Here is a 57,671-nt window from a genome sequence, read left to right on the forward strand (position 1 = left end):
AGGTTGAGCAGGATGACTATCAGGACACGATACCGAGCGAGGATCTGACCAAAGGCGATTTGAACCGTATGGCGTGGCGCTCTTTGCTGCTACAGGCATCATTTAACTATGAGCGTATGCAGGCGGGGGGCTGGTTGTACACCTTGATCCCCGGTCTGCGTAAGATCCACAAAAACCCACAAGATCTGGCAAATTCGATGAAGATGCATATGGAGTTTATCAATGTGCATCCGTTTGATGTCACCTTCCTGTCTGGATTGGTGCTGGCAATGGAGCGGAATAAAGAGAAAATTTCCACTATTCGCGCGGTGAAAGTGGCGCTAATGGGGCCGCTAGGTGGGATTGGCGATGCATTATTCTGGTTGACTTTGCTACCCATCTGCGCAGGTATCGGGGCCTCTCTGGCGCTACAGGGCAGTCTGTTCGGTCCCATCATATTCCTGTTGTTGTTCAATATCGTACATTTCGGCTTGCGTTTTGGTCTGGCGCATTATGGCTATCGTGCAGGAACCAGTGCGTTGGCATTGTTGAAAAAACATACCAAGAAGATCTCCCATGCCGCTTCGATAGTCGGAATGACGGTAATCGGGGCGTTAGTGGCTTCCTATGTCCATCTCTCGACGCCGGTGGTGATAAACGCCGGTAAGGCCAGTGTGGCGTTGCAGAAGGATGTGTTGGATAAACTAATGCCGAATTTATTGCCGTTGTGTTTCACCCTGTTGGTGTTCTGGTTGATGAAAAAAGGATTTTCCCCGGTCAAATTAATTGGTTTGACCGTCGTGATCGGGATTGTAGGAAAGTTTGTTGGTTTTCTTTAATAAACGGCGCTGAGGAGAGGGAATGTTAGGTATTGTAATCACCGGTCATGGGCATTTCGCCAGTGGGTTGTTGCAGGCAGTGGAACAAGTCGTCGGACGACAACCTCAGTGCTGCGCTGTCGATTTTCCTGAGGGAATCAGTACGCAACAATTATTGGTGTTGCTGGAGGCGGCTTGCGCCGCCTGTGATAGTGGCGAGGGGGTCATTATTCTCAGTGACTTACTGGGTGGGTCACCGTTCCGGCAGGCGGCGCAACTGGCAATAGCTAATCCATGTTATGAAGTTATCACCGGGACTAATATGCAATTGGCAGTAGAGATGATGCTGGATCGTGAAGATATAACCTTGGAAACATTTCGTGATATGGCGCTGGAATGTGGACGGCGAGGATTAACCAGCCTGTGGCATGAACAACAGAAACGCAGGTATGACAGCCCGAATCTGGATGGCATTTAAGGAGCTTATATGTACCTGATTTCTAGTCGTCAAATGTTGAAAAAGGCTTTGCGTGAAGGCTATGCGGTTCCTGCTTTTAACGTCCATAATCTGGAAACTGTCCAAGTGGTAGCGGAAACTGCTGCACGTCTGGCATCACCGGTTATTCTGGCAGGTACGCCAAGTACTTTCAGTTATGCGGGGACTGACTACTTGGTGTCAATCTGTCAGGATGCCGCTCGCCGTCACAATTTGCCGCTGGCGTTGCATCTCGATCATCATGAGGAGCTGGAGGATATCAGTCATAAAGTGACCGCAGGTGTGCGTTCGGTAATGATTGATGGCTCGCATTTACCCTTTGAAGAGAATATTCGTAAGGTAGCTGAGGTGGTACGATTTTGCCATCGTTACGATGTTAGCGTTGAGGCGGAATTGGGGCGGCTAGGCGGGCAGGAAGATGATTTGCAGGTTTCCAGCGCCGATAGTTTTTTTACCGATCCGCTGGCAGCAAAAGCCTTTGTTGCTCGTACCGGTATTGATTCTCTGGCGGTAGCGATTGGTTCCGCGCATGGTTTGTATCATGGTGAACCGCATCTGGATTTTGATCGATTGGCGGCAATCTGTGAACAGGTGGATATTCCGTTGGTGCTGCATGGGGCATCGGGTATTCCTGAAGTGATGATCCAGCAAGCGATTGGTCTTGGCGTATGTAAAGTCAATGTGGCGACCGATTTGAAAATTGCTTTTGCTGATGCGGTAAAACGCTATTTCATTCAGCATCCAGATGCGAATGATCCACGTAAATATATCGCGCCGGGAAAACAGGCTATGCAGGCAGTAGTAGAAGAAAAGATCCGGATTTGTGGCAGTGCAGGCAAGCTGTATTCGTGAAGGTTCTGTTTTTTCATTCTGACTATAAGGAAACTGCTGTGAAAATAAGAACGTTAAATAAAATCACGTTGAGTTTATTAGCGAGTTCCGTGTTGTATGGTGCTCCAGTTTGGGCAGATAGCTGGCTGTTGGACAGTAACAACTACCATGTAACTGTTAGCGACGAACACGGTAAAGTGACGCAATTAAAATTTGAAAATCCAAAAAACCACGATCAAATCATTACTGACAATCTGTTTGAAATCACGTTGAAATCAGGAGAGAAACTCACGGCTAAAGATTTTCAGATTACTGGTATCAGCAAAAAGCACAATCGTATTGTTGTCTCCATGAAACATGGCGACATTCAAGTAAAAAATATAATTACTGTGGAGGGTAAAGATAAGTACGGCTCGTTTGAAATCACCATTACACCGCAGAAAAATGCGTTGGAGCTTAGCTCTGTCTCGTTGATACCCTTTCACACTAAAACCGCTTTTGTACACGGGTCTATCGTCAGTTCACCGATTATCAGCGATAGCTTCTTTATTGTTCCCGGTAATCCATTGATTACCACTGAGGCTTATAAAGGGAACTCTTCGCAAAAAATTGCACTCTCTATCCCGTTAGAGCCGGGAAAAACGCTAAGTTATAAGACGTATATTGGTGTTTATCAAAAAGGGCAATTGCGGCGCAACGTCAATGAGTTTTTGAACAATGCTCGTCCGCGTGAATATAGTCCTTACCTACATTACAACTCTTGGTACGATATTGGTTTCTTCACTCCTTATACTGAACAAGAGTCGTTGACCCGTATCAATCAGTTTGGACAGGAGTTGGTGACTAAGCGCGGTGTGAAGTTGGGTGGCTATCTGTTTGATGATGGTTGGGATAACCTTAAAGGAGATTGGGGTTTTAGTCAGGCATTTCCCCATGAATTCAAAAATCTTAAACAGGCGGCAGATCAATATCGTGCTCGTTTAGGTATTTGGCTTTCTCCTTGGGGCGGTTATGGTAAACCTGGTGAGCAACGTGTTTCCCATGCGGAGGAGTTTGGCTATGAAGTGATAGATGGCCGATTTGCGCTTTCAGGCCCTAATTACTACGCCAATTTCCATAAACGGGTACTCAACCTGATTCAACAACAAAATGTATCCATGTTTAAGCTGGATGGCACCGGCAATGCTGATCGGGTGATTAAAGGGAGTTCATTCACCAGTGATTTTGATGCCGCTATCCATCTTATTGAAGATATGCGCAGCACAGGAAATGAACTGTTTATCAACTTGACCACAGGCACTAAAGCCACGCCTTCCTGGCTATTTTTCGCCGATTCTATTTGGCGTGGCGGCTATGATGTGGAGTTTTACGGTACAGGTTCCAAAGTGCAGCAGTGGCTTACCTATCGTGATGCGGAAACTTATCGTAATGTCGTAACAAAGGGGCCGTTGTTCCCACTGAATTCGTTGATGCTGCATGGCATTGTTTATGCTAAACAGGCTAAGCATCTGGATAAACAGTCACCTAAAGATTTTGCTGATCAGGTTTGGAGCTATTTTGGCAGCGGCACGCAGTTACAGGAGATGTATATTACGCCTGAATTGTTGACCACCGAGGATTGGGATACGCTGGCAAACGCGGCGAAATGGTCAGAGGAAAATAAAGATGTGCTGTTTGATACCCATTGGATTGGTAAAGATCCCACCGATCTGGCGGTGTACGGTTGGGGAGCATGGAGTCCGAAAAAGTCGATTATTACTTTGCGCAATCCATCTGATGAAGTGAAACAATATTATCTGGATCTGCAAAGCGATCTTGAATTACCGAATAATCAACCTTCGGTATATGACGTTAATATCGATTATGGCGAGAATAGCTCGGTGCCGAAGTTTATTAATAAAACAGCGCTGATTACCCTCCAGCCGTTGGAGACATTGACCTTTTCTTTGACCCCATCGAAATAATCACAGTGTTATTAAGTGGCCCTGGATAAACTATTTTATTCAGGGCCGTGATTATTTGTGGAAACTATTATGGCGGTGTTTTATTAGAATAAAGTCAGCATATTGTCAATAATTTGATACTTCAGATGTATTAGATTTTGGCTTTACCAATAACTTTTTCTGCTGCTATATGTGATAAAAAACCTGAACGACTCCCGTATTCTGGATGGCTTGCGACGAATTGATCGATACGGCGGATCAGCAATGATGGAAGAGTGACGTTGATTTTTTCTGACTTCCCCAATAATCGGGTAATATCTACATCAACTAATGCCCATATTGCCCCCATATATTCAGGGTTTGTCAGGTAGTTTTCCACGCTGGTCGCTTCTGGTACTACTTCGTTATCATCAACCAGCAATTCGATATGCGCTTCAATTGCTTCACGGGTGCTTTCTATCGCGTCTGTAAAATTATCTCCGCCAGAAAAGCAACCTGGGATATCTGGGACACGGACGCCAAAGGATGAATTACCTTTGTCAATGGCAACTGGATATAACATTTACACCTCCAAGAAGTGGGCTAAAGCCCCGCCTGTTTTTGGATACTTTTTAATGTTGGTAAAGGTATGTCCTTTTGTGGGTGTTTTACCGTTACCAGTCCTTTCTTGGTCGGATGTTTGAACTGATGATGACTGCCTTTAACCCTCACCAGATACCATCCGTCAGCTTCTATCATTGCTATCGCGTTTCTGCTATCCATCCTCCAGCTCTCTTGTTTTGTCTTTGTGGAGTTATAATAACCCTGTAATGTCATGTGTCAAGATAATAGGGGTTATTGGCGTTATTATTAGTTGCTAGAGCAGCTAAAAAGTCGGCCATCCCAGTTTCATGAGCTAATATTAATCATAAGAAAATCTTGTCAGAATTGTCTGTAACTTAGTGGTGGAAGTCAGTCACTGCAATTGTTTTTGTACAAACAAATTTAAAGGACAAAACTAATGAAAGCGTTGATCGTAATTGACATGCTGAACGATTTTGTCACAGGGGCACTTGCTAATGAGGCGGATGCGATGAAGATCGTGCCGGTAATCAAGCGGTTGATTGATCATGCCCGGCGTCAACCTGATTGGCTGGTGGTTTATGCTAATGATGCTCATCGAGCTGATGATCGAGAAATAAGTATTTGGGGTAAACATGCAATGGCCGGAACATCAGGCGCTAATGTCATTGAGGCACTGGCTCCTATTGGAGCAGAACGTGAAATTGTTTTGCCCAAGCGATTTTATGGGGCTTTCGATGGAACCGATCTGGAAGAGGTTTTGCAAGTATATGGTGTGACGGAAGTTGTGTTAACCGGCCAACATACTCATTGTTGTGTCAGACATACGGCTTATGGCGCATTTATACGCGGTTATCAAATCAAAGTTTTGTCAGATGCTGTGTGTGTTTTTCCCGGCGTTGATCAAGAGGACGCCCTTAATTATCTTAAAACCATTTATGGCGCTGAGATTACAACGAGTAATGCTTTCGGCGGATTAACCTATTAATATAGTTAATGAATCAGGTTGCTGAGAATAGGTAGGCTAAAACTAATCCGGCAGATGCCAGTGAATATTGGCATCTGCCAGCTAAATATTAACTAAACAGCGGGTAAATTACGTCCATAATAGATTTCTTGTATCTCTTTTTTCAAAAGATGGGTAATTTCCTGCTTTTCAGTTTCACTAAGTTGTTCTGGTGTGGCATTAAATAGGTAATCATTCAGGTCAAATCTTTTTAGCATCATTTTTGTATGAAATAGATTTTCCTGATAAATATTAACATCCATCATGTAATACTGAGATTGCACTTCTTCAGTCATATAGTTCTGGATAGAGCTAATTTTATGATCGATATAGTGTTTCACGCCATTTACGTCTCTGGTGAAACCGCGGACACGATAATCCATCGTGACAATATCTGATTCTAATTCGTGGATCAGATAGTTCAGTGCTTTGAGAGGTGAAATAACACCGCAGGTTGATACTTCAATATCAGCTCTGAAAGTGCATATACCGCCGCCCGGATGGCTTTCTGGATAAGTGTGAACGCAGATATGGCTTTTATCCAAATGACCAACGACGGAATCGGGTAATGGACCTGGATTTTCAGTATTGTCTACATCCTTTGGGTCCATCGGCTCTTCGCTGACGAGTATGGTAACGCTTGCCCCTTGCGGCTCATAGTCCTGACGGGCGATATTCAAAATATTTGCACCAATGATCGAACACGTTTCGCTAAGAATTTCCGTTAAACGGTTAGCGTTATATTGTTCGTCAATATAAGCGATATAACTATCCCGATCAGCTCGGCTTTTTGCATAACAGATATCGTAAATACAAAAACTCAGGCTTTTTGTCAGGTTATTAAAGCCGTGCAATTTCAGCTTGTGCAATTTATTTCACCTCCTGGCTAATGGGTGATTATGGGTTCTCAGATAGTGCATCCAGCAGATATTGTGGTAGAGCAAAGCTACCGGCATGAACCGCTGGGTTGTAGTAACGGCAGGTAAAACCTGCGTTGTCAAAGCGTTGTTGCAATGTTGCCAGATCCACATGGCGTGGCGCCGGGTTTTGGCTTGCCCAGGCAAAGGTCATAATTCCGCCATAATAGGTTGGAATAGCCGCTTGATAGAAACTGCTGTCAGCAAAATAGTGGCTCAATTTTTTATGGCTGGTGACGGCTTCGTCCTGTTGTAGGAAACAGACACCATTCTGAGCAACAAAGATGCCATTTTCATTCAGGCAGCGTTGGCAACCTTGATAGAATTCAGATGTGAATAATCCTTCACCGGGCCCGATCGGATCTGTGCAGTCAGAGATAATGACATCGAATTTTTGATTAGTGGTATTAACGAAATTAACGCCATCGTCAATGATCAGATTAAAGCGTGGATCATCATAAGCGCCGGCATTATGGTTAGGCAGATACTGACGGCAGAATTCCACTACCCCAGCATCGATTTCAACCATAGTGATGCTTTCAAGATATTGATGACGGCAGACTTCACGTAACATACCACCATCGCCACCGCCGATAATCAGTACTCGTTTGGCGTTCCCGTGGGCGAATAAGGGAACATGGGCCATCATTTCGTGGTAGATAAATTCATCACGTTCAGTCGTTTGTATTGTGCCATCCAGCGCCATAATGCGGCCTAATGCCGCGTTTTCAAAGATGATCAGATCTTGGTGCTCAGTTTTATCGCGATAAAGCACTTTATCAACGGAAAAATACTGACCAAAGTTGGCGTGCAGGGTTTCGTACCAAATTTCTTTTTGTGACATATCCCGGCTTTTCCTCCACTGTGACAGTCATGAAAATTGGGTGCACATAATAACCAACAATTCTCACAGTTGCACGGTGAAATTTACCCCTTTGGAGGGATGAGGAAAAGCGCTATTTAACGTAAGCGAATAAACTTAGCGAATCTCTGGCGAGAGCATGGCACTTTATCGCATTAGACAGATAAATTCCTTTTAGGTCTTGGTAGCTTTCCTCATTGAGCTTATCCATCAATTGGCTGTTGTAATTAGTCAAATCCCACTTATTACGTTGAGCGAAATAAATAATGGCTCGTTTAATTTCCCGGTCAGGAATTTGGCTGTAACCACAGTCATATTTCAGGTAGATAAACACCGCTGTCAGGTCGGCCAGATCTTCAGCTTCATTTTCTGTCAGCGCTTTTGCGGGGTGAGAAAAACCGAAAAGAACCAGTATGTAAGTCAAGAGAGCTAATTTTCGCATTTGTATTATTATAATCAATCAATGTCATAGTACGTTAACATATTAATATATTTGTTAGGAAAAATTTATTTTTTAAAATTACTGTAAAGATCGACTTAAATCACATTCCCTTCGCTTGACCTTCCTGTAAGGGTAGCCCTTACGTTTCCTTTATGAGATGTTTTTTTGTTGTCTATTTTTTGTTTGATTTAACTAGGAAGTGAATATGCAACGACGTGATTTTATCAGATTAAGCGCCATTATGGGTGTATCCAGTTTGTTGCCTGTATGGAGCCGTTTCTCCTTTGCTGAATCTTATCCGACACTACCTATCCCCCCGCAACTGGAGCCAGATGCGACAGGGAAAATCGCTATTGAAATCAAAGCGGGAAAATCCAGTTTTAAAGCAGGAATGGTGACTAAGACTTGGGGTTACAACGGTGATTTGCTCGGTCCGGCACTGAAATTGACTTCAGGTAACCCCGTGACCATTGATATTCGTAATTATCTACCGGAAGAAACTACGGTTCATTGGCATGGACTGGAGATTACTGGCGAGGCCGATGGGGGGCCGCAAGCGATGATTGCGCCAGGTGGAAGTCGGACGGTTAGTTTTACGCCTGAACAACCGGAGGCGACTTGTTGGTTCCATCCACATACGCATGGCAAAACGGGTTATCAGGTTGCAATGGGGCTTGGTGGATTAGTACTGATTGAAGATGAGAACACTATTAATACAGGTTTGCCAAATCAATGGGGCGTGGATGATATTCCGGTGATATTGCAGGATAAACGCCTAAATAACGATGGTCAGATTGATTATCAACTGGATGTAATGAGTGCCGCTGTTGGTTGGTTTGGCGATATGATGCTGACCAACGGCGTTGTTTTGCCCCAACATATTGCACCGCGCGGCTGGTTACGTTTGCGTTTGCTAAATGGTTGTAATGCTCGTAGCCTCAACATTGCGACCAGTGATGGCCGTCAGTTGTATGTTGTTGCCAGTGATGGTGGTTTGTTAGCAGAACCGGTTGCGGTTAATGAGTTACCGATTCTGGCGGGAGAACGTTTTGAGGTAGTTATAGATGCTTCGGATGGCAAATCTTTCGATCTGGTGACGTTGCCTGTGGTTCAGATGGGAATGACATTACCGCCATTTGAGCAGCCACTGCCGGTTTTACGTATTCAACCTCAGCTTTTTTCTAGCCGCACAATACTGTCGGAACAGCTTGCAACCCTTCCTGCATTGCCTTCTTTTAGTGGTTTGAATAGGCGTCGTTTACATTTGGCGATGGATAGTCGTCTGGATATGCAGGGAATGATGATGTTATCTCAGCGCTACGGTGATCGGGCTATGGCGGGTATGGGAATGGATCATGGGAATATGAACCACGGAGATATGCATCATGGTGGTGAACTAAATTTCCATCATGGGAACACCATTAATGGGCGGGCTTTCTCCATGATGGAACCTGCTTTTGATGTGAAACAGGGGCAGTATGAGCGTTGGGTGATTTCTGGAGTTGGCGATATGATGCTGCATCCGTTCCATATCCACGGCGCCCGCTTTCGTATTTTGAGTGAAAATGGCCGTAAGCCTGCTGCTCATCGCAGTGGTTGGAAAGACATTGTTCATGTGGAAGGTAAGGAGAGTGAAGTGCTGGTTCAGTTCAAGCATACGGCGGGAGCGAAACATCCATTTATGGCGCACTGTCATCTACTAGAACATGAAGATACCGGCATGATGGTGGGTTTTACTGTCAGTAAATAATTTTGCTGACTGCAATGGAGCATAACAAAGCGTTGTACAGGGATTATGGTAGGTATTAAAATAGGCATAGGTTTTGTATATTATTTATCCTGCTTAAATGAAGGTAATTGAGATGCTTAATGCAAGATTTGACTCAGAAAAGGCTATAGAAGCTATTCTGTACGTTGCCTCTACAGCACCAATTTCTGATATTTATCATGTGGGTAAAATTCTGTATTTTGCTGACCGGCTGCATTTGGAGCGTTATGGCCGGTTAATTACGGGTGATAATTATCTTGCAATGAAAGATGGCCCCGTTGCAGAGAATGCCTATGATATTATAAAAGTAGCCAGGGGAGACGGGCGCTTTATTCCAAATGGGCGTGATGTTGATGTTATTCGGTCATCGCTGTCAGTAGAAGGACGTTATGGAAATCACCAAATACGTGATTTCGATGAAGATGTGTTTAGCGATTCTGATATTGATTGCATAAATGAAGCAATTGAAAAATATGGGAATCTCTCTTTTAAAGAAATACGTGATATCAGCCACGATAGTGTTTGGATGGCGGCTAACCAGAATGGTGAGACTCCATTGGAAGTGATGGCTGACAGTTGTAAAGATGGTGATAAATTAATTGCTTCTCTGACTTCTGCTGAGTAGCTGATGACTAATCTTGGTAACAGATTTCCCGCATCTTTTAGGACAGATTTTTCAGGCAAACAGAGTTTGGCTATAGGAGATATTCTTTATCTTCACTGCCCTTTTACGACTCCGCCAAAGTTAAAATATCTGTTGGTTTGCTGCTGTGAGCTATTATTACTAAATAATAGTTTTGGTGTATGATCTATAGATTGGTTTCTCTTCTAAATACTACAAACATCCTTATCTTATGCCATACTTGCCTTTAGATATCCTAGGGAAAAGGAACTGTTCAACAATATTGCTAGAAAAATGGCGTATTAATTGGCATATCAACTGGTTATGATTTTTTATTGATTTTCATATATTTATTCATTAAAAACAATTGGTTAACTTTATAATGAAACACACTGTAGAAGTTATGATCTCCGAACAGGAGGTTAAACAACGTATTGCTGAACTGGGAAAACAGATTACTGAACACTATCGTGACGGCGGTAGTGAGCTGGTGTTGGTCGGATTGCTGAGAGGTTCATTTATTTTTATGGCTGATTTATGCCGTGAAATTCAGATCCCTCATCAAGTCGATTTTATGACAGCTTCCAGTTACGGTAGCGGTATGAATTCCACGCGTGATGTGAAAATCCTGAAAGATCTGGACGAAGATATTCGCGGTAAGCATGTACTGATTGTGGAAGATATTATTGATTCAGGTAATACCCTGAATAAAGTGCGTGAAATTTTAGCGCTACGTGAGCCAAAATCACTGGCAATCTGTACCTTGCTGGATAAACCTTCCCGCCGTGAAGTTAATGTTCCGGTTGAGTGGATTGGTTATTCAATTGAGGATAAATTTGTGGTGGGGTATGGTATCGATTATGCGCAACTTTACCGTCATTTGCCTTATATCGGCCATGTGGTTTTGTTAGAAGAGTAGTTTTATCTCATTTGAAAGCGGCAACTTTTGGGTTGCCGTTTTTGGCTTTGTGATTCAGGCATGGTGTGTAGAGGGCTGCGTTCCTATCTACATTTCGGCTCTGGTGCCTAATACGGCTTCCGGTCGTAGAACCATATCGGCAGATATCCCTGATTAATAGTAGAATTTATTCCAATATGCTGGACACTATGGCTAAAATTTCATTAACTACAGACGTCGGTGCCTCTTCAATTTTTCTTGCCTGTCTTGCACTTAGATCGACGGAACGAATGCCATTCGCTAATAGCACTCCTTGAGTCTGTGTACCGGTGCCCATTAATGTCACGGCAAAACCTGCGAACCTGGCATAATTTCCTCCTTGTGTTATAGGAGCAATAATTGTTAAACCTAATTTGTTAAAATTGTATGGACTTATTACTAAGCATGGTCTTTTGTCACCTTGCAGTTCTTGACCCGCGACCGGGTTTAAGCAAGCTTCAATAATATCCCCTCGTTGAAATATTGCCATTACACTTCATTCCCTACAGGTTTACTAGCATCCCATTCTTTTAATATTTCAGGCATCGGTGCTTCTGAGTCACATAGAGCAAGTAGATCGGCCAATTTATACTTGGGACGATGGTTTACCGCAGAGATTACAATTTTTCCTTGTTCTTCGACAATTGATAATTGGTCACCCTCTTTCAGGTGGAGGGATTTCAATAGCTGAGCTGGAATAATAGTACCAACAGAGTTTCCAATTTTTCTGACATGAGTGAGCATAGCACTTTCCTCGTAAGTAACGGTTATCACATTGTTGACACTGTAGAGTGGTTTTACCTAAGTGTCAACATTGTTATTACAGGTAATGTGATTTAATAGCCCATAAAAATGTTTTTTTTCATGAACTACTTTGTCCATTCAAGGAAAATTTGAAACATTCCTTATTTTAGTAAGAAACGATAGCCTTTTGTAACAACTTCGACAAGGTAGGAAACAGTCAAATGGAATGCAGGTGGTAGAACTGATAACCGAATTTTTTACCTAGTGGATAATAATATATTTATCTTTCCTTTTTTCTGTAGTGATGATGAATATATTTATCATGAATTATGTTGTTTTCTTTTTATTACCATATTGAGTACATTCGTAAAATAAAGAAATAAAAATAAATACTTAAGATTCAAATAGGCAGCGATTTAATAAAATAAAAATCTGTATAAATATTTGCTTAATTACACTATAGAAGAGGTTAAATATAACCTTTTCTACAGCGTATTTTGTTAGTGATCTGAAAACTTACTTTTTATTCGTCAATTTAGATACGGTTTGGCGATAGGCAAGTTCCAGTTTTTCACGACTATCAGCCGTCACTTCAAGATCCTGCAATTGACCATTATGAATACCGTAAACCCAACCGTGGATCATCACTTTCTGGCCTCGTTTCCATGCTGCTTGCATAATAGTTGAGTGGCCAAGGTTGTATACCTGTTCAACAACATTAATTTCGCACAGACGGTTCAGACGCTCATTCGGGGGTAATTCACCTAGCATAGAACTGTGTTTATACCAGAGATCACGGATATGTAGCAGCCAGTTGTTAATTAATCCCAATTCGGTGCCATCAATTGCGGCTTCAATACCACCACAACCGTAGTGTCCGCAGATAATGATATGTTCAACTTCCAGTACATCTACCGCATATTGGATAACTGAAAGACAATTTAAGTCAGTATGGATCACCAGGTTTGCAACATTTCTGTGAACAAATAAGTCACCGGGAGCGGCATCAATTAGTTTTTCTGCGGGTACCCGGCTGTCTGAACAGCCAATCCATAAGAACCGAGGTTTTTGTGCTTTCGCTAATTCTTTGAAAAAACTTGGGTTTTCTTCGTTAACCGATTCTGACCACTGCTTGTTATTAGCAAGCAGCTCTTCTATTTTTTTCATCATGATTCATAGCCTGGTAGTGTTTCTTTAAGATAGAATCATATACAACATCAATTAAAATTTTAATATTTTGTTGCTGTTTGTTTTTAATCTTTCTGCTGTTTTTGCAAAGAAAGTCAGGCAGAAAAGGAGCATTATGTTTCCACATTGCACGCAAAGGCGACCAGATAATAAAGGTGTTTTGTAATTTATGACTTATGCATTGGAGTTAACGCAGCTTACTAAGACTTACACTGATGGTGTTAAGGCGCTGCGTGGGATAGACCTGAATGTGGAGGTTGGAGACTTCTACGCATTATTGGGTCCGAATGGTGCAGGGAAGTCCACCACAATCGGCATTATTAGCTCTCTGGTAAATAAAAGCAGCGGTAAGGTTAAAGTGTTTGGCTATGATATTGATACCGATATTGTGAATGCTAAACGCCAATTAGGTCTTGTTCCGCAAGAGTTTAACTTTAATCCGTTTGAGACGGTGTTGCAGATTGTTCTCAATCAGGCCGGTTACTATGGCGTACCGCGAAAAGTGGCGCAAGCCAGAGCGAAAACTTATTTGTCTCAGTTAGATCTGTGGGAAAAACGCAATCAACGGGCGATTCGTCTGTCTGGAGGGATGAAACGACGTCTGATGATTGTACGTGCTTTGATGCATCAGCCTAAGTTATTGATCCTTGATGAACCGACTGCCGGTGTTGATATTGAACTTCGTCGCTCTATGTGGAGTTTTTTGCAACAACTGAATGCACAGGGAACGACAATTATTCTAACGACTCACTATTTAGAAGAAGCAGAAATGCTGTGCCGTAATATTGGTATTATTCAGCATGGTGAATTGGTGGAAAACACCAGTATGAAAAATTTGCTCAGCCGGGTGGAGTCTGAAACATTCTTCTTCGATCTGGCAACGCAAAACCCAACTCTTGAACTGGTAGGATATGATTATCGGCTGCTGGATGCCTCTACTTTGGAAGTGGATGTTCAACGTGGTCAGGGAATAAATAGCGTATTTACCCAATTAAGCGCTCAGGGTATTCATATTCTGAGCATGCGCAATAAAGCGAACCGTCTGGAAGAGTTATTTGTCAGCTTGGTGAACAACAAGCAAGGAGAGAGTAAATGATTCAGTTGTACTGGGTGGCGCTAAAAACTATCTGGATTAAAGAAATTACCCGTTTTGGTCGTATTTGGGTACAGACTTTATTACCGCCGGTTATTACCATGTCGCTCTATTTTATTATCTTCGGTAGCTTAATTGGCTCGCGTATTGGAGAAATGGGCGGTGTCGATTATATGCAGTTTATTGTCCCTGGCCTGATTATGATGGCGGTGATTACTAACTCTTATGCCAATGTTTCTTCCTCTTTCTTTGGCGCGAAATTCCAGCGCAGTATTGAGGAGTTATTGGTAGCGCCGGTTCCGACACATATAGTTATTGTGGGTTTTGTTGGTGGTGGTGTTGCCCGTGGTGTTTGCGTCGGTATTTTGGTGACATTGGTTTCTCTATTTTTTGTTCCACTTCATATTCATGCGTGGTGGATGATTGTTATCACATTGTTGATGACCTCTATTCTGTTCTCATTAGGTGGTTTGCTGAATTCGATTTTCGCTAAAACGTTTGATGATATCAGCATTATTCCGACCTTCGTATTAACGCCACTGACCTATCTTGGCGGGGTGTTTTATTCATTGACGTTATTACCCCCATTTTGGCAAGCGGTTTCCAAGCTGAACCCCATCGTTTATATGATTAGTGGTTTCCGTTATGGTTTCCTGGGTATTACCGATGTTTCTTTGATAATTACATTAAGTGTTTTGACCGCATTTATTGTGGTTTTTTATCTTGTTGCTTGGTATTTAATTGAAACAGGGCGAGGGTTGAGGACCTAAATCCGGTAATTTATTAAAAGTTTCTATTTTTGAAGCCCCCTAAATTTTGCTTACTAATTTTAGGGGACTAAATTCAATTTAAGCTACCTGAACTGGCACGGCTTTAGCTATACGGCTCATTATATTATCACCGTCAAAATAAGCGACATTAGGCTTATGGTGACGGGCATCTTCGTTAGGGATTTGTACGTATGAGCAAATAATTAGCTTGTCACCTACCGCAGCACGGCGTGCTGCTGCTCCGTTAACTGAAATTATTCTAGAACCCCGTTCAGCGGCGATAGCATAAGTGGAAAAACGCTCGCCGTTATCCACGTTATAGATATCAATAGCTTCATATTCCAGAATACCGGCTGCATCCATGAAATTCTGATCAATTGCACAGGAACCTTCATAATGCAAATCTGCCTGAGTGACTTTCACCCGGTGCAATTTCCCTTGTAGCATCGTGCGCAACATGGCTTTTCTCCTGATTCGATGACAATTTAGAATCTTTTTTGCATCAATAATGCCTGATACAACGGCGATTATTGCGTTAAATCTACTTGCTGATTATCGATCAAACGGGTTTGCCCTAACCAAGCAGCCATTAGAATAACGGCTTTTTTGCTTTCGGTATTTAACGGCGCCAATGTTTCCGCGTCACAGATAAACAACTCATCAGGTACAAAGCCCGCTTCGTGTAGCTGCGCGGAAGCTTGAGTAAGCAATTGTTCTGTGTAGCGTTCGCCTTGCGCCATTTTTTCAGCGATAGATCGCATAATCTTGCTGAGTTCTGGAGCGATTAGATGTTCATCGGCTGTTAAATTGTTATTACGTGAACTAAGAGCCAGACCATTTTTATCGCGCACCGTGGGTACTGAAACCAGCGTAATATCATAAGCCAGATCGGCAATCATTTTGCGAATAAGTTGTAATTGCTGAAAATCTTTTTCGCCAAAATAGGTTAAATCTGGTTGCACTAGATTGAACAGTTTGCTCACCACGGTTGAAACACCCCGGAAATGACCGGGACGACTGGCCCCTTCCAACATGGTAGAAAGCCCAGGAACGTCAACGTAAGTCTGATATTCCATACCATCAGGGTATATTTCCTTATCGGCAGGAGCAAATACCAGATCGACGCCGCGTTGATGAAGTTTTTCGCAATCTTCCTGTAAAGTGCGGGGATATCTTGCCAGATCATCTTGGCGATTAAACTGCATCGGGTTGACGAAAATAGAGACGATTACAATATCTGCTTGCCCTTTGGCAGTATCGACTAACGTCATATGGCCGTCGTGCAAGTTACCCATTGTCGGCACCAGTGCAATGCGTTTTCCTTCCTGACGCCAACGGCGGATTTCACGGCGTAGAATCGGTACAGTTTCGACAATCAGCATTGCTTAATACTCCTTAGTCTGTTTGCAGCCTTCGGGCTAACAAGGGTAATTTGTTAATAAAATGAGTGTTCTTTACCTGGGTAGACGCCGCTTTCCACTTGTTCTTTATATAAGCGGATGGCATCACGTATATTTCCTGCTTCTTCAAGGAAGTTTTTCACAAATTTAGGCGGGCTGACTGTAATGCCTAGTACGTCATGCATCACTAAAACTTGCCCATCAGTCACATTGCCAGCGCCAATACCAATTACCGGGATCTGTAATTCATCGGTGATACGTTTAGCCAAATCAACAGGGACGCATTCTAGTACCAGCAGTTGTATGCCCGCCTTTTCTAAGGTAATTGCATCTTTTATCAATTGATTCGCTGATTCTTCATCACGCCCCTGAACTCTATAACCGCCCAGAATATGAACTGACTGGGGAGTGAGCCCTAAATGAGCGCAAACGGGTACAGAACGTTCGGTAAGCATACTAATGGTATCGTATAACCAACTACCGCCTTCAAGTTTCACCATGTTAGCGCCAGCCCGCATAAGCTTAGCTGCGTTTTCACAACTCTGCTCTGGTGTGGCGTAACTCATGAAGGGCATATCGGCAATAATAAAAGTATAAGGTGCTCCGGTACGGACGCAACGAGTATGATAGACAGTATCTTCAACTGTCACTGGAATAGTGGTATCAGCCCCTTGCACTGTCATACCCAGTGAGTCGCCAACCAGCATGACATCAATACCTTGTTCGGCGAATAAGTGGGCAAAGCTGGCGTCATAAGCGGTAATAGTCGCGAACTTACGTTTTTCTTTCTTGAGCTGATTCAGATCAGTCATGGTTATGGGTTTCATTATCTATTTTCCTTCTCCTGCAATTTTTCTTGTTATGTACAGAAATCGGCCACGGACTGAACTGAGATCCTTATATGTAATGATTAGAATCAGAGGACTGCGGTTGCAGCCAGAGTGCCAGGCCGTTTTCTGGAATATGTTTTAGTCTTTCAGATAAAGCTTCCCCATCGGGAAATATGAGATCAGGGGCAATTTCGGCTAACGGGTAGAGCATAAATTCGCGTTGTTTTAGCCCGTAGTGAGGTACTGTCAAGCGTTCGGTATTAATCACCCGATCGCCAAATAGCATGATATCCAGATCAAGTGTTCTTGGCCCCCAGCGCTCATCTTTTCTTACCCGTCCTTGAGCCAGTTCAATCGCCTGAGTGTGATTGAGTAATTCTTCCGGTGTTAGCGTGGTCTCCAGCGCGACTACTGCATTCAGAAAATCGGGTTGATTCTGCGGCCCCATCGGTTTAGTACGATACAGTGAGGAGCAGGCAATAAATTCTGTTTTCGGTAGATCTTTTAATGCAGCAAGCGCATTTTTTACTTGCTGCATAGGTTCCGCCAGATTGCTGCCAACAGCGATATAAACACGAGCCATGATTATCAGCCGTTCCTGCTTAGTCTTGGTTTATAGTGACGGCGCGGCCGTGTACGACGACGGACGATCTCGCTGCCTAAGTCGGAAATCATACTTCGCTGCTGCGATGCATTGACTTGCTGAAACTCTCCCCACCAATGGGCAAGCTCTTTTAGTTCATTGCGGTTTTCGACATTGGCTCGCAGTTCCAGCAAATCATAGGCAGCACGGAATTTAGGATGTTCCATCAGCTTGTTTGCCCGCTTACCATGACGACGTGGTAGACGTAACTGTAATTGCCAGATATCACGCATGACGGTTGTCAGACGCTTAGGAATAGCAATGGAGTGGCATTGCTCATCCAGAATATCATTCATAGCCAATGCAAAAGCGTCGTAGTAAGCCAGGCCGCCTTCTTGGGACAGCTTTTCTGCATGTTCAACCAGTGGATACCAGAGCATCGCGGCGAACAAAAACGCTGGATTAACTCGTTTATCGTTCTGTAACCGGTAGTCGGTATTCTTCAAAACTTGATTGACCATACGTTCCATTGGCGAGTCGTTATTTTCGGTGAAATAGCGTTGAACCAATGGGAAAAGTGGTTGAAATAGGTGGTATTCGCGCAGAAGTTGATAAGTGCTGTAGCCTTGACCGGTTTGTAAAAGTTTTAGAGATTCTTCAAACAGACGGGCTGGTGGAATATTACTCAGCAGAAAAGCCAAACGAGAAATCGGTTCGGCGGTATCTTCGCTGATGGTCATATTGAGTTTGCAGGCGAACCGGATCGCACGCAGCATTCTTACTGGATCTTCTCGATAGCGAGTTTCAGGATCGCCAATCAAACGGATAACACCGGTTTCCAGATCATGAAGGCCGCCAGCATAATCACGCAGAGAGAAATCATTGATGCCGTAATAGAGGCTGTTTATGGTGAAATCGCGGCGCATAGCATCTTCTTCAATTGATCCGAAGATGTTATCTCGCAGTAACATACCGCTTTGTGCTTGTTGTGACTGATTTTTATCATCAGAACCCGTTTGTTCATGTGGACCACGGAATGTTGCGACTTCAATCACTTCCTGACCAAACATAATATGAGCTAAACGAAAGCGGCGTCCAACCAAACGGCAGTTGCGAAATAGTTTACGTACCTGTTCTGGTGTGGCATTGGTGGCAATATCAAAATCTTTCGGTTTCGTACCGAGTAATAAATCACGGACGCCACCGCCAACCAGATAGGCTTCAAAGCCGGATTTATTCAGACGGTAAAGAACTTTCAGTGCATTTTCACTGATGTCTCTGCGGGAAATACTATGTTGTTCCCGTGGAATTATCGTTATCAATGAATCCGAATGAGGATTCTCCTGTTCAACCTTCCTTTGTCTTTTCACATTGGATGAAGATTGATGGTGGTTTTGGCGATTAGAGTGAAGAGTTACGTACTCTTCCTGAGTAGAACGATTAGATCCGGTGATTGATCCTTCACTGGCTGCCTGTGGTTCGCGGTTAGTTTTCCCTTCGCGGATCAATAAGTTACGGCAGAAATTTGCTACTCGGTTAAAAATGGTACACCTCGATAAGTAACTAATCATATAAAACAAATAAAAAACAGCGGCTAATCATAGCCTACTGTGTATTTTTTGAGAATGGTTGTTATGACTAACCGTAACTTTATTCACGTTACCTATACATTTTACCTTGTCGTGGAATTCGGTCTAGCTCCCAGCGTGCTGTTGCTTTTTTCAACAACTGATCACGAGAAAGGTCTTGCCAGTTTTCTATGACAGGTTGATTAAGGAAAGATAATGCCTTAATCAGTAATGGCCGGGGATCATCCAATGGGATAGGCATAGCATGATTCTGTTTGGAAAGTTTGTTGCCATCCTTATTCAGAGCGAGTGGTAAATGAATATAGTCAGGTATTTTCAGATTTAACTGCTGATAAAGCGCAATCTGACGGACGGTTGGTTCGATCAAATCAGCCCCTCTTACCACCTCGGTTACCCCTTGGTAATCATCATCAATAACAACTACCAAATTATAGGCAAATAAGCCGTCACGACGGTGAATAATAAAATCTTCCTCAGCCATGACCGGATCGGCGTTCAGATATCCTTGCAGTTTATCTTCAAAACCGTAAACCGGATGACGTTGTTTGAATCGAATTGCTGCATGATCAACGGGCAAATTTAATTCACGACAATTTCTATCATAAAAACCATTAGTCTGGTGAATGCGTTGACGGGTACAGGTGCAGTAATAGCTTAAGCTTTGTTGTTGCAATTGATTAAGGATATGGCGGTAAGCCTCATGGCGCTGAGATTGATAGAGAATTTCACCATCCCAATGTAAACCGTAATGCTCAAGCGCATGAAGAATACGGTCGGCAGCACCGGGAACTTCTCTAGGCGGATCAATATCATCAATACGTATCAGCCACTTTCCCTGACAAGCGCGGGCTTGCAAATAGCTGCCAATAGCAGTGATTAATGAACCAAAATGCAGGTCGCCAGAAGGTGACGGGGCGAAACGCCCAATATAAGCGCGGGGACGTTCAGATTTTATCATATGGGGATCAGTGGCGATTGTTTATACCCGTCATCTTTCAAGTTGCCTCTTTGTTGGCTGCACTCACTCACCCCGGTCACATAGTTCTCTATACTCCCGGGGATTCGCTCCCTTGCCGTCGCGATGCATCTTGAAATCCATAGGGTATATACGGCGCCATGAAGACGCCGTATTCGGAACACCATTAATTAGCCAGCCATCTGTTTTTCACGGATTTCGGCCAGAGTTTTACAATCAATACACAAATCTGCGGTTGGACGGGCTTCCAAACGACGGATGCCGATCTCAATGCCACAGGATTCACAAAAACCGAAATCGTCATCTTCGACTTTTTTCAGGGTTTTCTCGATCTTCTTAATCAATTTACGCTCACGATCGCGGTTACGTAATTCAAGACTGAATTCTTCTTCCTGCGCCGCACGGTCAACTGGATCAGGGAAGTTCGCTGCCTCATCTTGCATATGAGATACAGTACGATCTACTTCATCCCTGAGTTGATTGCGCCATGCTTCAAGAATTAGCTTGAAATGCGCCAACTGGGCATCGTTCATGTATTCTTCACCTGGCTTTTCTTGGTAAGGTTCTACCCCAGCGATGGCGAGAATGCTTAAGGACGAGGTTTTACGTTTTTGCCCTTCTTGCATAATACTTCTCCTACACACGCACTATCAAACAAACCCCTAGCGGGGAAAAAAACAGGCCGCTATAAATAGCAGATGGAGCATGGGTTGGCAATTGTTCCTGCCATTAGTTTCACAATGGTGTGGAAGCAAATGTATTGCATGCCTTTACACCTTGTACAACCTGGCTGCAAATAATTAGGTAAATCGATAAATTAATTATTTTAGTACAAAAGTTAACTTATCGCCTAAAATCATCCCTTTTCCTGTCATGTTGGCCTGGTAACAGATAACTTCGACCCCAGAATTTTGCGCTTGTTCCAAAAGAGATGAATAATTATGATCAATATGTGCGGCCGCAGCGACCTGTCTGATGCCAGAATGCAAGACCGCAAAAAATAACACCGCTCTTTGTCCTTGTTCTGCTATGTGCTGCAATTCCCGCAAGTGTTTCTGCCCACGGGTCGTGACAGCATCAGGGAAATAGCCGCAATTTTCTTGGAGAAGAGTCACTGATTTCACTTCAATATAGCAATTAACCTGTTGTTCTGCTTGTAACAATAGATCTATCCGGCTGTTCTCTTCGCCATATTTTACTTCCCGACTGATTTTTTTATATTCAGAAAATTCTGGAATGGCATTTTTGGCAATGGCCTCAGCGACTAAATCATTTGCTCTGAGCGTATTAACGCAAATCCAATGACCATCCTGCGTTTCTGTTAATTCCCAACTGTTAGGGTATTTGCGCTTTGGGTTGTCAGATGTGGAGTACCAAACCGTATCTCCCGGTGTAGCACAGCCGGTCATGGCGCCTGTATTGGCACAATGGATGGTTAGTGTTTCACCTTCCGGTGTAATGACATCAGCCAGGAAGCGTTTATAACGACGAATTAGCGTGGCGGATTGTAAGGGTGGATGGAATTCCATAAAAACTCCTTGATGACTGATGGCATAAGATTGAAGCGGGTAATGCTACAATGCCGGCGGTTGAAAGTTAACTTTCTTTGTATGGAGTGTTTGTGTCTTTATTGCCTGTATATGAGGTCGTCGAGCCTGTTTTGAGTGCGTTGAAAAGTTCACAACAGGTCCTGCTTCATGCTCCGGCCGGCGCCGGGAAATCGACAGTTTTGCCATTGGAAATTCTGAAGAGAGCCGATTTTTCTGGGCGCATCATCATGTTAGAACCACGGCGGATTGCTGCTCGCAGTGTTGCTAATCGCCTTGCTGCTCAATTGAATGAAAATACCGGGCAGACGGTGGGTTATCGGATGCGTTCTGAGACGAAAGTGAGTGCGACTACTCGTCTTGAAGTGGTAACAGAAGGTATTTTGGCCCGAATGTTACAGCAGGACCCCATGTTGACAGGGGTTTCTCTGGTGATTCTGGATGAATTCCATGAGCGCAGCTTGCAGGCTGATTTGGCGCTGGCATTGTTGCTGGATGTACAGGCAGGGCTGCGGGATGATCTGCGAATTTTGATCATGTCGGCGACGCTGGATAATCAGCGGCTCTCTTCCTTATTACCTAATGCGCCAGTGATTATTTCAGAAGGACGAAGTTTTCCTGTGACCAGACATTACTATCCTTTGCCGGCTCACCAACCTTTTGAACAGAGTGTAGCCACTGTTGTATTGCGGTTACTCCAACAGCAGCAAGGTTCTGTACTGTTGTTTTTGCCGGGCAGTGGGGAAATTCAACGGGTATGTGGACTGCTTAAAGAGATAGTTGCTGAGGATACCGATCTTTGCCCGTTATACGGTGCGTTGTCATTGGCTGAGCAACAAAAAGCTATCGAACCTTCACCACGTGGACGCCGTAAAGTTGTTTTGGCGACTAACATTGCAGAAACCAGCTTAACGATTGAAGGTATCCGGTTGGTGGTTGATAGCGGCCTTGAACGCACGACGCGTTTTGAACCCAAAAATGGGTTGACCCGTCTGATCACTCAACGCATCAGTCAAGCTTCTATGACACAACGAGCGGGTCGAGCAGGCCGACTGGAAGCCGGCGTTTGTTGGCATCTATTCAGCCGGGAACAGGCAGAAAGAGCGGCAGAACATAGTGAGCCAGAAATTCTGAATACTGATCTCAGTAGCTTATGGCTCTCCTTATTGCAGTGGGGATGCTGTGATACTGCTCAGCTTCATTGGCTAGATATGCCGCCTGCGGCAGCTTTGGCGGTAGCTAAATCGCTGTTATTGCAGTTAGGTGCAATCAATAACAATGGTCAGTTAACGTCCAGAGGCAGAAAGATGGCGGAATCCGGCAGTGATCCGCGCCTAGCGGCGATGTTATGTGCAGGGTTGGAACAAGGGGCCGACATGCTGGCAACCGCTGCTATGCTGACTGCGATTCTGGAGGAACCGCCCCGTGATGGTCAGCCGGATATTACTTATTGGGTTGAGCAGCGACAGGCTCCTTGGTTACGGCGGGCAAAGCAGTTAGCTAGGAATATGGGCGATCATTTTGGGGAGCCGGACGGTGGACTTGCTGTAATGCTATTAGCCCAAGGTTTCCCTGACCGAATAGCCAAAAATAGGGATAAGGGAGGGCGTTTTCAACTGGCGAATGGTCTGGGGGCGATAATCGATGATGAAGAAAAGTTATCCGGCGAATCGTGGCTGGTGGTTCCTTCATTATTACACAACAATCGGAGTCCTGATGCGCGTATTTTGCTGGCTTGTCCTCTGGATATTGAACGACTGATACAGCAACAACCGAATTTATTTAGCGAACAGAGTGCCGTTGAATGGGATGACAATAAAGGGACATTACAGGCTTGGAAGCGGCTGCAATGCGGCAGTCTGGCAGTAAAAGCCCAACGATTGGCAAAACCTTCAAATGAGCAATTACAACAGGCCCTGCTAAACTGGTTACGCAGTGAGGGATTATATGAGTTGAACTGGTCGCCGGCGGCAGTTCAATTGTGCATCCGTATCCAATGTGCGGCCAAATGGTTGCCTGAAATGCAGTGGCCGGTAGTAGATAATGATGCATTAATGGCTTCTCTTGATGATTGGTTGATGCCGTTTCTTACTGGTGTGCGTGATTTGAAAGGGCTGAAACAGATTGATTTGTTGCCGGCACTGGAAAGCTTACTGGATTGGCAACAACAACAGTATCTGGATAATGAACTGCCTATTTATTACACTGCCCCTACCGGCAGTCGGATAGCAATTTGTTATTTCAGTGATAAACCACCTGTATTATCTGTTCGGATGCAGGAAATGTATGGCGAGCAGCAAAGCCCCTCTCTGGCGAAAGGGCGGGTAACCGTGGTGCTTGAATTATTATCGCCAGCCCAAAGGCCATTGCAGATTACGCAAGACTTAGCCGCTTTTTGGCGAGGCTCGTATCGAGAAGTGCAAAAAGAGATGAAAGGGCGTTACCCAAAACATCTATGGCCGGATGATCCGGCAAATACGTTACCCACTCGGCGGGTAAAAAAATATTCGCAGTAGAATTTAATAACTTTTTGCCGGCGAGTAGATTCATTAAAAGATATGAATATCAATTAATTAGCATCTAAACGGCTTTGGAGAATTTTGGAATGTCTGGTGAAGATCGTCAACCAATCGGACGTAAAGGCAAAAAACCGGTATCCCGCCGTAAACGGCCATTAGAAAGACGATATCTGTTGGATGACGATGATAATGGCGATGAAGATGATGACTACGATGATGAAGAGGATCAACCCATGACAACGAAAGGAAAGTATTCTCGCCCACCTAAGAAAAAGTGGCGTTGGTTCTGGTTGTTATTCAAGATATTTATTATTTTTGCCGTATTGCTGGCGGCTTATGGTGTCTATCTGGACGCCAAAATCCGCGATCGCATTGACGGAAAAGTTTGGGAGTTACCGGCGGCAGTTTATGGCCGCATGGTTAATCTTGAACCGGGTATGAACTACAGCAAGAAAGAGATGGTACATCTGCTGGAAGGGATGCAGTATCGCCAGGTGACGAAAATTACCCGTCCAGGAGAGTTTTCTGTCAGAGGTGAAACTATTGAAATGTTGCGCCGTCCGTTTGATTTCCCTGACAGCAAAGAGGGACAGATCCACGCTCTGCTAACTTTCAGCGATAACCGTTTGGCAGGGATCGAAAATCTGGAAAATCAGCGTCAGTTTGGGTTCTTCCGCCTTGATCCGAAGTTGATTACCATGTTGCAGTCTCCCAATGGGGAGCAGCGGTTATTTGTGCCACGTTCTGGTTTCCCGGAGTTACTGGTTAACACCTTGCTGGCGACGGAAGATCGTCATTTCTATCAACATGATGGCATCCGTATTCTTTCCATTGGGCGTGCCGTACTGGCTAACTTGACTGCCGGGCGCACGGTTCAGGGGGGAAGTACCCTGACGCAACAATTGGTTAAAAACCTGTTCTTGACTAATGAACGCACGTTGGTACGTAAAGCCAATGAAGCCTATATGGCTGTGCTGATGGATTATCGTTACAGCAAAGATCGGATTCTCGAACTGTATCTGAACGAAGTTTATTTAGGCCAAAGTGGTGATGAGCAGATCCGAGGTTTCCCTCTGGCGAGCCTCTACTATTTTGGTCGTCCAGTGGATGAATTGAGTTTAGATCAACAGGCGTTGCTGGTCGGTATGGTGAAAGGCGCTTCACTCTATAATCCGTGGCGTAATCCTAAACTCGCTCTCCAGCGTCGTAATGTGGTGCTCAAGCTGTTACAAAACCAGCAAATTATTGATGAAGATCTTTATAAATTACTGAGCGCTCGTCCACTGGGGGTAAAACCGAAAAGTGGTGTTATTACCCCACAACCGGCGTTTATGCAGCTCGTTCGTAAGGAGTTGCAGGACAAACTGGGGGATAAAGTCAATGACCTGTCCGGCGTGAAAATCTTCACGACATTGGACCCGGTATCTCAGGATGCGGCTGAAAACGCAGTAGAAGAGGGGATTGCCAGCCTGAGAAAAACCCGCAAAATTGCTGATCTTGAAGGGGCAATGGTCATTGTCGATCGCATCAGTGGTGAAATCAGGGCGATGGTTGGCGGTTCTCAACCTCAATATGCGGGATTTAACCGAGCAATGATGGCGCGTCGCTCAATTGGCTCACTAGCGAAACCATCTACCTATTTGGCGGCCTTGAGTGAACCTGATCAATATCGGTTGAATAACTGGCTGGCAGATGAACCCTTGGTAGTAAAACTACCGAACAGCAAAGCTTGGGAACCGAGAAATTATGACCGTCGTTTCCGTGGGCGTGTCATGTTAATAGATGCGCTGGCGAATTCTTTGAATATTCCTACGGTGAATCTTGGTTTATCTGTTGGTCTTGATCATGTCAGCAACACCTTGATTCGGCTTGGCGTACCAGAGGAAGTGATTCAGCAGGTTCCGGCTATGTTACTGGGTTCTCTCAGCTTGACACCTTTAGAAGTGGCGCAAGAATACCAGACGATGGCGAGTGGCGGCAACCGCGCGACACTTTCCGCGTTACGTTCTGTTATCACGGAAGATGGCACTGTGATATATCAGAGTTACCCACAGGCTGAACGGGCGGTACCGGCTCAGGCGGCTTATCTGACGCTGTATGGTATGCAGCAGGTGGTAGCGAACGGAACTTCTCGTTCTCTGGCAGCCAAGTTTGGTCGCTATAATCTGGCGGGTAAAACGGGCACTACCAATGATCTGCGTGATAGCTGGTTTGCCGGAATCGATGGTAAAGAAGTGGTGATAGCATGGGTTGGCCGCGATAGCAACGAACCGACCAATCTGACCGGTGCTACAGGGGCGTTGAATGTGTATCGCCGTTATCTGGAAAATCAGACGCCGCTGATGCTGAATAACATTCCACCGGAAGGCATCGTCGATATGGCGGTTAATCAGGATGGCAGCTTTAGTTGTAGCGGCAGTGGTTGGCGAATATTACCGGTTTGGACTTATGATCCACAGAGTTTGTGCCAGCAAACCGCGGTATCAGCACCTGTTCAACAGCAAGAAGAAGCGCCGGGCTGGTTACGAGAGATGTTTGGACAATAATATACCCGTCATCTTTAAATCCATAGGGTATAAATATTTGATAAGATAGATGACAAAACGCTGATCTTCTGGTCAGCGTTTTGACTTTCTGAGTATTGTTTTCCTGAATATTGTTTTTCGTCTGCAAAGCCACCTTTCACCGTTTTTTTCACCAGTTTCCCAAACATACCGCGTCATTACCTTTTCGGCTTTACACCATTATCGCAGTAGTAATGCTCACAAACGTTTCATGTTTGTATGAAAAATGTTGCAAAATATAGGTTTCCGCCCCCATCTGAGACGAAAAAATCGGCAGCTTTCGGAATATTCCTATATCTTTCTAAAGTGAAATCTGATGAATTATTAATCATGAATATTAAGTAATAGGTGGTAAGAACATGATAATTCCAGTCAGATCCACTCTTCATGCGTTTGGTCAATGGAGAAGTCAATAGATGGCAATAGGATATTTTCTGCTCGTTGGTGACAAAACAACTTGTGGCGGACAGATTATTACCGGTGACCACACCATGACATTCAATGGACGGGCAACCGCTCGTGAAGGGGATAAGGTTACCTGTGGCAAACATCCCGGTGCTTACACGATTGTTGGTGGTGTATCCGATGTGTTTGATATGGGACGCAAGTTGGCTGGCACACTGGACAGTGTGAGTACTTGCCCCTGCCGGGCCAGATTCATTAATTCGGAGATGGATAGCTATGAGAAACAGGATAAGGCTGCTGACCGAGTTGTCGCTCCTGCGAATATAGTGATGCAGAGTTTCTCCTCGCCGACAAAGGAAGCGGGTAGTATTCAGCCAAAGCCGTCTGTAACGCCGACGCCTCCGCCGCCGATACCGGTATTTGCGAAATCCTGCCTGCGGGGTAAAGGTTGTACTGATGCGGGAACCGAAGCCGAACCCGCAGATAATTTCGGCAGGATGGCGATATATCAGGTTCCGTCATCTCCTGCTGCTGTAACGCCGCAAAAACCAGAACCGCCTCCACAGGCAAACAACACCCACCTGAACCGGATAAACCGCAGGATAAAAAATTACCGTGGTATAAACGGTGGTTCCGTGATGGTGAAGATAAAGCCGAAGCAGCCGCTGCCGCCGTGGCCGCAACTGCCCGCAGCGCGGTAGCGGAAGGGGAAGGGCTGGTGATGCGTTACATTGGTGGTAGCGCCATCAGTGCAGGTCGTTGGTTAGCGGCCCCGAATCCGGTAACAATTGGGTTAATGGGGCTGTTTTATTCACCTAAGTTGAATGACGGAGAGGAAGATTACCTAACCCCATATCGTCTGAGACAGATAGCGGAACAGTATGGTAAAGCTTCTACTCGCGTGCGTTTTCGCTGGATCAGAGATGAAAAAAGCGGCAGGATAACGGTTCAGGGATATCACGTCAGCCCGGAAGGCGGTCTGGATAAAGTGCCGGTTCGCATGATGACGCTGAATCGGACCACCGGTAATTACGAGTTCTGGGAACCGGGAGAGAACCGGCCGACGATTTTATGGACGCCGAACGAACAGGAGTTTAAGGTTCCAGCCCATACCGGGAATGAGGAACGACCATTTATTCCGTCGCAAATAACCGTGTTGCCGATCCCGGATAAAATGGGCAGCGATATTGAATCGTTACCTATGCCGGAAGAGAAGGATTTCCGCGATTATATTCTGGTACTCCCTATTCCGAATATGCCGCCGGTGTATGTGTATTTGAGTAAACCGCCGGTGAAATTGTTTGAAGTGGATTTGTATAGAAACTTTGCGGGCAGGCTAAGAAATGGAACACATGCGGATCATATGCCTTCGGTTGCTGCGGTTAAGGCAAGGTTAAAAGCGTTATATCCTAAATTATTACCTTCCGAATTAAATTCTGATTCTAAAAATGTATCTGCAATTATTATTCCGGAAGAAGTACATCAAAAACTCAGTCAAACTTATGGAGGGCGAAATTCGTCAGAACAGATTGAAAGAGATTCGCAAGATTTACGTGCGGCATTAGATAGGAACTTTGATGCTATAAAACCGAGCTTGAAAAGATATGGTGCAACAGAAGTACAGCTTGAAAATGCTCGCCAGAGGATGCATAAAATAAACGAGGAACAAGGGTTGTATAAATGACAGTCAATGTAGAGGTACTAATAAACAATCTAGGAAGAACTTATCAGGAAATTTTTAATGAAGGGTTAATTCCTTATAAAACCAAACCTACAGGGTTTGCTGGAGATCCTGATATATCTTTAAATATGGCTAAAGAAGGTGTTTACTTATCCTTTAGAAGGGTTAATAAAGTTTTATTTGCTATAGAGCTTACTTTAATTGACGAGAAGAAACCACAATACCGGTTTCCAAATGAGCTACCTTCACCGTTAGTTCCGATGATGTCTCGGCAATGGGTTCATGAGCATTTTGGAAATCCTGAAAAATCACTTCCTCCACAGAAAATATTAAAGAGAGATACTGGCTGGACAGAGTTATATACACTACTAGATTTTCGTCTTCCAACTAGTATGCAAATTAATTACGATTTACTAGAATGTGTTAAAGTAGTAGCATTCTTACCCACATCAGAAGTACGTTGGTAGTCAATAATAAACATGGGAGATTTTTTAAGAGCCAATTCGTTTGCGAGCAGCTTGGAAATCCAAATCGCAGATGAATTGGTTTCACCAATAACAGGTGTTATACAAATAATGGCGGTTAATGTTGAACTACTAATTAATAGCTTAGGTAGAACCTACCAAGATATTTATGATGAGGGATTAATTCCTTATAAAATAGGCATATAAAAATGCACGTCAATAAAAGGAAAAAGTAGGATGAATTTAAAAAATAAATTGGAAGATTATACGGAAGCTGAATTTATTGAATTTATGAAAGAAATTTCCAAAGAAAATCTTGCAAAAACAGATGAAAAGCTAAATGTATTATTATCTCATTTTGAGAAAGTGACTGAGTATCCATCAGGAATAGATATTATTTATTATGCTAATTCTGATAGTGAATGTACCCCTGAAGCAATAGCAAAAAATATTAAAGAATGGCGAGCTAAAAACGGCAAGCCCGGCTTTAAAAAATAATAGAAATTAGGTGAAAGAGGGAAAGGATTTCCTAGATTATATTCTGGTATTTCCTATTATGAATATACCAATAGTATATTTGAGTGAAAATAAAGATATTCAACTTTGGATAAAAATATTATTACTTGTGTAGAATATCAAAAACGGAATCAGAAGAATAATGATAATATAAGCAGTGACTAATATTGAGAAATTAATTAAATATCTTGGTAAAATATCTGAATATTAATTAAAAAATGATGATCTGCCTAAATTAATATTTAAATTTCAGTTTAATATTGTCTTTAATTATATGAATATAAAAAGTGATGAAAAGGAATTATTTGCCAACTTTGGAATAAAACCTATACAGATTAATCCAATTCCTTTCTAATCATTTGGGATAAACTTTATCAACAGGCTAAAAATATCATATATGATTTTTATATTTCTCACCCATTAAAAAATTTCATATTTTCTCGCTGTTTTGATAACAAAATCAAACAACATCGCTAATGATTTTCGGTGCCCATATGCTAACATGATTAGAAGTTTTTTATTTTATAATTACGGATGTAATAAATAATCACTTGTATAAACAGTTTGATATTATATTTTAAAGGAGATATATGAAAAATGCAGCGCAAATTGTGAATGAAGCTTTAAATAAAGGAATTACTCTGTTTGTTGCTGATAATCGATTACAATATGAAACTAGCTGTGATAGTATTCCAACAGAATTATTCAGTGAATGGAAAAATTATAAACAAGAGTTGATCGACTTCTTGAGCCAGATCGATGCAGAAGAAGAAATTCAAACATATCAGTTACAGAATATCCAACGTGATGGCAATGCAGAACATTATCCACTCTCATTTGCTCAGCAACGCCTGTGGTTTATCGACCAACTTACCGAAGGTAGTTCCCAATATAATTGTCCCGGATATTTGAGATTACGGGAACAACTGAATTTCAACGCTTTTAAGGCTGCGGTAAAAACGTTGCTTGAGCGTCACGAAGCGTTACGTACCCATATTAAAATTATTGATAATGAGCCACGGCAAGTCATAACACATTCCTATGATTTACCCATTACACTACATGATCTGACCGCATTCTCTGAAACTGAGCAAGAATCTCAAGTCAAAAGATTCAGTAAAGAAGAAGATAATTTGGTTTTTAATCTCAGTACTGATTTGATGTTACGTATTCGCTTGGTAAAACTGGCCGAAAATGATTATGTGATTATCTATACAATTCACCATATTGCCTGCGATAGCTGGTCAATAGAAATCTTTATCAATGAATTTATCACCTTATATCGAGCATATAATAAAGGAGAAATAGCCCCATTACCGCCACTTAAAATTCAATATACCGATTATGCTCAATGGCAACGAAACTGGTTGCAAGGTGATATTCTGAAAAAACAACTGGATTATTGGCAAACCCAGTTATCAGGTATTTCTCCACTTCACCGTTTTCCACTGGATAACCCACGACCAGAGAAACAGAATTTCGAGGGGCATCTGAATGAACAACGTATTTCAAAGGATTTGACACAAGAAATAACAGCATTATGTCACCAACATAAAGTCACACTATTCATGTTTCTGGAGACAGCCTTTGCCGTATTGTTGAGTCGTTACAGTAATGAAAAAGACATTCTGGTCGGAACGCCACTTGCAGGGAGAAGACACCATGATATTGAGCCTCTGATTGGCTTTTTTGTTAACTCTCTGGTGATCAGAACGGATTTATCCGGCCAGCCTACTTTCAGTGAGTTATTAAAGCAGAATAGTCGTACTATCTTGGATGCTTATGCACATCAAGATCTGCCATTTCAAATGCTGGTAGAAAAAATCAGTCCGGGACGGAACTTAAATTATAACCCTATATTCCAAATCGCTTTTACTCTGGAGAATACTCAGCGTAATACGATACTGGCGCAGGATAATAATATTGAGTTTGAAGAACGTCTGCTTTTGAAAGTCCGATTTGATTTGGAAATTCATATTTATGAAGAAGAGGAAGGTGGATTATCCCTTTTATGGGTTTATGACAGCAGTTTATTCAACAATATTACCATTGAAAGATTACTCGCCAATTATGAAACCTTGCTTGCTAATATTGTTAGTGGAATGAAGCCATGTATTGGCTCCGATCTGATATATAGGGAACCTTATGTCCATGATATTCCATTATTAGCAGAGGCTGAAATACACACTTTATTACATGAATGGAATGGCCTACCGGATCATAGCCAGCATAGCGGCTGTTTTCATGAACTGTTTGAGGAACAAGCTGCCCGATATCCTGAAAAAATAGCAGTTATTTTTGACGGTAACTCATTAAGTTATCAGGAATTAAATAAACAAGCTAACCAACTCGCTCATTACTTGACAGGACAAAAGATTAAACCAGAAACATTGGTTGCACTCTGTATTCCTCGTTCAATACGCGCTGTAGTAGCACTACTGGGGATTATTAAAGCAGGAGGGGCTTATTTGCCGTTAGATCCCAGCTATCCGAAATCCCGTCTGCAATATATGTTAGAACACAGCGAAGCTGAGTTCATTCTGACCGAAACAAATCTGATAGAAAAACTCCCCATCAGCCAGCAGAAAGTCGTCTGTTTGGATACTGAGATAATACAATCACAATTGCAGCACATGCCTACGGACAATATCGCTGAACGCCTATACCCACTGACGGAAAATAATCTGGCTTACGTCATTTATACCTCTGGTTCTACGGGTAAACCGAAAGGGGTTATGTTGGAACATAAGGGATGGGTAAATCTGGCGCTTTCACAGGCAGGTTTATTTGGTGTTGATTCATATAGCCGGGGATTGCAGTTCGCTTCCTGGAGCTTTGATGCCATGATTTTAGAAATATCTATGATACTGGCGTATGGAGCAGCACTTTATTTAATTTCAGAAACTCAACAGCATACCCCTGAATATTTGGATGAATTAGTTGATAAGCACCAGATTACCCATGCTGTATTATCACCTGCTTTGTTGCCTTACCTGGACTTTAATAAGTGGCGTTCCGTTTCAACCTTGCTTTTAGCAGGGGAAGCGGTACCACCACAGATCGCTGTTCGTTGGTCACAGGACAGAAAATTGTTCAATGTATATGGCCCGACAGAATGTACCGCCATTGTAACTTCGGGCTTATTAACTGATGACAAAATTACGATTGGGAAACCATTGCCCAATACTGTTATCCGTATTCTTGATCCATCAGGCAATTTAGTACCTATTGGTGTTGCCGGGGAATTATGTATTAGCGGCATCCAACTGGCTCGCGGGTATTTGAATGCCCCTGAAACAAACGCAACGAAATTTATTACTGATTTGACGGATAAATCCCAATCCCAACGTTTATACCGAACGGGAGATTTAGCCCGTTGGTTGCCTGATGGTAGTGTGGAATTTATTGGCCGGATTGACTCTCAAATCAAGATTAGAGGATTCAGGATTGAGTTGGGAGAAATAGAAACTGCACTGGTGGGACATGACGCCTTAAGCTGTGCTGCGGTTATTACTTATGGGAACGATGAAGGCAAGAGATTGATTGCCTATGTGTGTCCAACCAAAGACTGGCTGGATAAAAAAGGGCTGAAATTTAATACCGACAACGCTTCTCAATCCGCCGATATTAAAGCTGAACTTTCAGAGCAACTTGAATCAGCACTGAAAAAACAATTACCAGAATACATGGTTCCAAGCCTTTATATTCCGCTAGAGCGAATGCCGCTCACGTTAAATAACAAAGTGGATAAAAAGGCATTACCTATTCCAAATGAAAATGATTTCCGTCAACAAGGTTATGTCGCGCCAAGAAATGAAGTGGAGAGAAAAATAAGTCAATTATGGCAAGAAGTGTTGGGCGTTAGTCAAATTAGCATTTATGACAACTTTTTCATGTTGGGTGGTCACTCTCTTCAGGCAACTCGCCTTATCAGCTTAATACGCAATGATCTAAATATTGAAATACCGTTGAACCGTGTTTTTGAACATCCAACACTTGAGCGATTAGCACGAATCGCCACGATTCATCAGGTTAAAGAAAAAAGAAAGCATTTCCAAACTGGGCAAGAGACAACACAGGAACTATTGGAAGGTGATATATGAAAAATGCAGCGCAAATTATCAATGAGGCTTTAAATCAAGGGATTACTCTGTTTATTACTGATAATAAACTGAAATATAAAACCAACCGAGACAGCATTCCTCCGAAACTGCTCAGTGAATGGAAACAATATAAACAAGAGTTGATTGATTTCTTGAAGCAAATCGATTCAGAAGAGGATACGGACACTCATCGGCTGCAAGGTATTCCGCGTTATAATCGTGCGGAACATTACCCACTTTCATTTGCTCAACAGCGTTTGTGGTTAATTGATCAACTAACCGAAGGCAGCCCTCAATATAACTGTACAGGTGATTTCAGGTTGAGAGAGTCGCTTAATCTCAATGCTTTTGAGGCTGCTATAGCAACATTGCTTGAACGTCATGAATCGCTGCGTACTTATTTCAAGATTATTGATAATGAGCCACGGCAGGTTATCGCTACTTCTTATGATTTGCCTATTACAATACATGATCTGTCCACACTTTCAGAATTTGAGCAGGAACAACAGATTAAACAACTCGGTGAGCAAGAGTGGAAACAAGTTGTTAATCTCAGCACTGACCTGATGCTGCGTATTCGGTTGCTAAAATTAACAGATGATGATTATTTCATTCTTTATACGATTCATCATATTGCCTGTGATGGTTGGTCGCTGGCAATCTTTATCAGTGAGCTGCTTACATTATATCGTGCTTATTGCCAAGGCGAGGGTAATCCTCTGCCGCCATTACAAGTTCAATATACTGATTATTCCCAATGGCAACGGGACTGGCTGCAAGGTGATATTCTGCAAAAACAACTGGATTATTGGCAAAACCAATTATCAGGTATTACTCCGCTCCACCGTTTGCCACTGGATAATCCACGACCAGAAAAACAAAATTTTGAAGGGAATGTTCATCCTCAACATATTTCAAAAGCTTTGACCCAAGAAATACGAGCACTGTGCGCCAAACACGGAGTGACGTTATTTATGTTTCTGGAAACGGCTTTTGCTGTGTTGTTGAGTCGTTACAGTAGTGAAAAGGATATTCTGGTTGGCATGCCGCTTGCAGGACGAAGACACCGTGACACCGAGTCTTTGATTGGATTTTTCGTTAATTCACTGGTGATAAGAACGGATTTATCCGGTCAGCCTACATTTAGTGAACTATTAAAACAAAATAGTCGTACCATCTTGGATGCTTATGCGCATCAAGACCTGCCTTTTGAGATGCTAGTGGAGAAAATCAGTCCAGAACGGAATTTAAATTATAATCCTATTTTCCAGATTATGTTTGCAGTACAGAATAATCAACGGGATACAACGCTGGAGCAGGATAGCATCGTTACCTCTAAAGAACGTTCCCTTCTGACCACCCGATTTGATTTGGAAGTTCATATCTATGAAGAAGACGAAGGTGAACTATCCATTGGATGGATCTCTGATACCAGCCTGTTCAGAAATGCGACTATTAACCGATTAATCGCCAATTACGAAATTTTGCTGACCAATATTGTTGATGTGATGAAGCATCATGCGGGTATCAACGAGCCGTCCGTGCATGATATTCCAATATTGGCAGAGGCTGAACGGAATACCTTACTGTATGAATGGAGCGGGCCGCGAATTCCTTACCAGACTGGGAAATGTTTCCATGAACTCTTTGAAGATCGGGTATCACAACATCCTGAAAAAAATGCACTGATTTTTGGCGATGACACCCTGAGCTATCAGTCATTAAATGAGCAAGCTAACCAATTGGCACACTATCTGCTTGAACAGGGGATCATACCGGACACATTGGTTGCACTTTGCATACCAAGGTCATTGCAAGCTGTTGTGGCATTATTGGGTATTCTGAAAGCGGGGGGCGCTTATGTACCGTTAGACCCCAGTTATCCGAAAGCACGCCTCCAATATATGTTGGATCACAGTGAAGTCGAGTTCATCCTGACCGAAACTCATCTTATTGAAAAACTGCCAATCAGCCAGCAGAAAGTGATTTGTCTGGATAGAGAGATAGTACAGTCTCAGCTACAACATATGCCCACAGATAATATTACTGAGCGTTCATTTCCGCTCACGGAAAATCATCTGGCTTATGTGATTTATACTTCCGGCTCTACCGGTAAACCGAAAGGGGCGATGCTGGAGCATAGAGGGTGGGTTAATCTGGCATTCTCGCAAGCAGATTTATTTGGCATTGACTCACATTGCCGGGGATTGCAGTTTGCATCCTGGAGTTTTGACGCCATGATCTTAGAGATATCTATGACATTGGCCTATGGCGCAACACTGTATTTGATCTCCGAAACCCAACGGCGTTCCCCTGAATTGTTGGATGAAGTGGTTGAAAAACATCAGATAACCCATGCTGTACTACCGCCAGCACTGCTTCCTCATTTGAATTTTAACAAATGGCGTTCTGTCTCAACTCTGCTTTTGGCGGGTGAAGCAGTACCACCACAGATTGCTGTTCGTTGGTCACAGAATAGAAAACTGTTTAACGTATATGGCCCGACAGAATGTACATCCATTGTCACCACCGCTTTACTAACTGACGAAAAAATTACGATTGGAAAACCTTTGCCTAACGTTGTGATGCGTATTCTTGATTCAGAAGGTAATTTGGTTCCGATGGGCGTTATCGGGGAACTGTATATTGGCGGCGTTCAGTTAGCACGCGGTTACCGAAACTCACCGGAAATCACAGCAAGGCAGTTTATCTGTGATCCATTCAGCCCACATTCAACGGATGGCGGGGAAAACCGGCTTTATCGAACTGGCGATTTAGTGCGCTGGACATCGGATGGTCAGTTGGAGTTTATCGGCCGTGTTGACTCTCAGGTTAAGATCCGTAGTTACCGCATAGAGTTGGGTGAAATCGAGACTGTTTTGTCCGGGCATGATGCTTTAAGTCGTGCTGTTGTGATCGCTTATGGTCAAGATGAAGATAAAAAGCTCATTGCGTATGTCTGCCCAAGTACAGAGTGGTTAGGTGAAAAAGCTGTTGAATTTAACGCCAGCAGCGTTGAGAACTGGACAGAAATTTTTGATGAGCAGTACCGTCAACCCACAACGGATAGTACTCAAAAAGAGCGCGCTCAGAAAGAAAATACCAGTGATGTAGTCGCATCAGATAGTGATTTCGGTGGTTGGATGAACAGCTATACTGAACAGCCGATTGCCCTTGAGCAAATGGAGGAATGGTTAGCAGGAATCATGCACAGGATTAAAGCCCTGCATCCTCATCGCTTACTGGAAATCGGTTGTGGTACCGGATTATTGTTGTATCGCTATGCTGAATGGTGCGAATCAGTGGTGGCTACCGATATTTCGGCTGAGGTTTTAAATCGGCATCGACATATTTTGCAACAACGTGGCTGGTCACATGTGCAGCTCAGAAGAGGAGATGCACTCAACTTAGGAACATTGAGTGTTGATGAATTTGATACTGTCGTGATTAACTCTGTTGTTCAATACTTCCCCAATGTTCAATATCTGGAAAAAGTACTTGAACAGTTAATACCGGCGGTTGAAGCAGGCGGGAAAATTTTGCTGGGAGATATCCGCAATTTAGATCTATTAACCGCCCATGCTACAGCGATAGAGCAAAGTCATCTTAACGGGCAACGTATTCAGGCAGGGGCGCTGGCGAACCGTATTCAGCGGCGTTTACAACAAGAACCCGAGTTTTTACTCAGCCCAACTTATTTTGCCCAATTACCGCAGCGTTACCCTGACATTGGCCGGGTTGATATTCTGGTTAAACGTGGCATCGGTGACAATGAAATGTTGCGTTATCGTTACGATGTCATATTGCACAAAAGAGATGAAAATACCAAATTTTGTAATGAATTGCTGCTAAATTGGCATAATTTCGATTCTTTTGAAAGTCTGCGTAATTTGTTGCCGATGAGCGCAGAAGATATATTCGGTGTTTCGGGCATCCCCAACGCCAGAATTAAAGATGACCTCACGTTGGCAGAAGGGCTGAGTCACTGGTCAGCTAGTCAGATGATAACGCCACCAGCAAATGCCAGCAGTTTCTCCCCACAGGCATTACAACAGGTTCAGGAATTCGAATCCTTACTGCAATACGCTGAACAATGTGGTTACCGATGCGGCATTACGTGGTCACAACAGCAACCTGATTTGCTGGATGTGATTTTTAGTCGTGGAGAATTACCACCTGTACAGGCACGTACTGACTACAATCAAACCCATTTAGCTAATTATCCGCAAATTTCGGCCATTAGTGGGGAACTTTCAGAATTACTCGAATCCGCACTGAAACAACAACTGCCAGAATATATGGTTCCAGATCTCTATATTCCACTAGAACGAATGCCGCTCACATTAAATAATAAAGTGGATAAAAAAGCGCTACCGATCCCAAATGAAGACGATTTACGTCGAAAGAATTATGTGGCGCCAAGAAATGAAATGGAAATTAAGATCGGTCAGTTATGGAAGAGGTTATTGAATGTCAGTCAAGTAGGCATCTATGACAATTTCTTCGTATTGGGTGGACATTCACTTCAAGCAACCCGCCTTATTAGTTCAATACGTAATGAATTAGAAATAGAAGTTCCGTTGAGAAGTGTTTTTGAACACCCGACACTTGAACAGCTATCACAGGTTGTCACTATTCATCTTATCAAAGAAAAAAGAAAACATTTCCAGACAGGGAAAGAAATAGGGCAAGAACTATTGAAAGGTGATATATGAAAAATGCAGCGCGAATTGTCAATCAGGCTTTAGATCAGGGAATTACTCTGTTCGTTACTGATAATCGTTTACAATACAAAACCAGCCGCGACAGTATTCCACCAGAGTTGCTCAGTGAATGGAAACAGTATAAACAGGAGTTAATTGATTTTCTGAACCAGCTCGATTCAGAAGAGCAAACTCAAACGCATCACTTTTTGCAAGATATTCAACGTGATGGCAAAGCAGAACATTATCCGCTTTCATTTGCTCAACAACGACTATGGTTTATTGATCAACTGGATGGAAGCAGTCCCCAATATAACTGTATGGGGGATTTCAGGCTGCGGGAATCCATTAACATAAAGGCGTTTGAGGCAGCCGTTAAGACATTACTTGAACGCCATGAAGTTTTGCGTACCCATTTTAAAATAATCAATAACGAACCGCGGCAATTTATTGTCACTGATTACGATTTACCGATTGCATATTATGATTTATCTGCGTTGTCTGAAACTGAGAAAAACGATCAGGTAAAACAAATTAGTAAGGAAGAAGAAAATCTAATTTTCAACCTTAACGCAGATCTGATGCTGCGTATTAGGCTAATAAAATTGGCAGAAGATGATTATCTTATTATTTATACGATACATCATATTGCCTTCGATGGTTGGTCGATGGCAATATTTCTCCATGAATTTTTCACGTTATACAAAGCTTATTGTCAGGGTAAAGCAAATCCGCTGCCGCTGCTGAGAATTCAATATGCCGATTATGCCCAATGGCAGCAGAGCTGGCTGCAAGATGATGTGCTGAAAGAACAGCTAATATACTGGCAGAATCAGTTAGCTGGAATTTCACCAGTTCACCGTGTACCGCTGGATAATCCACGTCCGGAAAAACAAAATATCGAAGGGCGACTTCATCTACAGCGCATTTCAGCACCCCTTACTCAGGCAATTAGAGCATTATGTACCCAACATAAAGTGACGCTATTTATGTTCTTGGAAACGGCTTTTACCGTATTACTGAGCCGCTATAGTAATGAAAAAGATATTCTGGTTGGAACAGTCATTGCCGGCAGACAACATCCTGATATTGAACCTCTGATCGGTTTTTTTGTTAATTCATTGGTTATCAGAACAGATTTATCCGGTCAGCCGACGTTCAGTGAATTATTAAAACAAAACAGTCGTACTATTTTGGATGCTTACGAGCATCAAGATTTGCCGTTTGAAATGTTGGTAGAAAAGCTCAGCCCGGAACGGAGCCTAAACCATAATCCCATCGTCCAAATTATGTTTGCGGTACAGAATAACCAACGTGACACAATACTGGGACAGGATAATATTATTGAATTCGAGGATAATTTACTTAGAACGACTCGGTTTGATTTGGAAATCCATGTATTTGAAGAAGCACAGACAGGCGAATTATCTATAATATGGGGTTCAAATACCCGTCTGTTTTATAGTAGTACCATTAAAAGATTTATCGCCAATTACGAAACTTTGCTGACCGGCATTGTTGAAGTTATGAATACTCATTCAGTAAATAAAGAGCCCTCCGTTCATGAACTTCCATTATTGGCAGAAATTGAAAAGCATACCTTACTGCATGCATTAAATGGACCACAAAACTGTTACCCACAAGGGTGCTGCTTCCATGAGCTGTTTGAAGAACAGGCGGCGCTGAACCCTGAAAAGACGGCTCTGGTTTTTGGTGAGGAAATTTTAAGTTATCAGGCCGTTAATGCTCAGGCCAATCAATTGGCGCATTACCTGATTGAGCAAGGTATCCAGCCAGATACTTTGGTTGCAATTTGCCTTCCCCGGTCGTTGCAAACGGTGATTGCCCTATTGGGCATCCTCAAAGCGGGTGGAGCTTATGTGCCTCTGGATGCCAGTTATCCGCAAACCCGCCTGCAATATATGCTGGAGCACAGCGGGGCTGAATTTATCCTGACCGAAACACCGTTGGTTGATAAATTACCTATCAGTCAGCAACGCGTTATCTGTCTGGATGCCGAAACAGTACAGCTATATGTGCAAAACCTGCCCACTGGCAATATCGTTCATCGTTCAGTGCCCTTGACAGAAAATCATCTGGCCTATGTCATCTATACCTCTGGCTCTACCGGCCGACCAAAAGGAGCGATGCTGGAGCACAAGGGGTGGGTGAATCTGGCACAAGCACAAGCCGCGTTATTTGGTGCGGATGCGGATATTCGCGGGTTGCAGTTTGCTTCCTGGAGCTTCGACGCCGCAGTGTTGGAAATGGCAATGATCTTGGCCTATGGCGCTACATTGTATTTGATTTCAGAAACACATCGCCGTTCGCCGGAATGGTTGGATGAGATGGTTGAAAAACACCACATTACCCATGCTGTACTGCCACCGGCGCTGTTGCCGCATTTAGATTTCAACAAATGGCGCACAGTTTCAACCTTGTTGCTGGCAGGGGAGACTGTAGCGCCACATATCGCCGCGCAGTGGTCGCAGGGCAGAAAGCTGTTTAACGTTTATGGCCCAACAGAGTGTACTTCGATTGTGACTTCCGCCTTATTAACAGCAAATAAGCGAGTGACGATTGGAAAACCGTTGCCGAATACCGTGATGCGTATCCTGAATTCCGACGGTAATCTGGCGCCGCTTGGGGCTGTCGGGGAACTGCATATCGGCGGCATTCAACTGGCGCGCGGTTACCGGAATGCGCCGGATATCACGGAAAAACAGTTTATCCGAGATCCTTTCAGCACCAATCCGGCAGACCGACTTTACTGTACTGGTGATTTAGTACGCTGGACGCCGGAAGGTGAGCTGGAATTCATTGGCCGCCTGGATTCGCAGGTCAAAATTCGCAGCCATCGTATTGAATTGGGAGAAATCGAGTCGGTGCTGGCGGGGCAGGAGATTTTAAGTAATGCTGTCGTGATCGCGGATGGTCATGACAGTGAGGACAGGAAACTCATTGCTTATGTTTGCCCGAGTACGAATTGGCTGGCGGAGAAAGCAGCCGCTTTTAATGCAGATTACCTTGAAAGTTGGACAGAGATCTTTGATGGTCAGTATCGGCGGGAAATAACAGAAAATATCGCTATCGATACTACGGATAAGCGTGATGGCGATAGTGATTTCGATGGTTGGATAAATAATTATACCGAACAGCCGATTGCATTAGACCAAATGGAAGAATGGCGTGCGGGTACTATGCAGCGGATTGAATCCCTGCATCCTGGCAGCTTATTGGAAATCGGCTGTGGGTCGGGCTTATTGTTGTATCGCTATGCTGAATGGTGTGAATCAGTATTAGCCACTGATATTTCAGCGGAGGTATTGACACGCCACCAGAAAATTTTGCGGCAGCGTGGCTGGTCACACGTGGAGCTAATAAGGGGAGATGCACTAAATTTAGGTACAATCACGCCTGATCAGTTCGATACCGTTGTGATGCATTCCGTTGTTCAATACTTTCCCAACATTCAATATCTGGAAAAAGTTATTACACAGTTATTGCCTGCGGTTAAAACCGGGGGAAAAATTCTGCTGGGAGATATTCGTAATTTAGATTTGTTAACTGCACATGTAACAGCCATCGAGAAAAATCGCCTGAATGGGCAACATATTTCGGCGGGTATGCTGGCAAACCGTATTCAACAGCGTCTACAGCAAGAAAAAGAGTTTTTACTGAGTCCAACCTATTTTGCACAATTGCCGACGCGTTACCCTGAAATTGGAAGAGTTGATATTTTGGTTAAACGTGGTGTTGGTGACAATGAAATGCTGCGCTATCGTTATGAAGTGATATTACATAAGTGCGATAAAAATGCGGAATTATGTTGCAATTTACCCATAACTTGGTGCGATTTTAATTCTATTGAAGATCTTTGCAATGTATTAGAGACAGGGAAATTCGATACATTTGGTGTATCAGGTATTCCTAATGCCCGTATCAAAGATGATTTTGATTTAGCGGAAGGGCTACGTCATTGGCCATCTAATCAGATTGTTTTTCCACCAAAAGATGCCAGCGGTTTTTCTCCAGAAGCCGCAGGGCAAGTTTTGGCGCTCGAATCCTTACTTCAATATGCGGAACAGCGCGGCTACCAGTGTGAGCTTACCTGGTCACAGCAGCAGCTTGATTTACTGGATGTAATTTTCAGCCGTGGTGAATTACCTCAAGTGCAGGCGCGATCAGATTATAGCCAAACGCATTTAGCTAATTATCCGCAACTTCCTGCGATTAGTGGAGAACTGGCTGAGTTATTGGAATCCGCTTTGAAAAAACAACTGCCTGACTATATGGTGCCCAGTCTCTATATCCCATTGGAACGCATTCCACTGAATTTGAACAATAAAGTGGATAAAAAAGCGTTACCTATTCCAGATGAGAATAACTTACGTCGTCAGGTTTATATTGCACCGAGAGATGAAATCGAGGAAAAACTCTGTCAGTTATGGCAAGAACATCTAAAAATCAATCAAATTGGTATTTATGATAATTTCTTCTCACTCGGTGGTCACTCACTCTTGGCAGTTAAGATAACCGCTTCCATAAGAAATACGTTAACCAATAATTTCAATATGCATCAACTGTTTGCAAATCCAACCATTGCGCAGATTGCAAATGTGATCCGTAACAGTCATAAGCACGAAATATCTGTACCGAAGACAATACACAATATATCTGATCACAGTATATCTGATAGAAAAATACCTATTTCTTATAGTCAAAAACTGTTTTGGTATTTTGTTCAAGAAGGGTTATTGCAGGACTGTTTCCACGTACCAATTGCTTTACTGATGGAGGGAGAACTGAATCATAGTGCGTTGGAAAAAAGTTTAAATACCATCTTAGAGCGACATGAAAGTTTACGTTTTAAGTTCTACAAAGAAAATGAGCAAATTTTCATGCAGCCTGATAACAATATGAAAATTAACCTGCAAGTTATCGAAGCATTACCAAGAGGAATAGAGAAAGAACAAATTATTGTTGAAATTAACAAGCTCTGGGAAGAGAAATTAAGAACACCTTTTGATATTTATAATTCTCCATTAATCAGGACATTCTTACTGCCTGTTTCGGAAACAATCACAGTGTTGCTTATTGATATAAACCACATCATTTCCGATGGATGGTCTGTCAATATTATTATGAATGAGTTTAAACAGTTATATACAGTTTATTCTCAAGGTCAAGAAAATACGTTACTCCCCGTTGCCATGCAATATTCTGGTTATGCTTATGACTTGCAAGAAATTCATACAACTGAGGCGGTTAAAAAACAGATTAAATTTTGGCAACAACAATTTTCCGAAGTTAGTATAGAACGTAATTTCCCAGTTCCTTTCAAAAATCACCTGGCCTCAAAATATCGGTCTCACACCCGTCATATCAAAATACCTGATTCACTTAATAAAGCTGTTTTACAATATTGTGAAACGCATAAAATTACGCCTTATATGTTATTTATGGCCTTATTCCACACTTGTCTTTTTATGTACTCTGGTGAATCACAACATATTGTTACTTCACCAAAAGCTGACCGTACTCGTATAGAAAGCTATCAAACAATAGGGTTATCCTTAAGTGAATTAATCGTAAAATCGACCATCAGTAAGGAGATGAGCCTACAAGAAATCATTAAGCAGGTCAGTCAGTCTGTTTATTGCACCATAGAGAATTCAAATATCCACATGTCTGTCGTGATTGAAGCGATGGGGGAAAAGGTGATAGATAATGTATTTAATGTTCTGTTTAACTATTTGGATGCGCAAAATCTCTATGATTTTACCGATATGTCTAAGAATGGAAAATTATCACTGCCAAATCTTGATGTGGAATTAATAGAGGCCAAAGTGATTCCTTTTGAATCACTTGGGATGAATCTCATATACATGCCACAAAATATCAAATGTGAACTCAATTACAATCCGGAACTGTATACAGAAAAAGTTATTGATAGTTTGGCTGAATATTATGAACGATTACTGAATGTCATCATATCCGGTCAAGAAAAAGAGAGTATCAGTCAGTTTTATGACTAAATTTTTCTGAGATATGAAGAGATTGGCTTCAGGGATGAAGCTAATTGTGACATCTGAGTCCGAATATGCTGCCGTATATAATGGGATTGAATGAATGTGCGAAGTATATAAATTCTTCTTCCCTTGGCATAAGCAAAAATTGTTCTGGTGATGTCTTTGTTGCCTACTAAGTTACGATATTTCAGTAGCAATCGTAGCGGTGAGTGTTACATCAAATTGATTTATCAGTTTATGATTATCAAATCTCTTTTGATTTATATATACCCTATGGATTTCAAGTTGCATCGCGACGGCAAGGGAGCGAATCCCCGGGAGCATAGAGAACTATGTGACCGGGGTGAGTGAGCGCAGCCAACAAAGAGGCAGCTTGAAAGATAACGGGTATATCAATATCTGTGATAGGCTTTGGGATATACCAATCAATATCAGGAGGTTGTATGGGGTATAAAGCTAAATTGTTTATGGATGGGAAGAGTCAAGCGGTACGTCTGCCAGCAGCTTATAGGTTTGACTCTGATGAAGTTTTTATCCGAAAAGATCCTGAGACAGGAGATGTAATATTATCCTGTAAGCCGCACGACTGGGCCGGATTTTTTGCGGCATTGAAGGGAACAACTATTCCCGACGATTTTCTGAGTAAAGAAGAGCGGTATCAGCAAGAACAATCTTGTGGCCCATTCGAAAGGTGGAAAGATTGAGCGCCGTAAAAATACGGCGCTATTATTTGAAAATAAAGAAATTATTTCAGCTTGGCAAAGCAACGAGCGGCTGCATCAACAGTTCGTTGAATATCTTCATCAGTGTGAGCGATAGACATAAAACCCGCTTCAAATGCAGAAGGCGCTAAATAAACTCCTTCATCAAGCATCAGGTGGAAGAAATGTTTAAAACGTTCAATATCGCAATTCATCACATCTTGATAACAGGATACTTTCTCCGCATCGGTAAAGAAAATGCCAAACATACCGCCGACATGGTTAACCACCAGAGGAATACCAGCCGCTTTTGCTGCCTTCGTCAGGCCAGCAGCCAGATTATCTGTTAGCTCAGTCAGGCGTTGATGTACACCGGGTTGAGAAACTTCTTTCAGACAGGCTAAGCCGGCAGCCATTGCAATCGGATTGCCGGACAAGGTTCCGGCCTGATAAACAGGGCCAATAGGAGCTAGTTTCTCCATTACTTCATAACGTCCGCCGAAAGCGCCAACGGGCATACCGCCGCCAATGATTTTGCCAAGGCAAGTTATATCGGGTTCGACACCGTAATAAGATTGTGCGCCGGATAGGGAGACGCGGAAACCGGTCATCACTTCATCGATGATCAACAAAGCACCGAATTCATCACACAGCGTGCGCAGACCGGGTAGGAATTCTGGTTGTGGCGGTATACAGTTCATATTACCCGCAACCGGTTCAACAATAATACAGGCGATCTCTTGCGGATATTTTTCAAACGCTTCCCGAACTGAACTCAAATCGTTATAGGTACAGGTTAGCGTATGTTTGGCGAAATCAACCGGAACCCCCGGTGAATTTGGTTGGCCGATTGTCAACGCGCCAGAACCGGCTTTCACCAGCAAACAATCAGCGTGGCCGTGATAGCAACCTTCGAATTTGATGATCTTATCGCGATGGGTATAGCCGCGGGCTAGCCGGATAGCACTCATGGTCGCTTCTGTCCCTGAGTTGACCATACGTACCATATCCATTGATGGCACCAGTTCAGTCACCAATTGCGCCATTTCCACTTCCGCGGCGGTGGGAGCGCCAAAACTTAATCCTTGCTCTGCGGCTTCGATAACGGCATTACGGATAGCGCTGTGGTTATGTCCCAGTACCATTGGCCCCCAGGAACCGACATAATCAATATAGGCTTTACCATCAACATCATAGAGATAAGCGCCATCAGCGTGCTTAATAAACAGCGGCGTGCCGCCAACGCCATTAAATGCACGTACCGGAGAATTGACGCCGCCGGGAATAAGTTGCTTTGCCTGAGAATAAAGAATATCGGACTGGCTCATGAAAGGCTCCTGAATCTATTTTTAAGTGAGTTTGTCGTTTGCCCTACGGATTATAATGCTCTTAGAACGATAATTCCGGGTTTATTCTTGACATAATCAAGAAATGGCGAATCGACAACTTTTTTATTCGCAGCAAGTGAGGATGCATTCCTCAGCATTGGGCCATGATCTGTCATAATAAAAATCCCTGTATGTGTGACATCCAGTCCGGCAAGATGAGTATATATTCCTATATAATCGCCGGTCTTTAGGTTTTTAATAACGTCATCATCGACCTTGTCGCCAGGAATATATTTAATATCTCTTTTGATAATGCCCAGTCCGGGAATATATTCGCCACCATCAGCCTTTCTATTTAGGTTTTTTGTGATTTTTATGTAAGAAGAACTTATTTCGTCTGTTACATCTTTGGCATTTAATTTTTCTCTGGTTGACCAGTCCGTAAAGAAGTGTTTTCTTTGCAAGAAGTTAATCTTTCCGTCGATATACCTTGTCTGGATGAGATTCTTTACAAAATCATTTTGGTCGTTGGATTTCCTTAGCGATTCTACATAATCAAGGAAAGTAAAGCAGTCTAGCCCATTGAAGTCTATAACTAATTTTTCAGGTTCGGCCGGGGAGCCAATAAGTTTATTTGCGGCATAAGGGGTGCCCAGGAATTGATGAGAGACGTTTTTTATTGTTTCACCTGGATTATCTTTGTTTCCCGGTTTTACTTGGTTTTCGATAATTTCATTAATTTTTTTCGAGGTATAGCTGTCAATATCGGCTTGTCTGCTATGAGCGGCACAGCCTGCTAAGGTGACAATAAGCATCAGCGGCAACATTTTTCGCATATGAACTCCATGTGGTTACTTTGAAAAATATTCAATAAAGTAACTAATCATGATGATAAATCAATATTTTTTCTTCTTTAGCTGTTAATTGATTGACGGAGGGTTTAACTATACGCGACGGTTTACTGCCCTTTGAGGCTATCGTAAAAAGTGGGCATTTGTCGCTTAAGGTGGCATCAGTGGTAAACAAATGTGTGATGATTTTTTTGCGGTTCGTGTGTTATCAAAATGACAAAACTTGAACCAACCAATCAGGTATTGGATAATTCGAGTTATTAATGATCGGCAAATTTCTGAATGTTTTTGCCGGGTTCCGGTCTGGAGTAAAAAATGATGAGCGATGATATCGCATTACCTTTGCAGTTTACCGACGCTGCTGCTAACAAAGTGAAAATCTTGGTTTCGGATGAAGAAAATCCAAACTTGCGTTTACGGGTTTATATCACCGGTGGCGGGTGCAGTGGTTTTCAGTATGGTTTTACCTTCGATGATCAAATAAATGATGGTGATATGACCATTGAAAAACAAGGTGTGGAGTTGGTTGTTGATCCGATGAGCCTGCAATATTTGGTTGGCGGCTGTGTTGATTATACCGAAGGTCTTGAGGGTTCACGTTTTATCGTCACGAACCCTAATGCGAAGACAACCTGTGGTTGTGGTTCTTCTTTTAGTATCTGATTCCAGGCGATTTCCCGCGATGGGTCCGTGAATATCATATGACCTGTTTGCGGGATATTCCTGTCATCTTTTAAGTGATTCTGATTTATCAGGAACCATTATCGTTCAATTGCTGGCATAGCTGTTCGGCTGCCAGAATGATGCGCGGTCCTGCTCGATGGAACCAATCTTCATGTAATGTAATGACTTTGGCATGTAATTGTGGATGCCAGAAATTCTCAATTAATTTGACCTGTTCCTGTCCACCGCTGATAACAATTATCTCAGGTTTTCTGATGAGTACTTGTTCACGACTGACTTGGGGCCAGGGAACGGGGCTGTTGGCAAAAATATTGCTGCCGCCACAGATTGAAAGCACTTCGCTTTGCAGCGTATGTCCCGAGGCGGTAAATAGAGGATAAGTGCCGAATTGTAAAAAGACCGGTTTGGGGGTTGGAGAGGCATATTTTTGTTGCAAGTTGGCAAATCGTTGACGAAGTTCAGTCGCTGATTTTTTTGCTTGTTCTGGGTGAGGGCTATATTCAGCGAGCCGTTCTAAATCCTGCGCTATTTGTTCGGTGGTGGTGGGATCGGAATAAAAGATTTTAATACCAAAAGCAGCGAGTTGTTCCAGCGGACGTTGGGGATTACCGCCGCGCCATGCCAGAATCAGATCAGGTTTAAGGGTAATAATGCGTTCCAGATTGATGCCTTGCCAATTAGCCACTTGCTCAAGTTTACGGGCTTGAGGGGGATAATCAGAGTAGGCGCTGGCGGCAATCAGATTGTCGCCTAACCCGGCGGCGTAGGCCAATTCAGTGGTTGACGGCGATAAACTGATGACCCGTAAGGGAGCGGCATACAGAAAATGACTGAAACTACTGAGAAACAGTAAAAGCGATAACCCAATTGAACTCGCGCTTTTTATCCATTTCATTGAGGTGTGCTCTTTAAAATTGCAAGCACGCCCGAAAATATTCATCAGGGCGTGTCAGTAATATACCCGTTATCTTTCAAGTTGCCTCTTTGTTGGCTGCACTCGCTCACCCCGGTCACATAGTTTGCTATGCTCCCGGGATTCGCTCCCTTGCCGTCGCGATGCATTTTGAAATCCATAGGGTATATATTATTTATCTTGACTCAGAGTTGTCAGCATTGCGTTGACCATTAAGGTCGATTGGCGGGCAGCCACAGCAAGAAATTCATCAAAGCTGATATGAGATTCTTTATCGGCTACATCAGAGATAGCACGTACAACGACAAACGGAGTGTTGTATTGATGGCAGACATGCCCTATTGCTGCGGCTTCCATTTCTACCGCCGTCACTTGTGGGAAAGTCGACCGGATACGCGCCAGAGGTTCCTCGCCGTTAATAAATGCATCACCGCTGCAAATCAGCCCACGCACTGCGTTCAGATTCAGAGAATGAATACACTTTTCCGCCAGATCAATTAGTTGATCATCCGCCACAAACGCCGGAGGGCATTGCGCCATCTGACCGGGTTCATAACCAAAAGCGGTAACATCAGCATCATGATAGCGAACTTCGCTGGATACCACGATATCACCGATTTGTAGCTTCGGATCAAGGCCGCCCGCTGATCCGGTGTTAATAATTACATCAGGCTGACAATGTTCAAGCAGCAAAGTTGTACCAATTGCGGCAGAAACTTTACCAATACCGGATTTTAATAGTGCGATCTCCACGCCGTTGAGCTTACCGGTATAGATTTCGCAACCACCTCGTGACAGTGTTTGGCGATCTTCAATTTGATCGCGCAATAAAGTCACCTCTTGCTCCATAGCACCTATCACGCCTACTTTCATGATGTCATACTCGCTGTTGATTAATTAATCATATAGAATCATCCCATATTTGATTTTAACATCTAATACGAAACAATCAGATAATCTGTGATGTAAAACAGCGCTATCTCACAAGTCGGGGGATAAATGTCCGGGATAGACTTTAGTCAGAAGCTTAACTATCAGCGTAAATACCGTCAGTATCATATTGATCCTAATGATGAAGAGCAGATTATTCGCCAGTTTGAAAGTGATCGTGGGCGGATTATGAATTCAGCGGCTATTCGCCGTTTACAGCAGAAAACACAGGTTTTTCCATTGGAAAATAATGCCGCTGTCCGCAGTCGTCTGACGCATTCATTGGAAGTGCAACAGGTTGGGCGCTATATTTCGAAAACGATTATTCATGAATTGAAAACACGTAATTTGCTGGCCGATTACGGGTTGGATAAACGATTATTGTCATTTGAAAGTTTGATTGAAATGGCGTGTTTAATGCACGATATTGGTAATCCACCATTTGGTCATTTTGGTGAAGCGGCAATTAAAGATTGGTTTGCCAGAAAGCTCGATCTTAATTTTTCCTTGGAAAATATTAAACGGGAAGATCGATGTGAAATACCCGCATTGCGTTTATGTGGCAATGTGAAAAAAGATCTCTTTCGTCGCCAGTTGCGTAAAGATTTATGTCAGTTTGAAGGGAATGCTCAGGCTATCCGTATGGTGCATAGCTTATTAAAACTCAATCTGACTTATGCCCAGGTTGGCTGTATTCTAAAATATACTTGTCCTGCTTTTCGTCTTGAAGAAACACCAAATCAATTTGATTACTTGATGAAAAAACCGGGTTTTTATTGGTCGGAAGAACATTTTGTTCGTGAATTACGTCGTGAACTTAAAATGGGTGAATTCTGTCGTTTCCCGCTGACTTATATTATGGAAGCAGCAGATGATATCTCTTATTGTATTGCTGATTTGGATGATGCTGTTGAAAAAGCGATTTTTAGCGTCGATACATTGATGGAATATTTGGAACAGGAGTGGCAAGAAAGCGGTGGTCATCGGGCCGGGGATCTATTCGATGTCACGGTTAGAAAGGCGTACAAGGGAACTCATGGTAACGAATTACGTCGAAGCCAGCAGGATCAATTTTTTATGTATCTGCGGGTTTATATCACCGGTAAACTTGTGCCTTACACTGCTCGTCGTTTTATTGATCATCTGCCGGCTGTATTTGCAGGTTCATTTAATCAAGCGCTGCTTGAAGATAAAAGTGAAGGACATCGATTGCTTAAAACGTTGAAGAATATTGCCTGTAAAAGAGTATTTAATCATCCAGAAATTGAAGAATTGGAGTTACAGGGATACCGAGTTATTAATGGACTATTGGATTTTTATTATCCGTTATTGAAGATGTCCCGTCAGGCTTTTGTGGAATTAAACCAGAACAATTTCCACAAGGATTATTTTATGGAAACTCGACTGTTACACAAACTTTCCACCAAGCATCGTCTGGCTTATGGTGAAGCAGTGGAAAAAATTGTTGCCACTGATGAATCTGAAAAAGACCTGATGGAATTCTATTACCGTGCCCGTCTTATCCAGGATTACATCAGTGGCATGACAGATAATTATGCTTATGAAGAATATCGGAAATTTATCTGATTCTCTTCGGGAAACCTCGGTCTTCAGGCCCGTCCTTTCGTCAGATCTCCTGATTAAGAGACCGAGCCAGCCGATAACTTTCTACCTTGTCCTGTAATTTAAACTAGGGGCTGTTCACCTTTCGGGTACATAATTTATTCAACCCACATAGGCAACCAGAATGATAAAACCCAGAGCCAGCATACTGGCGTAATTACGTTCCAACTTATCGTATCTTGTTGCTATTGCGCGAAAATGTTTAATTCTGGCAAACACATTCTCCACCAAGTGGTGGTAACGATATAAACATGTATCAACATGCTTATCGGCTTTTCGACGGTTTTTCTTGTAGGGAATGACCGGTGTTGCGCCTTGTTGTCTCATGATAAGCCTGAAGGCTTCGCTATCGTAACCTTTATCCGCAATCACAAAATCCGATGGCGGTGACTGAGACACCAGACTTTCAGCATGAACGATGTCGTGTGTTTGACCACCAGAAAGCTCAAAATGCACAGGTAAACCGTAACTGTCCACGGCCAAATGGATCTTGGTTGAACGTCCACCCCGACTTTTTCCTATCGATTCATTTTTTTAGAAGCCGCGTCTGCACTGTGTTGATGAGCCCGCACAATACTCCCATCAATGAACAGCCACTCTGTATCAGAATATTCAGATAACAATTTGAATATTAAATTAAAAATATCTTTCTTTGCCTATTCATTAAAACATCGAAAGACGGCATTCCATTTCCCAAATTCAGGCGGTAAATCACGCCAGGGACAACCGGTTCTCATGCGGTAAAGGATACCTTCAAAGGTCAGGTGATATTCTTCTTTGTGATAAATAAGCCCATTATGTTGCATGAATACAGCTAGCGTATGCCATAAGGGTTTTGATAACATGATTCTCGGCATGATGGTAAGGCATGGTTGGTTTTTGGCGAAAGCAATTATACCCAATCATCATGCTGTTCAATAAGCCCTCTCAAAACGTCAACAGCCCCTAGTATCACTAACCTGAAATGCAGCTTTATGCATTCGATTGGGAAAACAATCTGTATGGCTTCTTCTTTCTTGATCATCACTCCGTGGACGGTAAGCACTGTATTATCCTCGATATGCGCGTCATTATGGGGAATGGTATATGATAGCTTGTATTTAATGATTAGCAGACCAGCTCGTGTTTTTCAATACCAAAATAATTTTTCCTTTTTGACTTTTCTCCAACAACTTGTCAATTTCAGGATACTCTTTTCTCACCGATTCAGTAGTTGCCTAATCAGGAACATCAGAAGGACTATATGACAGGGCAAAAACAACTACCCCTGAAAATTAAAACAATTTTCATAAATCCATCCCTTAGAATTCAGAGTATTCAAGTTCCAACGATTCTTTCCGCTCTTCCATTTACCGTGGTATATCCTCCAATGAATCAGCTAGAGACCCAGTGGAAAAACTCTTATTAGAGGTAATGCTGTATCAGTTTTATGCGATAGAACCCTCCCCCTAATTCTTTTTTTAAGGATGACAGACCAAAACCTTTAATCATGGATCCATCGTTAGATTGGGGACAGATAATGCCTGGCTCTTCACTTCAGTTGATTGTTATTCCGGGTAATCATTCTAGTTTGATGGAGGATAATGAGAATAAAACCGCTTTAGCTCAGGCTTTGAATAGGGCGCTGGTAATCAGTTGCGATGAGGAGATACCGTAATACTAATAGTAAGAAATCTTTGTAAGCCTTCGGTGAACTCATATTTTAATTAATTTCCAGCTATGTAGTATCGGGTTACACGTAAGTGGCGTATTCAGACCATATTGATGGGTGCTAAGAAGTGAGATCGACCTTCTAGGGCAACAATTGTTGACCTCTACAAATACGGGCTTACCAGGTTCCGCTAACTGAATGCCATTTTTAACAGACTCGTTCAAAGATAGTTTGTCAAGTTCAACAGAGTAGCTTAAAGATACTCTGTTTTTTAAACTATTGTAATTATTTGTTTTTTATAATAAAGAAATGTTTTCCTTCGCTAAACATATCAGCATTTCTGGTGTAATTCTGACGAATTCTCGCAACATATCTGAATTGCCAGAAGACCCTATCGTAAACGCTATGGTCGCTATGAAAAAAGAGGCAAAATTAAAAATCGAGTCAGTATTGATGAACGCCCGAAAGTCGTTGATAGAAAAGGACGTATTGGCGATTGGGAAGGTGATACGATAATTGGGAAAGATAAATAAAGTGTATTATTAACCCTCGTTGACTGCAAAACGCTGTATACAATTATTGTTAAACTTGATAACAAGCAGGCATCAGAAGTCGCGAAAGTGGCAGTGGAAATATTATACCCGCTAAAACAAAGAGTTAAGACCATCACATTCGATAATGGTTTGGAATTTGCGGATCATGAAATCATCAGTAAAAAAAAATTAGAAGCACAAATATACTTTTCCCATTCTTATTCGCCTTGGGAAAGAGGGATCAATGATAATATCAATGATTTAATTAGGCAATACTTTCCAAAGGGAACCGATTTTAATAAAGTTTCAGCTAAGGAGATAAATTTTGTGGTAAACCGATTAAATCACCGCCCCTGAAAAACTCGGGGTAGTAAAATACCCAATGAATTATTTAAAGGAATACGGATATGTTTACTTCCGGATTAACGATGTTGCACTTATTATGTGAATCTACCTTTTCAATAATGCAGTTATTCACAGCTATTAAGCTACAGTACCCAATAGTGTATAAACGTTAAAGACAATAAAATTAGCTTAATGTTAATAAGTTTGAATATTTTTGTATATTTTTAAGTTAAATCAATTCCATTATTAATCACCAATTAACTCGTAAGTGATATTTTACATAATAATAAGCATCGGAATGACTTTAATGATAGATTTCTGGGACATGTGCAAAAACAGTTATTCAATGTTCCCGTTTTCCTCAAGTCTTAGTAGTTTTTACAGAGTTACATTAGACAGCATAACGTTGCACTTGATAATTCAATAGTTCATGAAAAATCTCTCTCTTCTCTTTCTCTCAGAGAAGTGATGACGATCCTTATCTTATTTCACATAAGTCATTATCGGGATTTTAAATCCTTTTATTTTGAGTATGTGACACTTTATTTACATAAAGAATTCCCCGGAGTCGAGTCTTTGATGGCATAGCACGTCGAGGGAAAAGCAATACAGGCTTGGTTTTATGGCTTAAACTTCACCTGCTTATCAATGATTGTGGGGAGCTTTTAGTGGTCAAGTTGACCCTGGTTAGTACAGATAATTGCCAACTGGTCAAACAGTTAGTGAGAGGGTTAAGTGGGTATGTATATAGAGAAAGGTTATCTTTCACAAGCACAGTGTGAAGAGCTGACAGCGGAAGGAATGACATTAGTGACAAATGTACGCAAGAGTACGAAAACCAACGCTTTATCACTATGGGATAATCTGATGTTAAGAAAGCATTTTGTGATAGAGACTGTTGTGGATCAGTTTAAAAATATTTCTCAGATAGAGTACTCAAGACATCGTAGTGTTCTCGGTTTTCTGCTGGAAGTCATGTCAGGATTAATTGCCTACACTTTTCAGCCGAAAAAGCCGAGCTTAAATTTACGTAATTTTTAAATAGCCATCCTTAAACAAAACTGAGGTTAGATTAAGATATCTTCAAATAATATCCGTTGCCTTTATCTTTTAATTGAATTAATTAAAAGATAAAGGCAAGGTTGAGATATTATCAATGAAAGTTGTTTTTATATAAACTTATCGTTTTTTACTACTTGATATTATTTTTTTTGAATTAACTATTGAAAGGAAAATAGTCGAATTAACTATTGAAGAAATTAATAATATTGTAAATCCAGTAATAATTTCTTCAAGGCCAACACCTAAGTAAATAGTATAAAAGAGAATGATCATAGTAATAAATACATAAACACCTGACTGCATACCCAAAGTATAAAGAGAATTTTTTGAATATAACCCCAGATAAGAGAAAAAAACAGGTTGCATAATTGTATTAGCTAAAAATACCATAATTGTGAATAGCAAATAGAGCATGCCAGAATTTATAATAATTCCAAGTGAACAAAATCCGAGGGAAAATAATTTAATGATATTACCTATCATGATTCTTTTTGTTAAAAGTACGGATTTCATGACTTTCATGATGCCAATTGCAAAGGGGAACCATATAATCAGTAGTATGATATACATTTGAACCATATCAATATGTTCAAAATATTTTGTTCGCATTGCTGGCATAATCATTAAAGAGAGGAAAAAACAAACATTGATTATAACCAAACTTGAAAAGGAAAAGAAAACAATTAATTTATTGTCTGTTTTTACAGAATCCTTAATGTTATGTTTTTGATTTTTTGAATTATTATTTTTAAAGCCAGTAAAATAGATAATTGAAGCAATAGAATAAATAAAAGTAGAAAAAAAATCTGCTGATGTACGGGAGTTTAAACCGAAGAAAGAGAAAGTGACTGGGATTATAAATGGCAAGCTTAATAACGCCAGGCTTAAGATAGAGAAATCCTTATTCGTCTTATTTTCATTTCCTTCGGTTATAATAATATTTCTTCCCATTATGACAATAAATCCACTTATTACTCCCCATAATATTCTATGTAGAGCATCCAGCCAAACTGAAATAAGTGTTATTTCTCTTGCAAAGAGAATGCAGTTTATAGTTGCTAAGAATAAGAAGAATCCAAAAATATTTTTTTCAAAAAGAGCAATATTCATTTTTCGAATGATGAAGGATATGGTCATACACCCTAGGGATAACCCCAATAAATAGGAAAAAACAGGAACATAAGCGTATAGAATCATGCCTCCATCTTTAAGCATAGTATCTACCCAAATCATCAGACCAGACGAACCGGTGATGTTTGCAGAGATTAATAACACATTAAGCATAACAGCTCTATTATTAAACATGGTGATTGTTTTCCTTTTGTTCATTACTTGTTTCTTTTATCTTGTTATTAACTACTTAATATTATTAGATTATTCTATTTGTCATGTTGCCTTTGATAGCATTCTGAAAAACCTATAGTTGTTGAATGTATTTAGTTGACTCGGAGATATCGTCTCGTTTCCCCATGGGTAAGCATTATTCCAGACTTTAAATTTCTTATACTCCCGGTGCTTGTGCATATTCGTGTCAACGATAAATAACTTTCCAAAATGGTGCTACATCTTATCTACCAACAACCCTATGTATAACAATGAGTTGAAGAAATCCGCGTGTGGCGGAATTATGAAACCTTATTTATATTGATGAATACTCTGTGTTAATAACACTAATAATTAGCTATATTTATCATTGATACGATTGAAACTCAAGCTAAAGAATGGATAAAGGTAGGATATAACTAAATGGTTATATAGACACCGACTTAATTCAAGATAGTAAATAAAATTTTCTGGTAATGTAGTCGCAAACATATATTTGGTTTCAAAGATCCCTGATAAAAATTCGCACTTTCTGACCTCATGATTTCAACAATCTTCTGAACAGACTAACTTATTTAACCCGAATTCTGGATAAGAAATTGACGAGAAGCCTGTTCTAGGAGCAAAGTTTTGACGCACACCAAAAACAGCTCCTAGGTGGAACAGGCTATGGATAAGTTAGTTGAGATTTTTTGTGATGTCGATGATTTTTGCCGTTTTTTTATCCCTCAATCGGAACAATTTTGTCTCGATAGCGAGCATCGGTTACGCCGCCGACAAGGTCACATGTATCCCAGTGGAATCATGACCATTTTGATCCTTTTTCATCTGTCACATT

General features: G+C 42.2%; 44 protein-coding genes and 6 pseudogenes (2 of these 50 cut by a window edge). 26 read left to right on the forward strand and 24 right to left on the reverse strand.

Going from position 1 to position 57,671, the window contains the following annotated elements:
• The 4 genes in view from OO184_RS02645 to OO184_RS02660 are tightly spaced (at most 38 nt apart) and all read left to right on the forward strand, a layout consistent with a single transcriptional unit that may run on beyond the window.
• Positions 1-818 carry the 3' portion of a PTS system mannose/fructose/sorbose family transporter subunit IID gene (locus OO184_RS02645; RefSeq protein ID WP_132343838.1) on the forward strand. The gene continues 76 nt to the left of window position 1, outside the view, so 818 of the gene's 894 nt are visible here — the last part of the coding sequence; its start codon lies off the left edge, out of view; the stop codon is at positions 816-818.
• Positions 819-840: 22 nt separating this feature from the next.
• A complete protein-coding gene (gene agaF, locus OO184_RS02650; RefSeq protein WP_088371390.1) occupies positions 841-1,275 on the forward strand; it encodes a PTS galactosamine/N-acetylgalactosamine transporter subunit IIA in 435 nt (144 codons plus the stop codon).
• Positions 1,276-1,284: 9 nt separating this feature from the next.
• Positions 1,285-2,145 carry a tagatose bisphosphate family class II aldolase gene (locus tag OO184_RS02655; RefSeq protein ID WP_046973959.1) on the forward strand — a complete coding sequence of 287 codons (861 nt, stop codon included), beginning with the start codon at positions 1,285-1,287 and terminating at the stop codon, positions 2,143-2,145.
• 38 nt (positions 2,146-2,183) lie between these two features.
• Positions 2,184-4,088, forward strand: coding sequence for an enterotoxin (locus OO184_RS02660; RefSeq protein WP_312023677.1), 1,905 nt, complete (start codon positions 2,184-2,186; stop codon positions 4,086-4,088).
• Between the two features lie 130 nt (positions 4,089-4,218).
• Here OO184_RS02660 and OO184_RS02665 read toward each other — a convergent pair whose 3' ends face one another.
• Positions 4,219-4,629, reverse strand: a complete 411-nt coding sequence (locus OO184_RS02665; protein ID WP_265377866.1) for a type II toxin-antitoxin system HicB family antitoxin — start codon at positions 4,627-4,629, stop codon at positions 4,219-4,221.
• Between the two features lie 20 nt (positions 4,630-4,649).
• Positions 4,650-4,829, reverse strand: coding sequence for a type II toxin-antitoxin system HicA family toxin (locus OO184_RS02670; RefSeq protein WP_049583294.1), 180 nt, complete (start codon positions 4,827-4,829; stop codon positions 4,650-4,652).
• A gap of 238 nt (positions 4,830-5,067) precedes the next feature.
• On the opposite strand from OO184_RS02670, the gene OO184_RS02675 reads away from it, so the two are divergent.
• On the forward strand, positions 5,068-5,616 hold the full coding sequence (locus tag OO184_RS02675) for a cysteine hydrolase family protein (RefSeq protein ID WP_265377867.1): 549 nt from the start codon (positions 5,068-5,070) through the stop codon (positions 5,614-5,616).
• A 92-nt stretch (positions 5,617-5,708) separates the two neighbouring features.
• Here the strand turns inward: OO184_RS02675 and speD are convergent, their stop codons facing one another.
• The 3 genes from speD to OO184_RS02690 form a co-directional block, all read right to left on the reverse strand.
• A complete protein-coding gene (gene speD, locus OO184_RS02680) occupies positions 5,709-6,503 on the reverse strand; it encodes an adenosylmethionine decarboxylase (protein WP_049583291.1) in 795 nt (264 codons plus the stop codon).
• 28 nt (positions 6,504-6,531) lie between these two features.
• On the reverse strand, positions 6,532-7,395 hold the full coding sequence (gene speE / locus OO184_RS02685; RefSeq protein ID WP_265377868.1) for a polyamine aminopropyltransferase: 864 nt from the start codon (positions 7,393-7,395) through the stop codon (positions 6,532-6,534).
• Positions 7,396-7,507: 112 nt separating this feature from the next.
• Complete coding sequence (locus tag OO184_RS02690; RefSeq protein ID WP_036782614.1) at positions 7,508-7,855, reverse strand: YacC family pilotin-like protein; 348 nt, start codon at positions 7,853-7,855, stop codon at positions 7,508-7,510.
• 205 nt (positions 7,856-8,060) lie between these two features.
• Between OO184_RS02690 and cueO the strand changes: the two genes are divergently transcribed.
• From cueO to hpt, 3 genes are all read left to right on the forward strand, one after another.
• Positions 8,061-9,605 carry a multicopper oxidase CueO gene (gene cueO, locus OO184_RS02695; protein ID WP_265377869.1) on the forward strand — a complete coding sequence of 515 codons (1,545 nt, stop codon included), beginning with the start codon at positions 8,061-8,063 and terminating at the stop codon, positions 9,603-9,605.
• Positions 9,606-9,717: 112 nt separating this feature from the next.
• Positions 9,718-10,248 (forward strand): Panacea domain-containing protein, encoded by a 531-nt coding sequence (locus tag OO184_RS02700; RefSeq protein WP_265377870.1) that lies wholly within the window; start codon positions 9,718-9,720, stop codon positions 10,246-10,248.
• A gap of 379 nt (positions 10,249-10,627) precedes the next feature.
• On the forward strand, positions 10,628-11,164 hold the full coding sequence (gene hpt, locus OO184_RS02705; RefSeq protein WP_049583287.1) for a hypoxanthine phosphoribosyltransferase: 537 nt from the start codon (positions 10,628-10,630) through the stop codon (positions 11,162-11,164).
• A 166-nt stretch (positions 11,165-11,330) separates the two neighbouring features.
• Here hpt and OO184_RS02710 read toward each other — a convergent pair whose 3' ends face one another.
• From OO184_RS02710 to can, 3 genes are all read right to left on the reverse strand, one after another.
• Entirely contained in the window at positions 11,331-11,672 is a 342-nt protein-coding gene (locus OO184_RS02710) for a type II toxin-antitoxin system ChpB family toxin (RefSeq protein ID WP_049583286.1), read from the reverse strand.
• Positions 11,672-11,926, reverse strand: coding sequence for an AbrB/MazE/SpoVT family DNA-binding domain-containing protein (locus tag OO184_RS02715; RefSeq protein WP_225816796.1), 255 nt, complete (start codon positions 11,924-11,926; stop codon positions 11,672-11,674). The genes OO184_RS02710 and OO184_RS02715 overlap by 1 nt, the downstream gene beginning before the upstream one ends.
• Before the next feature lie 516 nt (positions 11,927-12,442).
• Positions 12,443-13,096, reverse strand: a complete 654-nt coding sequence (gene can, locus OO184_RS02720) for a carbonate dehydratase (RefSeq protein WP_049583284.1) — start codon at positions 13,094-13,096, stop codon at positions 12,443-12,445.
• Positions 13,097-13,283: 187 nt separating this feature from the next.
• Between can and OO184_RS02725 the strand changes: the two genes are divergently transcribed.
• Positions 13,284-14,210 carry an ABC transporter ATP-binding protein gene (locus tag OO184_RS02725; protein WP_265377871.1) on the forward strand — a complete coding sequence of 309 codons (927 nt, stop codon included), beginning with the start codon at positions 13,284-13,286 and terminating at the stop codon, positions 14,208-14,210.
• On the forward strand, positions 14,207-14,977 hold the full coding sequence (locus OO184_RS02730; RefSeq protein ID WP_049583281.1) for an ABC transporter permease: 771 nt from the start codon (positions 14,207-14,209) through the stop codon (positions 14,975-14,977). Before OO184_RS02725 ends, OO184_RS02730 begins: the two co-directional genes overlap by 4 nt.
• Before the next feature lie 78 nt (positions 14,978-15,055).
• On the opposite strand, the gene panD is transcribed toward OO184_RS02730, so the two are convergent.
• The 8 genes from panD to sfsA form a co-directional block, all read right to left on the reverse strand.
• The gene (gene panD / locus OO184_RS02735) at positions 15,056-15,436 is read right to left on the reverse strand and encodes an aspartate 1-decarboxylase (RefSeq protein WP_214088647.1); all 381 of its coding nucleotides are present in this window, start codon (positions 15,434-15,436) and stop codon (positions 15,056-15,058) included.
• Between the two features lie 68 nt (positions 15,437-15,504).
• A complete protein-coding gene (gene panC, locus OO184_RS02740; protein ID WP_265377872.1) occupies positions 15,505-16,359 on the reverse strand; it encodes a pantoate--beta-alanine ligase in 855 nt (284 codons plus the stop codon).
• A 53-nt stretch (positions 16,360-16,412) separates the two neighbouring features.
• Positions 16,413-17,204 (reverse strand): 3-methyl-2-oxobutanoate hydroxymethyltransferase, encoded by a 792-nt coding sequence (panB, locus tag OO184_RS02745; RefSeq protein ID WP_265377873.1) that lies wholly within the window; start codon positions 17,202-17,204, stop codon positions 16,413-16,415.
• 70 nt (positions 17,205-17,274) lie between these two features.
• Positions 17,275-17,790, reverse strand: coding sequence for a 2-amino-4-hydroxy-6-hydroxymethyldihydropteridine diphosphokinase (folK, locus tag OO184_RS02750; RefSeq protein ID WP_265377874.1), 516 nt, complete (start codon positions 17,788-17,790; stop codon positions 17,275-17,277).
• Between the two features lie 5 nt (positions 17,791-17,795).
• Positions 17,796-19,298 (reverse strand): polynucleotide adenylyltransferase PcnB, encoded by a 1,503-nt coding sequence (gene pcnB, locus OO184_RS02755; RefSeq protein WP_265377875.1) that lies wholly within the window; start codon positions 19,296-19,298, stop codon positions 17,796-17,798.
• 151 nt (positions 19,299-19,449) lie between these two features.
• The gene (gene gluQRS / locus OO184_RS02760; RefSeq protein ID WP_265377876.1) at positions 19,450-20,337 is read right to left on the reverse strand and encodes a tRNA glutamyl-Q(34) synthetase GluQRS; all 888 of its coding nucleotides are present in this window, start codon (positions 20,335-20,337) and stop codon (positions 19,450-19,452) included.
• Positions 20,338-20,525: 188 nt separating this feature from the next.
• The gene (gene dksA / locus OO184_RS02765; protein WP_011145244.1) at positions 20,526-20,981 is read right to left on the reverse strand and encodes an RNA polymerase-binding protein DksA; all 456 of its coding nucleotides are present in this window, start codon (positions 20,979-20,981) and stop codon (positions 20,526-20,528) included.
• A gap of 195 nt (positions 20,982-21,176) precedes the next feature.
• Complete coding sequence (gene sfsA, locus OO184_RS02770) at positions 21,177-21,884, reverse strand: DNA/RNA nuclease SfsA (protein WP_036808210.1); 708 nt, start codon at positions 21,882-21,884, stop codon at positions 21,177-21,179.
• A gap of 92 nt (positions 21,885-21,976) precedes the next feature.
• Between sfsA and hrpB the strand changes: the two genes are divergently transcribed.
• Positions 21,977-24,418, forward strand: a complete 2,442-nt coding sequence (hrpB, locus tag OO184_RS02775; protein ID WP_265377877.1) for an ATP-dependent helicase HrpB — start codon at positions 21,977-21,979, stop codon at positions 24,416-24,418.
• An 89-nt stretch (positions 24,419-24,507) separates the two neighbouring features.
• Positions 24,508-26,967, forward strand: a complete 2,460-nt coding sequence (mrcB, locus tag OO184_RS02780) for a bifunctional glycosyl transferase/transpeptidase (RefSeq protein WP_265377878.1) — start codon at positions 24,508-24,510, stop codon at positions 26,965-26,967.
• A 14-nt stretch (positions 26,968-26,981) separates the two neighbouring features.
• On the opposite strand, the gene OO184_RS02785 is transcribed toward mrcB, so the two are convergent.
• Positions 26,982-27,134, reverse strand: a complete 153-nt coding sequence (locus OO184_RS02785; RefSeq protein ID WP_265377879.1) for a hypothetical protein — start codon at positions 27,132-27,134, stop codon at positions 26,982-26,984.
• Between the two features lie 267 nt (positions 27,135-27,401).
• Between OO184_RS02785 and OO184_RS02790 the strand changes: the two are divergent.
• The 7 genes and pseudogenes from OO184_RS02790 to OO184_RS02820 all read left to right on the forward strand — a co-directional run bounded on the left by OO184_RS02790 (position 27,402) and on the right by OO184_RS02820 (position 44,895).
• A pseudogene (locus tag OO184_RS02790) lies at positions 27,402-29,074 on the forward strand (S-type pyocin domain-containing protein).
• Positions 29,071-29,538: a DUF6392 family protein gene (locus OO184_RS02795; protein WP_088371353.1), complete on the forward strand. Its 468-nt coding sequence runs from the start codon at positions 29,071-29,073 to the stop codon at positions 29,536-29,538. The pseudogene OO184_RS02790 and the gene OO184_RS02795 overlap by 4 nt, the downstream one beginning before the upstream one ends.
• A gap of 108 nt (positions 29,539-29,646) precedes the next feature.
• Positions 29,647-29,730: pseudogene (locus OO184_RS02800) on the forward strand (DUF6392 family protein); the annotation flags it as partial.
• A gap of 42 nt (positions 29,731-29,772) precedes the next feature.
• Positions 29,773-30,033, forward strand: a complete 261-nt coding sequence (locus OO184_RS02805; RefSeq protein ID WP_265377880.1) for a bacteriocin immunity protein — start codon at positions 29,773-29,775, stop codon at positions 30,031-30,033.
• Between the two features lie 608 nt (positions 30,034-30,641).
• Complete coding sequence (locus tag OO184_RS02810) at positions 30,642-34,154, forward strand: non-ribosomal peptide synthetase (protein ID WP_265377881.1); 3,513 nt, start codon at positions 30,642-30,644, stop codon at positions 34,152-34,154.
• Entirely contained in the window at positions 34,151-38,869 is a 4,719-nt protein-coding gene (locus OO184_RS02815) for a non-ribosomal peptide synthetase (RefSeq protein ID WP_265377882.1), read from the forward strand. The genes OO184_RS02810 and OO184_RS02815 overlap by 4 nt, the downstream gene beginning before the upstream one ends.
• Positions 38,866-44,895 (forward strand): non-ribosomal peptide synthetase, encoded by a 6,030-nt coding sequence (locus OO184_RS02820; protein ID WP_265377883.1) that lies wholly within the window; start codon positions 38,866-38,868, stop codon positions 44,893-44,895. The genes OO184_RS02815 and OO184_RS02820 overlap by 4 nt, the downstream gene beginning before the upstream one ends.
• A gap of 86 nt (positions 44,896-44,981) precedes the next feature.
• Here OO184_RS02820 and OO184_RS25155 read toward each other — a convergent pair.
• Positions 44,982-45,062: pseudogene (locus OO184_RS25155) on the reverse strand (type II toxin-antitoxin system RelE/ParE family toxin); the annotation flags it as partial.
• Positions 45,063-45,332: 270 nt separating this feature from the next.
• On the opposite strand from OO184_RS25155, the gene OO184_RS02825 reads away from it, so the two are divergent.
• Positions 45,333-45,593 (forward strand): antitoxin, encoded by a 261-nt coding sequence (locus OO184_RS02825; RefSeq protein WP_265377884.1) that lies wholly within the window; start codon positions 45,333-45,335, stop codon positions 45,591-45,593.
• 41 nt (positions 45,594-45,634) lie between these two features.
• On the opposite strand, the gene hemL is transcribed toward OO184_RS02825, so the two are convergent.
• Both hemL and OO184_RS02835 read right to left on the reverse strand, forming a co-directional pair.
• Positions 45,635-46,918 (reverse strand): glutamate-1-semialdehyde 2,1-aminomutase, encoded by a 1,284-nt coding sequence (hemL, locus tag OO184_RS02830; RefSeq protein ID WP_265377885.1) that lies wholly within the window; start codon positions 46,916-46,918, stop codon positions 45,635-45,637.
• A 50-nt stretch (positions 46,919-46,968) separates the two neighbouring features.
• Positions 46,969-47,754, reverse strand: a complete 786-nt coding sequence (locus OO184_RS02835; RefSeq protein ID WP_265377886.1) for a DUF1460 domain-containing protein — start codon at positions 47,752-47,754, stop codon at positions 46,969-46,971.
• A 333-nt stretch (positions 47,755-48,087) separates the two neighbouring features.
• Here OO184_RS02835 and erpA point away from each other — a divergent pair, with 333 nt between their 5' ends.
• Positions 48,088-48,432 carry an iron-sulfur cluster insertion protein ErpA gene (gene erpA / locus OO184_RS02840; RefSeq protein WP_088371481.1) on the forward strand — a complete coding sequence of 115 codons (345 nt, stop codon included), beginning with the start codon at positions 48,088-48,090 and terminating at the stop codon, positions 48,430-48,432.
• An 88-nt stretch (positions 48,433-48,520) separates the two neighbouring features.
• Here the strand turns inward: erpA and btuF are convergent, their stop codons facing one another.
• A complete protein-coding gene (gene btuF / locus OO184_RS02845; protein WP_265377887.1) occupies positions 48,521-49,348 on the reverse strand; it encodes a vitamin B12 ABC transporter substrate-binding protein BtuF in 828 nt (275 codons plus the stop codon).
• Between the two features lie 189 nt (positions 49,349-49,537).
• Complete coding sequence (gene mtnN / locus OO184_RS02850; RefSeq protein WP_265377888.1) at positions 49,538-50,239, reverse strand: 5'-methylthioadenosine/S-adenosylhomocysteine nucleosidase; 702 nt, start codon at positions 50,237-50,239, stop codon at positions 49,538-49,540.
• A gap of 126 nt (positions 50,240-50,365) precedes the next feature.
• Here mtnN and dgt point away from each other — a divergent pair, with 126 nt between their 5' ends.
• Entirely contained in the window at positions 50,366-51,883 is a 1,518-nt protein-coding gene (gene dgt, locus OO184_RS02855) for a dGTPase (RefSeq protein ID WP_265377889.1), read from the forward strand.
• Between the two features lie 134 nt (positions 51,884-52,017).
• On the opposite strand, the pseudogene OO184_RS02860 reads toward dgt, so the two are convergent.
• Positions 52,018-52,776: pseudogene (locus tag OO184_RS02860) on the reverse strand (IS5 family transposase).
• Between the two features lie 662 nt (positions 52,777-53,438).
• On the opposite strand from OO184_RS02860, the gene OO184_RS02865 reads away from it, so the two are divergent.
• From OO184_RS02865 to OO184_RS02875, 3 genes and pseudogenes are all read left to right on the forward strand, one after another.
• Positions 53,439-53,576, forward strand: a complete 138-nt coding sequence (locus OO184_RS02865; protein ID WP_265377890.1) for a hypothetical protein — start codon at positions 53,439-53,441, stop codon at positions 53,574-53,576.
• 371 nt (positions 53,577-53,947) lie between these two features.
• Positions 53,948-54,529, forward strand: a pseudogene (locus OO184_RS02870) (IS30 family transposase); the annotation flags it as partial.
• 309 nt (positions 54,530-54,838) lie between these two features.
• A pseudogene (locus tag OO184_RS02875) lies at positions 54,839-55,489 on the forward strand (transposase).
• A gap of 138 nt (positions 55,490-55,627) precedes the next feature.
• Here the strand turns inward: OO184_RS02875 and OO184_RS02880 are convergent.
• Complete coding sequence (locus OO184_RS02880) at positions 55,628-56,815, reverse strand: hypothetical protein (RefSeq protein ID WP_265377891.1); 1,188 nt, start codon at positions 56,813-56,815, stop codon at positions 55,628-55,630.
• A gap of 687 nt (positions 56,816-57,502) precedes the next feature.
• Here OO184_RS02880 and OO184_RS02885 point away from each other — a divergent pair.
• Positions 57,503-57,671, forward strand: the 5' end (the start) of a protein-coding gene (locus tag OO184_RS02885) for an IS982 family transposase (RefSeq protein WP_265377892.1). It continues 716 nt past the right edge of the window; the window shows 169 of its 885 coding nt (coding positions 1-169); it begins with the start codon at positions 57,503-57,505; its stop codon lies off the right edge, out of view.

The organism is Photorhabdus aballayi (assembly GCF_026153155.1).
Classification (GTDB): Bacteria; Pseudomonadota; Gammaproteobacteria; order Enterobacterales; family Enterobacteriaceae; genus Photorhabdus; species Photorhabdus luminescens.

Bases quoted from the DNA above. Each gene is read 5' to 3' on its own strand.
- agaF (WP_088371390.1), top strand. From the start codon at position 841: ATGTTAGGTATTGTAATCACCGGTCATGGGCATTTCGCCAGTGGGTTG.
- OO184_RS02655 (WP_046973959.1), top strand. From the start codon at position 1,285: ATGTACCTGATTTCTAGTCGTCAAATGTTGAAAAAGGCTTTGCGTGAA.
- OO184_RS02665 (WP_265377866.1), bottom strand. From the start codon at position 4,629: ATGTTATATCCAGTTGCCATTGACAAAGGTAATTCATCCTTTGGCGTC.
- OO184_RS02670 (WP_049583294.1), bottom strand. From the start codon at position 4,829: ATGGATAGCAGAAACGCGATAGCAATGATAGAAGCTGACGGATGGTAT.
- OO184_RS02675 (WP_265377867.1), top strand. From the start codon at position 5,068: ATGAAAGCGTTGATCGTAATTGACATGCTGAACGATTTTGTCACAGGG.
- speE (WP_265377868.1), bottom strand. From the start codon at position 7,395: ATGTCACAAAAAGAAATTTGGTACGAAACCCTGCACGCCAACTTTGGT.
- OO184_RS02690 (WP_036782614.1), bottom strand. From the start codon at position 7,855: ATGCGAAAATTAGCTCTCTTGACTTACATACTGGTTCTTTTCGGTTTT.
- cueO (WP_265377869.1), top strand. From the start codon at position 8,061: ATGCAACGACGTGATTTTATCAGATTAAGCGCCATTATGGGTGTATCC.
- OO184_RS02700 (WP_265377870.1), top strand. From the start codon at position 9,718: ATGCTTAATGCAAGATTTGACTCAGAAAAGGCTATAGAAGCTATTCTG.
- hpt (WP_049583287.1), top strand. From the start codon at position 10,628: ATGAAACACACTGTAGAAGTTATGATCTCCGAACAGGAGGTTAAACAA.
- OO184_RS02710 (WP_049583286.1), bottom strand. From the start codon at position 11,672: ATGGCAATATTTCAACGAGGGGATATTATTGAAGCTTGCTTAAACCCG.
- OO184_RS02715 (WP_225816796.1), bottom strand. From the start codon at position 11,926: ATGCTCACTCATGTCAGAAAAATTGGAAACTCTGTTGGTACTATTATT.
- can (WP_049583284.1), bottom strand. From the start codon at position 13,096: ATGATGAAAAAAATAGAAGAGCTGCTTGCTAATAACAAGCAGTGGTCA.
- OO184_RS02725 (WP_265377871.1), top strand. From the start codon at position 13,284: ATGACTTATGCATTGGAGTTAACGCAGCTTACTAAGACTTACACTGAT.
- OO184_RS02730 (WP_049583281.1), top strand. From the start codon at position 14,207: ATGATTCAGTTGTACTGGGTGGCGCTAAAAACTATCTGGATTAAAGAA.
- panD (WP_214088647.1), bottom strand. From the start codon at position 15,436: ATGTTGCGCACGATGCTACAAGGGAAATTGCACCGGGTGAAAGTCACT.
- panC (WP_265377872.1), bottom strand. From the start codon at position 16,359: ATGCTGATTGTCGAAACTGTACCGATTCTACGCCGTGAAATCCGCCGT.
- panB (WP_265377873.1), bottom strand. From the start codon at position 17,204: ATGAAACCCATAACCATGACTGATCTGAATCAGCTCAAGAAAGAAAAA.
- folK (WP_265377874.1), bottom strand. From the start codon at position 17,790: ATGGCTCGTGTTTATATCGCTGTTGGCAGCAATCTGGCGGAACCTATG.
- gluQRS (WP_265377876.1), bottom strand. From the start codon at position 20,337: ATGATAAAATCTGAACGTCCCCGCGCTTATATTGGGCGTTTCGCCCCG.
- dksA (WP_011145244.1), bottom strand. From the start codon at position 20,981: ATGCAAGAAGGGCAAAAACGTAAAACCTCGTCCTTAAGCATTCTCGCC.
- sfsA (WP_036808210.1), bottom strand. From the start codon at position 21,884: ATGGAATTCCATCCACCCTTACAATCCGCCACGCTAATTCGTCGTTAT.
- mrcB (WP_265377878.1), top strand. From the start codon at position 24,508: ATGTCTGGTGAAGATCGTCAACCAATCGGACGTAAAGGCAAAAAACCG.
- OO184_RS02785 (WP_265377879.1), bottom strand. From the start codon at position 27,134: ATGTTTGGGAAACTGGTGAAAAAAACGGTGAAAGGTGGCTTTGCAGAC.
- OO184_RS02795 (WP_088371353.1), top strand. From the start codon at position 29,071: ATGACAGTCAATGTAGAGGTACTAATAAACAATCTAGGAAGAACTTAT.
- OO184_RS02805 (WP_265377880.1), top strand. From the start codon at position 29,773: ATGAATTTAAAAAATAAATTGGAAGATTATACGGAAGCTGAATTTATT.
- OO184_RS02810 (WP_265377881.1), top strand. From the start codon at position 30,642: ATGAAAAATGCAGCGCAAATTGTGAATGAAGCTTTAAATAAAGGAATT.
- OO184_RS02815 (WP_265377882.1), top strand. From the start codon at position 34,151: ATGAAAAATGCAGCGCAAATTATCAATGAGGCTTTAAATCAAGGGATT.
- OO184_RS02820 (WP_265377883.1), top strand. From the start codon at position 38,866: ATGAAAAATGCAGCGCGAATTGTCAATCAGGCTTTAGATCAGGGAATT.
- OO184_RS02825 (WP_265377884.1), top strand. From the start codon at position 45,333: ATGGGGTATAAAGCTAAATTGTTTATGGATGGGAAGAGTCAAGCGGTA.
- hemL (WP_265377885.1), bottom strand. From the start codon at position 46,918: ATGAGCCAGTCCGATATTCTTTATTCTCAGGCAAAGCAACTTATTCCC.
- OO184_RS02835 (WP_265377886.1), bottom strand. From the start codon at position 47,754: ATGCGAAAAATGTTGCCGCTGATGCTTATTGTCACCTTAGCAGGCTGT.
- erpA (WP_088371481.1), top strand. From the start codon at position 48,088: ATGAGCGATGATATCGCATTACCTTTGCAGTTTACCGACGCTGCTGCT.
- btuF (WP_265377887.1), bottom strand. From the start codon at position 49,348: ATGAAATGGATAAAAAGCGCGAGTTCAATTGGGTTATCGCTTTTACTG.
- mtnN (WP_265377888.1), bottom strand. From the start codon at position 50,239: ATGAAAGTAGGCGTGATAGGTGCTATGGAGCAAGAGGTGACTTTATTG.
- dgt (WP_265377889.1), top strand. From the start codon at position 50,366: ATGTCCGGGATAGACTTTAGTCAGAAGCTTAACTATCAGCGTAAATAC.
- OO184_RS02865 (WP_265377890.1), top strand. From the start codon at position 53,439: ATGCCTGGCTCTTCACTTCAGTTGATTGTTATTCCGGGTAATCATTCT.
- OO184_RS02880 (WP_265377891.1), bottom strand. From the start codon at position 56,815: ATGTTTAATAATAGAGCTGTTATGCTTAATGTGTTATTAATCTCTGCA.